Source organism: Hymenobacter gummosus (genome assembly GCF_003970915.1).
GTDB classification, from domain to species: Bacteria; Bacteroidota; Bacteroidia; order Cytophagales; family Hymenobacteraceae; genus Solirubrum; species Solirubrum gummosum.
Window position 1 is genome coordinate 114,763 of sequence record NZ_RXOF01000002.1, and the last position, 55,565, is coordinate 170,327.

General features: G+C 64.1%; 51 protein-coding genes (2 of these 51 only partly in view). 19 read left to right on the top strand and 32 right to left on the bottom strand.

The genetic code is table 11. From position 1 onward, the window contains the following. Window positions 1-324: the 3' portion of a phenylalanine-4-hydroxylase gene (locus tag EJV47_RS03790; RefSeq protein ID WP_126691814.1), read on the top strand. It extends 468 nt beyond the left edge of the window; 324 of the gene's 792 nt are visible here — the last part of the coding sequence; its start codon lies off the left edge, out of view; its stop codon occupies window positions 322-324. Between the two features lie 170 nt (window positions 325-494). Here the strand turns inward: EJV47_RS03790 and EJV47_RS03795 are convergent, their stop codons facing one another. The 4 genes from EJV47_RS03795 to EJV47_RS03810 form a co-directional block, all read right to left on the bottom strand. Then, window positions 495-3,578, bottom strand: coding sequence for a nidogen-like domain-containing protein (locus tag EJV47_RS03795; RefSeq protein ID WP_126691815.1), 3,084 nt, complete (start codon window positions 3,576-3,578; stop codon window positions 495-497). Between the two features lie 443 nt (window positions 3,579-4,021). Beyond that, window positions 4,022-4,882, bottom strand: a complete 861-nt coding sequence (locus tag EJV47_RS03800; RefSeq protein ID WP_126691816.1) for a dienelactone hydrolase family protein — start codon at window positions 4,880-4,882, stop codon at window positions 4,022-4,024. Window positions 4,883-5,385: 503 nt separating this feature from the next. After that, window positions 5,386-6,735 carry an ABC1 kinase family protein gene (locus tag EJV47_RS03805; protein WP_126691817.1) on the bottom strand — a complete coding sequence of 450 codons (1,350 nt, stop codon included), beginning with the start codon at window positions 6,733-6,735 and terminating at the stop codon, window positions 5,386-5,388. Beyond that, the gene (locus tag EJV47_RS03810; RefSeq protein WP_126691818.1) at window positions 6,736-7,374 is read right to left on the bottom strand and encodes a TetR/AcrR family transcriptional regulator; all 639 of its coding nucleotides are present in this window, start codon (window positions 7,372-7,374) and stop codon (window positions 6,736-6,738) included. A 173-nt stretch (window positions 7,375-7,547) separates the two neighbouring features. Between EJV47_RS03810 and EJV47_RS03815 the strand changes: the two genes are divergently transcribed. Then, entirely contained in the window at window positions 7,548-8,735 is a 1,188-nt protein-coding gene (locus tag EJV47_RS03815; protein WP_126691819.1) for an OmpA family protein, read from the top strand. A gap of 148 nt (window positions 8,736-8,883) precedes the next feature. Here the strand turns inward: EJV47_RS03815 and EJV47_RS03820 are convergent, their stop codons facing one another. The 4 genes from EJV47_RS03820 to EJV47_RS03835 form a co-directional block, all read right to left on the bottom strand. Further along, entirely contained in the window at window positions 8,884-10,203 is a 1,320-nt protein-coding gene (locus EJV47_RS03820) for a cryptochrome/photolyase family protein (RefSeq protein ID WP_126691820.1), read from the bottom strand. Window positions 10,204-10,356: 153 nt separating this feature from the next. After that, the gene (locus EJV47_RS03825; protein WP_126691821.1) at window positions 10,357-11,070 is read right to left on the bottom strand and encodes an SDR family NAD(P)-dependent oxidoreductase; all 714 of its coding nucleotides are present in this window, start codon (window positions 11,068-11,070) and stop codon (window positions 10,357-10,359) included. A gap of 144 nt (window positions 11,071-11,214) precedes the next feature. Next, the gene (locus tag EJV47_RS03830; RefSeq protein ID WP_126691822.1) at window positions 11,215-11,916 is read right to left on the bottom strand and encodes a hypothetical protein; all 702 of its coding nucleotides are present in this window, start codon (window positions 11,914-11,916) and stop codon (window positions 11,215-11,217) included. Between the two features lie 393 nt (window positions 11,917-12,309). After that, window positions 12,310-13,830, bottom strand: a complete 1,521-nt coding sequence (locus tag EJV47_RS03835) for a hypothetical protein (RefSeq protein WP_126691823.1) — start codon at window positions 13,828-13,830, stop codon at window positions 12,310-12,312. A 279-nt stretch (window positions 13,831-14,109) separates the two neighbouring features. Between EJV47_RS03835 and EJV47_RS03840 the strand changes: the two genes are divergently transcribed. Next, on the top strand, window positions 14,110-17,556 hold the full coding sequence (locus tag EJV47_RS03840; RefSeq protein WP_126691824.1) for a pyruvate carboxylase: 3,447 nt from the start codon (window positions 14,110-14,112) through the stop codon (window positions 17,554-17,556). 106 nt (window positions 17,557-17,662) lie between these two features. Then, a complete protein-coding gene (locus EJV47_RS03845) occupies window positions 17,663-18,406 on the top strand; it encodes a hypothetical protein (protein ID WP_126691825.1) in 744 nt (247 codons plus the stop codon). Window positions 18,407-18,467: 61 nt separating this feature from the next. Here the strand turns inward: EJV47_RS03845 and EJV47_RS03850 are convergent, their stop codons facing one another. Continuing rightward, window positions 18,468-18,935: an META domain-containing protein gene (locus EJV47_RS03850; protein ID WP_126691826.1), complete on the bottom strand. Its 468-nt coding sequence runs from the start codon at window positions 18,933-18,935 to the stop codon at window positions 18,468-18,470. A gap of 158 nt (window positions 18,936-19,093) precedes the next feature. On the opposite strand from EJV47_RS03850, the gene EJV47_RS03855 reads away from it, so the two are divergent. Beyond that, entirely contained in the window at window positions 19,094-19,837 is a 744-nt protein-coding gene (locus EJV47_RS03855; RefSeq protein WP_126691827.1) for a hypothetical protein, read from the top strand. 72 nt (window positions 19,838-19,909) lie between these two features. Here the strand turns inward: EJV47_RS03855 and EJV47_RS03860 are convergent, their stop codons facing one another. Both EJV47_RS03860 and EJV47_RS03865 read right to left on the bottom strand, forming a co-directional pair. Next, window positions 19,910-20,257: a hypothetical protein gene (locus EJV47_RS03860; RefSeq protein WP_126691828.1), complete on the bottom strand. Its 348-nt coding sequence runs from the start codon at window positions 20,255-20,257 to the stop codon at window positions 19,910-19,912. 112 nt (window positions 20,258-20,369) lie between these two features. Beyond that, the gene (locus EJV47_RS03865) at window positions 20,370-21,182 is read right to left on the bottom strand and encodes a transporter (RefSeq protein ID WP_126691829.1); all 813 of its coding nucleotides are present in this window, start codon (window positions 21,180-21,182) and stop codon (window positions 20,370-20,372) included. 182 nt (window positions 21,183-21,364) lie between these two features. Between EJV47_RS03865 and EJV47_RS03870 the strand changes: the two genes are divergently transcribed. Further along, a complete protein-coding gene (locus EJV47_RS03870) occupies window positions 21,365-22,303 on the top strand; it encodes a DUF3078 domain-containing protein (RefSeq protein ID WP_243650997.1) in 939 nt (312 codons plus the stop codon). 121 nt (window positions 22,304-22,424) lie between these two features. Here the strand turns inward: EJV47_RS03870 and EJV47_RS03875 are convergent, their stop codons facing one another. Then, complete coding sequence (locus EJV47_RS03875) at window positions 22,425-23,159, bottom strand: SDR family NAD(P)-dependent oxidoreductase (RefSeq protein ID WP_126691830.1); 735 nt, start codon at window positions 23,157-23,159, stop codon at window positions 22,425-22,427. 178 nt (window positions 23,160-23,337) lie between these two features. Between EJV47_RS03875 and EJV47_RS03880 the strand changes: the two genes are divergently transcribed. After that, complete coding sequence (locus tag EJV47_RS03880) at window positions 23,338-23,778, top strand: winged helix-turn-helix transcriptional regulator (protein WP_126691831.1); 441 nt, start codon at window positions 23,338-23,340, stop codon at window positions 23,776-23,778. Window positions 23,779-23,890: 112 nt separating this feature from the next. On the opposite strand, the gene EJV47_RS03885 is transcribed toward EJV47_RS03880, so the two are convergent. The 8 genes from EJV47_RS03885 to EJV47_RS03920 form a co-directional block, all read right to left on the bottom strand. Continuing rightward, window positions 23,891-24,103, bottom strand: a complete 213-nt coding sequence (locus EJV47_RS03885) for a hypothetical protein (RefSeq protein ID WP_126691832.1) — start codon at window positions 24,101-24,103, stop codon at window positions 23,891-23,893. 200 nt (window positions 24,104-24,303) lie between these two features. Further along, window positions 24,304-25,155 (bottom strand): hypothetical protein, encoded by an 852-nt coding sequence (locus tag EJV47_RS03890; RefSeq protein ID WP_126691833.1) that lies wholly within the window; start codon window positions 25,153-25,155, stop codon window positions 24,304-24,306. Window positions 25,156-25,429: 274 nt separating this feature from the next. Further along, a complete protein-coding gene (locus tag EJV47_RS03895) occupies window positions 25,430-28,591 on the bottom strand; it encodes an efflux RND transporter permease subunit (protein ID WP_126691834.1) in 3,162 nt (1,053 codons plus the stop codon). 156 nt (window positions 28,592-28,747) lie between these two features. Continuing rightward, window positions 28,748-29,854, bottom strand: a complete 1,107-nt coding sequence (locus tag EJV47_RS03900; protein ID WP_126691835.1) for an efflux RND transporter periplasmic adaptor subunit — start codon at window positions 29,852-29,854, stop codon at window positions 28,748-28,750. A gap of 208 nt (window positions 29,855-30,062) precedes the next feature. Beyond that, on the bottom strand, window positions 30,063-31,367 hold the full coding sequence (locus EJV47_RS03905) for a TolC family protein (RefSeq protein ID WP_126691836.1): 1,305 nt from the start codon (window positions 31,365-31,367) through the stop codon (window positions 30,063-30,065). 205 nt (window positions 31,368-31,572) lie between these two features. Continuing rightward, on the bottom strand, window positions 31,573-32,946 hold the full coding sequence (locus tag EJV47_RS03910) for a sensor histidine kinase (protein ID WP_126691837.1): 1,374 nt from the start codon (window positions 32,944-32,946) through the stop codon (window positions 31,573-31,575). 135 nt (window positions 32,947-33,081) lie between these two features. Further along, entirely contained in the window at window positions 33,082-33,762 is a 681-nt protein-coding gene (locus tag EJV47_RS03915) for a response regulator transcription factor (protein ID WP_126691838.1), read from the bottom strand. A 242-nt stretch (window positions 33,763-34,004) separates the two neighbouring features. Next, entirely contained in the window at window positions 34,005-34,346 is a 342-nt protein-coding gene (locus EJV47_RS03920) for a tetratricopeptide repeat protein (RefSeq protein WP_126691839.1), read from the bottom strand. 73 nt (window positions 34,347-34,419) lie between these two features. On the opposite strand from EJV47_RS03920, the gene EJV47_RS03925 reads away from it, so the two are divergent. From EJV47_RS03925 to EJV47_RS03935, 3 genes are all read left to right on the top strand, one after another. Further along, window positions 34,420-35,160 carry an electron transfer flavoprotein subunit beta/FixA family protein gene (locus EJV47_RS03925; protein WP_126691840.1) on the top strand — a complete coding sequence of 247 codons (741 nt, stop codon included), beginning with the start codon at window positions 34,420-34,422 and terminating at the stop codon, window positions 35,158-35,160. A 107-nt stretch (window positions 35,161-35,267) separates the two neighbouring features. After that, the gene (locus tag EJV47_RS03930) at window positions 35,268-36,245 is read left to right on the top strand and encodes an electron transfer flavoprotein subunit alpha/FixB family protein (protein ID WP_126691841.1); all 978 of its coding nucleotides are present in this window, start codon (window positions 35,268-35,270) and stop codon (window positions 36,243-36,245) included. A 138-nt stretch (window positions 36,246-36,383) separates the two neighbouring features. Further along, window positions 36,384-37,022 (top strand): bifunctional nuclease family protein, encoded by a 639-nt coding sequence (locus EJV47_RS03935; protein WP_126691842.1) that lies wholly within the window; start codon window positions 36,384-36,386, stop codon window positions 37,020-37,022. An 11-nt stretch (window positions 37,023-37,033) separates the two neighbouring features. Here EJV47_RS03935 and EJV47_RS03940 read toward each other — a convergent pair whose 3' ends face one another. Beyond that, a complete protein-coding gene (locus tag EJV47_RS03940; RefSeq protein WP_126691843.1) occupies window positions 37,034-37,810 on the bottom strand; it encodes a CPBP family intramembrane glutamic endopeptidase in 777 nt (258 codons plus the stop codon). 106 nt (window positions 37,811-37,916) lie between these two features. Here EJV47_RS03940 and EJV47_RS03945 point away from each other — a divergent pair, with 106 nt between their 5' ends. After that, on the top strand, window positions 37,917-38,492 hold the full coding sequence (locus tag EJV47_RS03945; RefSeq protein ID WP_126691844.1) for a YfiT family bacillithiol transferase: 576 nt from the start codon (window positions 37,917-37,919) through the stop codon (window positions 38,490-38,492). A gap of 249 nt (window positions 38,493-38,741) precedes the next feature. Here EJV47_RS03945 and EJV47_RS03950 read toward each other — a convergent pair whose 3' ends face one another. Continuing rightward, on the bottom strand, window positions 38,742-39,548 hold the full coding sequence (locus EJV47_RS03950; RefSeq protein WP_126691845.1) for an ABC transporter ATP-binding protein: 807 nt from the start codon (window positions 39,546-39,548) through the stop codon (window positions 38,742-38,744). A 108-nt stretch (window positions 39,549-39,656) separates the two neighbouring features. Continuing rightward, window positions 39,657-40,388: an MlaE family ABC transporter permease gene (locus EJV47_RS03955; protein ID WP_126691846.1), complete on the bottom strand. Its 732-nt coding sequence runs from the start codon at window positions 40,386-40,388 to the stop codon at window positions 39,657-39,659. Between the two features lie 84 nt (window positions 40,389-40,472). On the opposite strand from EJV47_RS03955, the gene EJV47_RS03960 reads away from it, so the two are divergent. After that, window positions 40,473-41,183 (top strand): SDR family oxidoreductase, encoded by a 711-nt coding sequence (locus EJV47_RS03960; protein WP_126691847.1) that lies wholly within the window; start codon window positions 40,473-40,475, stop codon window positions 41,181-41,183. A gap of 82 nt (window positions 41,184-41,265) precedes the next feature. On the opposite strand, the gene EJV47_RS03965 is transcribed toward EJV47_RS03960, so the two are convergent. Then, window positions 41,266-41,973 (bottom strand): GIN domain-containing protein, encoded by a 708-nt coding sequence (locus tag EJV47_RS03965; RefSeq protein ID WP_165903609.1) that lies wholly within the window; start codon window positions 41,971-41,973, stop codon window positions 41,266-41,268. 107 nt (window positions 41,974-42,080) lie between these two features. Between EJV47_RS03965 and EJV47_RS03970 the strand changes: the two genes are divergently transcribed. The 5 genes from EJV47_RS03970 (at window position 42,081) to gldG (ending at window position 46,628) form a co-directional block, all read left to right on the top strand. After that, window positions 42,081-42,779: an SDR family oxidoreductase gene (locus tag EJV47_RS03970; RefSeq protein WP_126691849.1), complete on the top strand. Its 699-nt coding sequence runs from the start codon at window positions 42,081-42,083 to the stop codon at window positions 42,777-42,779. 2 nt (window positions 42,780-42,781) lie between these two features. Then, on the top strand, window positions 42,782-42,979 hold the full coding sequence (locus EJV47_RS03975; RefSeq protein ID WP_126691850.1) for a hypothetical protein: 198 nt from the start codon (window positions 42,782-42,784) through the stop codon (window positions 42,977-42,979). A gap of 46 nt (window positions 42,980-43,025) precedes the next feature. Continuing rightward, window positions 43,026-43,952 carry a gliding motility-associated ABC transporter ATP-binding subunit GldA gene (gene gldA / locus EJV47_RS03980; RefSeq protein ID WP_126691851.1) on the top strand — a complete coding sequence of 309 codons (927 nt, stop codon included), beginning with the start codon at window positions 43,026-43,028 and terminating at the stop codon, window positions 43,950-43,952. Window positions 43,953-44,145: 193 nt separating this feature from the next. Then, window positions 44,146-44,871, top strand: coding sequence for a gliding motility-associated ABC transporter permease subunit GldF (gene gldF, locus EJV47_RS03985; protein WP_126691852.1), 726 nt, complete (start codon window positions 44,146-44,148; stop codon window positions 44,869-44,871). A 17-nt stretch (window positions 44,872-44,888) separates the two neighbouring features. Next, window positions 44,889-46,628 (top strand): gliding motility-associated ABC transporter substrate-binding protein GldG, encoded by a 1,740-nt coding sequence (gene gldG / locus EJV47_RS03990; RefSeq protein ID WP_126691853.1) that lies wholly within the window; start codon window positions 44,889-44,891, stop codon window positions 46,626-46,628. A gap of 774 nt (window positions 46,629-47,402) precedes the next feature. On the opposite strand, the gene EJV47_RS03995 is transcribed toward gldG, so the two are convergent. Genes EJV47_RS03995 through EJV47_RS04005 form a run of 3 tightly spaced genes read right to left on the bottom strand, consistent with a single transcriptional unit; the run spans window position 47,403 to window position 48,197 of the window. Beyond that, the gene (locus EJV47_RS03995; protein ID WP_126691854.1) at window positions 47,403-47,732 is read right to left on the bottom strand and encodes a cyclic-phosphate processing receiver domain-containing protein; all 330 of its coding nucleotides are present in this window, start codon (window positions 47,730-47,732) and stop codon (window positions 47,403-47,405) included. 7 nt (window positions 47,733-47,739) lie between these two features. Next, a complete protein-coding gene (locus EJV47_RS04000; RefSeq protein WP_165903610.1) occupies window positions 47,740-48,030 on the bottom strand; it encodes a type II toxin-antitoxin system RelE/ParE family toxin in 291 nt (96 codons plus the stop codon). Next, a complete protein-coding gene (locus EJV47_RS04005) occupies window positions 48,018-48,197 on the bottom strand; it encodes a hypothetical protein (RefSeq protein WP_126691856.1) in 180 nt (59 codons plus the stop codon). Before EJV47_RS04005 ends, EJV47_RS04000 begins: the two co-directional genes overlap by 13 nt. A 464-nt stretch (window positions 48,198-48,661) precedes the next feature. Between EJV47_RS04005 and dnaN the strand changes: the two genes are divergently transcribed. Continuing rightward, window positions 48,662-49,786 (top strand): DNA polymerase III subunit beta, encoded by a 1,125-nt coding sequence (gene dnaN / locus EJV47_RS04010; protein WP_126691857.1) that lies wholly within the window; start codon window positions 48,662-48,664, stop codon window positions 49,784-49,786. Between the two features lie 141 nt (window positions 49,787-49,927). Then, window positions 49,928-50,266 (top strand): gliding motility protein GldC, encoded by a 339-nt coding sequence (gldC, locus tag EJV47_RS04015; protein ID WP_126691858.1) that lies wholly within the window; start codon window positions 49,928-49,930, stop codon window positions 50,264-50,266. 222 nt (window positions 50,267-50,488) lie between these two features. On the opposite strand, the gene EJV47_RS04020 is transcribed toward gldC, so the two are convergent. From EJV47_RS04020 to dgt, 5 genes are all read right to left on the bottom strand, one after another. After that, the gene (locus EJV47_RS04020) at window positions 50,489-50,965 is read right to left on the bottom strand and encodes a hypothetical protein (RefSeq protein WP_126691859.1); all 477 of its coding nucleotides are present in this window, start codon (window positions 50,963-50,965) and stop codon (window positions 50,489-50,491) included. A gap of 198 nt (window positions 50,966-51,163) precedes the next feature. Further along, on the bottom strand, window positions 51,164-51,700 hold the full coding sequence (dcd, locus tag EJV47_RS04025) for a dCTP deaminase (RefSeq protein WP_126691860.1): 537 nt from the start codon (window positions 51,698-51,700) through the stop codon (window positions 51,164-51,166). 111 nt (window positions 51,701-51,811) lie between these two features. Beyond that, on the bottom strand, window positions 51,812-52,690 hold the full coding sequence (locus EJV47_RS04030; RefSeq protein ID WP_126691861.1) for a hypothetical protein: 879 nt from the start codon (window positions 52,688-52,690) through the stop codon (window positions 51,812-51,814). Window positions 52,691-52,952: 262 nt separating this feature from the next. After that, a complete protein-coding gene (gene hemL / locus EJV47_RS04035) occupies window positions 52,953-54,269 on the bottom strand; it encodes a glutamate-1-semialdehyde 2,1-aminomutase (protein WP_126691862.1) in 1,317 nt (438 codons plus the stop codon). Window positions 54,270-54,870: 601 nt separating this feature from the next. Then, a protein-coding gene (gene dgt / locus EJV47_RS04045) for a dGTP triphosphohydrolase (protein ID WP_126691864.1) crosses the window boundary here: on the bottom strand, window positions 54,871-55,565 show its 3' end. 706 nt of this gene lie beyond the right edge of the window; the window shows 695 of its 1,401 coding nt (coding positions 707-1,401); the start codon falls outside the window, past its right edge; the stop codon is at window positions 54,871-54,873.

Below are 55,565 nucleotides of genomic sequence, written 5' to 3' on the forward strand. Positions count from 1 at the left end.
GGGGTGCTGCAGGAGGCCGACGGCCTGCGCGTGTACGGAGCGGCCCTGCTGTCGTCGGCCGCCGAGCTGCACCGCTGCCTCGCCGACGACGCCCCGCGCCGCCCGCTGGACGTGGCCGCCGCCATGGCCGCGCCGCTGGTGCGCGACGGGTTTCAGGACCACTATTTCGTGCTGCCCGACTGGACGCAGCTTTCCGACGTGACGGCCGAGCTGGTGGTGCGCCTCACCGCCCACACGCCCGCCACCCCGCCCGACCCGGAGCCCCTGCCCGAGCCGCTGCTAGTACCCGTGCCCCGACCACGGCGCCAGCAGCCCCGCGGCTAAGTTGGCCCAGCCCCCGCGGCCCGCAGCCACCTGACCTAAACCAATGAGTTGCCGCCGGCTGCAAGCTGAGTGCCAGCCGCTAAAGTCGCCGCGACTTCCCTCTGAAGACGAAAAAGCCTGCACCACGCCACGGTGCAGGCTTTTTTGCTGGGATTCGCCCCTGGGAGGCGCTATTCGAGGATGAGGCGTTTGGTGACCTGGCCGGCGAGTAAGGTCACGCGCAGCGAGTACACTCCGCCGGCCAGCGGACCGAGCCGCAGAACCTGGGCGAGCGTGCCGCGCGGGGGCGGGAGCGTCTGATGCAGTACCTGCTGGCCGAGGGCGTTGTAGAGCACTACGGTTACCGGCTGCGGGCTGGCGGGTAGCTGCAGCCAGAGCTGCTCGTGGGCCGGGTTGGGAAAGATGAGCACCTGCTCGCTCAACTGGCCGGGGGCCGTGGTCGTTGGGCGGGTGGGGTTGAAGACCAGGGAAAAGCGCGGGCCGGTCAGGCTGGCGTCGGCGGTGAAGGTGTAGCTGCTGTGCGGGGCCAGTTGCGTAATGGTGCCGGTCTGGCCGTCGAGCAGCTGCACCGTGGTGCCGGCGGACAGGTTCAACAGCTCCTCAGTGCGCAGGGTGTAGGAGCCGGCCTGGCTTACGCGCACCGTCAGCGGCACCGTCACGGGGGCCGAGGCCAGCGGGGGCAGGCCGTTGATGGCCAGTGCGGCGGGCAGGTTGGTTAGGCCCAGCAGCACGCCGTGGCCGGCCGTGAGCTTGGGCGCATCGAAGCCAGGGTCGAAGCCGGCCGTGGCACCGGCCTCAAAGTACACGGCTACCTGGTCGCTGACGCCCCGACCGCTCAGGCTCAGCAGTAGCAGCGGCCGGGTTTCGGTGCTGGCCGGGCGCTGCACCGCCCCGTCGACGTAGGTAGTGGCGCGCACGGCGTTGCTCAGGTTCAGGCTGGCCGGGGTACCCGGGGCCGAAGTCCGCACGAAAAAGGCCTGGCCCAAGGGAATCAGGTCGGAGCCGCCGTTGGTGCCCACGCCGTTGACGAAGCTGGCGTAAGCGCCGGTATACGGTCCGCTCGATTTGTACACGTGCACTGCGTTGTCGAGGCCGCTGGAACTCAGAAATGCCTGACTCCAGCTAATGGGGGCGGGGTAGGGGTTGCCGACTAGGTGCCAGCCCGCCGCCCCCACGCTGCCGCGGTCCAGCCCGGTCAGCGTCACGGCCCCGTTGCCCAGCGGGCCCACGAAGTCGAGCGTCTGCCCGGCGGCCAGGTTCACGGTGTAGCCCCGGCCGGGCACCATGGCCTCCGCCAGGCTGGCCGGCGACACCCAGCCCTTGTCGAAATCGGCTCCGCTGCCTGCGCTGGTGGCGGCCACCAGGCTCTGATTGTAGGCGAAGACGTTGGGAAAGGGCGTCACGGCGCCGGGGTTGGGGGCCGAGTTGTAGGCCGGATTTACCACCGGCACGAAGCTGCCAGTGGCCAGATCGGCCAGGGTGGTGTTGCTGACCGGGGCGGCGAGGTGGCGGTAGCCGGGGCCGGGGTTCAGGCTCGGGTCGAGGTAGCGCTGCACGGTGGCGTCGCCCGTCACCACGGCCGCCCCGTTATTGACCACCATAGCCGTGCCGCTGGCGGTGCTGAGCAGCCGCAGGTTGCCGTTGCTGCTCAGGTTGCCGTTAAGCGCCAGCAGCCGCTCCACGCTCACGGCGGTGCTCAGCTGCAGGCCGGCGGCGCCCACCGTCAGGTTGCCGATGCGCAGGCCCTGGCTGCCCCCGAAGCTCTGGGTGGTGCTGCCGGCCGTGAGCAGCGTGCCCGCCCCGCTCAGGCTGCCGTTGTTGGTCAGGTTGCCGTTCAGGCGCAGGCTGCCCCCGCTGGCTAGGCTCAGCGAAGCGCCCGATTCCACCGTCAGGGCGTTGGCGGCGGCGCTGCTGCTGAGCACGGGCATGCGCACGGCGGCGGCCGGAATCAGCACGTCGTCGGTGGGGCCGGGCACGGCGTTGTTGCTCCAGTTGCCGGCCGTGGCCCAGGCCGTACTCACGCTGCCCGTCCAGGTGCCGCCCGGCACCGCCGGGTTCACAACGACCTGCAGATCAAAGATGTTCTGGGCGGGGGCGGGCAGGCCGTTGTCGGTGGCCGTGAAGCGGATGGTGCGGGTGCCCACGTTGCAGGCGCTGCCCGTGATGGTGAAGGTGGTGGTGGGGTTGGGGCTGCCGTTGCCGGCCGTCGGGGCGGTGGCGTTGCAGAGCGTGCCCAGGTTGGCGGCGACGGTAACCGTTTCGTTGGGTTCGGGGCCCGAAAACTGCAGCGTTACCGCCCGCGTCTCGCCCTGCTCCACGGTGATGGTGTTGCCGGCGGGCAGGCCGGCCACGGCGGGCGGCACGTTGTTGCCGTTGGCGTTGCCGCGCACCTGGTAGCCCAGGCACAGCCCGTCCAGCCAGTCGATGCCGCCCGGGTCGCCGGCGAAGGCGCCGTTGGGCGCCAGGCTGCTGTTGAGGTTGAAACGGCCCGTCTGGATGTAGTCCACGTTGTTGCCCCGGTTGGCGCCCACGGTGGCCGGCGTACCGTCGAAGCCGTTGGTGCCCCCGGAAAAGTCGCCGGTGGTCCACTGCATGTCGTCGTAGGAAATCTGCACGTCGTCGCCCACGAAACCGGGGGCGGTGTTGGCCCGGATGACCAGCTGAAAGGTATTTTTCTTGTCGGCGTGGGAGTCGAAGTAGCCCACGCGGTTCCACACCACCACCAGCCGGTCGGGGTACACGCGGTACCACACCGTGCCGCTGCCCATGGCCCGCGTATCCACGTCGGCCCAGAAGGCGGCAATCATCGGAGTGCTGATGGGAAAGCCCTGGGCGTTAAAGGAGTTGAGCGGGTCATCGAAGGTGATGTTGCCGTTGTTGTTGACGTACACCTCGCGGTAGTTGGTGCCGAACAGGGAGAAGTCCCAGCCCAGGCTGATGGGCCCGAAGGAGCTGTCGTCGTTGCGGGCGAGCTGCTGCCAGCCGGTTGCAGTGGTATCGAAGGGCTCGAAGCAGGCCGGCCGGGCCGTGGGCGTCAGCACGCGGCCGGGAACGGGGCTCAGCGGCTGCGGGCGGCGCAGCGCCTGCAGCTGCCGGGCCCGCTGCTGTTTCTGGGCCTGGTACTGCGGATTGTGCGCGGCCGGGTCCCAGAGGCGCGGGCCACCGGGCCGCTGCGCCCGGGCTCCTCCCACCGCCAGCCCCGTCAGGAGCAACAAACCAAGCAACCGAACCAATAAGCGGGTAGAGGTAGGCATAGAGCAAGGAAAAGGGAGGTGAAACAAGGCCGAATGCACCGGGCATTGCAGGTCAGCCCGCCTGGCCGCCCGGTCGGCGGCCCAGGTCACGCTGGCAAGACCAGGGGAGCAAATAACTGGTTTAGCAGATATATATATGAATTAAGAGTGAAGAATCTATTGTAAATCCAAGAGCATTGCTACAAGTCAAACCCGCCGCGCCCCGGGTGGCTGTTGCCGTGCTATGGTTGTCTTCGCGCCCGAGTCAGCTACGCTTGGCCAAGCAGAACCTGCGTGCGGTCGGCAGCAACCGCGCGGCTGTCGACGGGGCCGCGGGGCAGTCATTTCGCTACCCGGCCACTTTCCCCAAGCCGCTGCCCGGCTCTTCGGACAAGGGCGCTAAAAGCCGTCGGCCCCGAAAAACCTGGTTTTTCGGGGCCGACGGGCAAGCAGGGAAGGCAGGTTCAGGCTTTGAGCTTGAACTTTTTCAGCAGGTAGTTCAGGGCAATGGTGTTGGCCTGGGTGGCAGCTTTGGCGTCGTACTTGGGGTTGGAGGGGTTGGCAAAGGCGTGCACGGCGTTGAAATTGTGCACGGTCAGCGTCTTGCCGGCCTTTTTCATGTCGGCCTGAAACTGCTTGACCACGGCCGGGCTGATGCCCTCGTCCTGGGTGGCAAACAAACCCAGCACGTCGGTATTGAGGGTTCTGAGCTTGGCCACGTCCTTCTCGGGCATGCCGTAGTACATCACGCAGCCCACGGCCTGCTTGCCGGCCAGCATGGCGGCCTGCAACGACCAACCCCCGCCGAAGCACCAGCCCAGGGTGGCAATCTGGGCCTTGGCCCCGGCCCGGGCAATGGCCCCGCGGATGATGTTCTTAGCGCGGTTGTTATCCACGGCCTGCACCAGGCGGCTGGCTTCCTGCGCGTCGGTGGCCAGCTTGCCGTCGTAGAGGTCGAGGGCCAGCACCGTCACGCCGGGCAGCTGGGCGGCCAGCCGGTCGGCTTCGCGCTTGATGTAGTCGTTCATGCCCCACCACTCGTGAATCACGAAGAGATACTTGCCGCCCGGGGTGCCGGGGCCGGCCTGGTAGGCGCCGGCGGTGCTGCTGTCGGGGGTGGGGTAAGAGATGAGCTTACCGGCTTCCTGGTAGCTCAGCGGCAGCGGGGAGTCGTGCCCGCTCATAAAGCTGGGGTCGGCGGCCAGGGAGGCAAAGGCCACCAGGGCGTCGGGGGCGGGCTTGGCGCAGCAGGAAGGCGCCGCTTTCTGGGCGAAGGTGCTGGTCGTCAGCAGCAGGGCCGCCAGGAAGAGGAAAAGGTGTCGCATGGAATAAGGAGCTGAGGTGTGGGCTTTGTGCCTGAATCGAAATCCGGCCCCGCTAGGTTGCGCCAGGGCCCAAGGCCGCCAGGAAGCGGCTGCGGGAAGGTCCGTTTGGGCTTCCCGGACGTTCGGGAAGACTTTCCGAGGGTTAGGAAAGGCTTCCGGAGGGTTCGGGAAGACCTGCCGAGGGTTAGCAAAGACTTCCCGAAGGTTCGTTTGGGCTTCCCGAGGGTTTCCGAAGACTTCCCAAACCCTCGGGAAGTCTTCCGGAGGGTTAGCAAAGACTGCCCGAACCCTCGGGAAGCCTTCCGGAAGGTTGGCTAAGACCTGCCGAAGGTTCGGAAAGTCTTCCTGAAGGTTCGCGAAGAGTCCCGACGATTGGCAAACCTGAGCCGCAAATTCCAGCCCGCTGCAGAGACGCAATCTTGCGTCTCGTCGTCCGCGCGACTAAGGCGTTAATCGTTCGGCGACGAGATGCAAGGTTGCGTCGCTACATCCGGCTGGTTGGGTTATGCTTCCGCCGCCCCGGTGCGCACCGAGGCCCGCAACTCGGTGAGCAGCGCGTAGAGGCCCACGTAGGTGCGGTTCAGGTAGATGAAGTGCTCCGAACCGCGGGGTTCCCGCTGCTGGCGCAGCTCGGGCTGCTGCATCAGGTTGTCGCCCAGCGCGTAAAGCGACTCCATATAAGCCGGGGCGCCGAAGTCGAAGACGGGCTGGCGGAAGGGGCGGCCTACCAGGCTCAAAGAGTCGTGCAGGGTGCGCAGGTAGAGCTGGCGCAGCGGGGGCGCATCAGTGGGGCGCAGCACGCCGGCTTGTTCCAGCAGCGCCAGCAGGCGGGCTTCGTCGGCCAGGGTATCGGGGGCCAGCAGGGCGGTGAAGAGCTGGTGCACGTCGGCGGGCACTTCCTTCACGCAGCCGAAATCGAGCACGCCCACCGTGCCGCCGTGTTCGGCGCGCAGCAGGAAGTTGCCGGGGTGCGGGTCGGCGTGCACCTGGCGCAGCGCGTGCAGCTGGTGCATGTAGAAGTCCCAGAGCGTCTGCCCGAGCTGGTTGCGCACGGCCTGGGGCGGGTCGGTGGCCAGAAACTCCTTCAGGTGCTGGCCGGGCAGCCAGTCCATGGTGAGGATGCGCGCCGCCGACAGCTCGGGGTAGTAGCGCGGAAACTCCAGGTGCGGCAGGTGGGCCGATTCGCGGGCAATCTGCTCCCCGCGCCGCAGTTCCAGGGCGTAGTCGGTTTCTTCGAGCAGGCGCGTTTCCACCTCCTGCATGTAGGGGCGCACGGCGGCTTCGTCGAGGCCCAGCACGCGCAGGGCAATGGGCTTCACCAGCCGGATATCGGAGCGGATGCTGTCGGCCACGCCGGGGTACTGCACCTTTACGGCCAGCGCCCGGCCGTCTTTGCGGGCGAAGTGCACCTGCCCGATGCTGGCCGCCTGCCGGGCCTGGGGGTCAAACTCGTCGAACAGCTCGTAGGGTGACTTACCGAAGGCGTCGCGGAAGGCCTTGCTCACCAGCGGGCCCGACAGCGGGGGCGTCTGGTACTGGGCTTGGGCAAACTGCTCGGCGTAGGCGGCGGGCAGGATGTTCTTTTCCATGGCCAGCATCTGGGCCACTTTCAGCACCGAGCCTTTCATCTCGCTCAGCGCCCCGTACAGCTCGGCCGCGTTGGCCGCGTGCAGGTCCTCGGGCGTCACGTCGGCCCCGGCGGCGCGCTTGGCGTAGTGCTTCACGTAGTTGGCACCCACCTTCAGCCCGGTCTTGGCGAAGCGGGCCGCCCGCGCCACCTTGCTGGTGGGCAAGGAAGCCAGCGGGGCCGGCTCCGGCTGGCTCGGGCCCGGGTTATCGGTTTGCTCGCTCATTTAGCGCCGGCTCGATTGGAACAGGAAACGGGCCAGATCCAGGGCCGAGTCGAAGGTATTGCGGCCCACCAGGTCGAAGCTCAGGGTCACGGCCTTTTCCACGGCCGCGTCGGTGCGCTCGAAGTTCAGGGACTCGTCGCGGGCGAAGAAGCCGAGCACGAACAGGGCCTGCTGCCAAAAGGCGCGCGGGTACTGCTCCTGCAGCAGGGGCCGCGGGGCCACTTCCTCGCTCAGGCGCCCCTCGCGCAGCAAGTCGGCCACGAAGGTTTCGAAGTCCTGGCGGAAGTCGTCGAGCACCCGGGGCGTGAGGGCGGGCATGCCGCGCAGGGAGCGGCGCAACGACTGCAGGGCATAGCTGCGGTTCTGCTTGAGGATTTCGAGCAGGGTGAAGTAAAAGCCCAGCAGCTTTTCGCGGGCGCCGTACTCCTGCCACACCGGCTCCTGGCTGGCCTGGGTGCGGGCCTGCCGCCCGAAGTCGGCCCAGATTTCCCGGTCGATGGCGGCGAAGTTGGGGTAGTAGCGGTAGAACTCGGCCTCGGGCAGATTCAGCTGCTGGGCCAGCAGGTACACCGAAGCCGGCGGCTCGTTGTGGCGCAGCACGTAGTCGAGATACGCCTGTTTGATGCGGTCTTTTTCCATGACCCTACTACAACCGGTTTGCAAACCAATTGGTTACCGGGGTAGGAGGCAGGCAAAATGCTCGTCAAATTCTACCGCAAAAAAATATTGCAAGAAACCCTCTGGTTACTTTGTATGTAATTGATAATTTATGGTAGTTTTGCTTGACTATCCCGCTTCCACCACCTACTTGCATGAAACGCCTTTACCTTTTATTCTTAGCCGTGCTGTGCTGGCTACGTCCAATCAGTACGCCGGCCCAGACGGCCAACGTGAGCATGAGCGGCACCGTACAGGCCACCGATAACCAGGGCGCCAACAAGGCCACCGTGACGGTGGTGCACATTCCGTCGGGCATCCGGCGGGCCGTAGCCACCGATGCCGCCGGCAAGTTCACCGTGCCGAACCTGTTTACCGGCGGGCCCTACATGGTGCAGGTCAGCCAGGCCGGTTACCGCGCCCAGGTCGCCAACGACATTTTCCTGCTGGCCGATAAGCCCTCCAACCTTTCCTTCACGCTGAGCCGCATTCCGGCCGAAGCTGCCGCTGTGCCGGCCGCCGCTGCGAAAAAGAAAGACGCCCGCCGCACCCCGGCCGCCGCTGCCTCCACCCCGCCGCCGGCCCCGACGCCCGCCCCGGTTGCCTCCACGGCGGCTGCCGCGTCCGCCCCGCTGCCAACGCCCGCCCCCGGCGCCGCTACGGCTGCCCCAGCCTCGGCCGCCCCGGCTACTGCTACGGCTAGCAGCGCTGCCTCCCCGCGCCGCGCCGCCGCCGACGAGCCGCCCATCGTCGACAACCGCCGCTTTACCCCCCGCCGGCCCTACACGCCGGCCGCGGCTACCAAAGGCGCCGCGCCCGTGGTGCCCGGCCACTACGACGCCAAAACCGGCAACTACGTCTACGAAACCGGCGCCCCGACCACCCTCAAGCTGCCCGACGGCCGGCAGATTCAGGGCGTGGGCATCAACTCCACCGAGAGCCTGCTGCACCGCTTCATCACCGATGCCCAGCAGCACGTCGACACGGTGGACCTGACCAAGGGCTGGCTGAACTTCGACCGGGTGTTCTTCGAGCCGGGCAAGGCCACGCTCACCCAGGAATCCAAAAACCAGCTGCGCAACGTGGCCACCATGCTGCAGGCCTTCCCCAAAGTGCGCGTCAAAATCGGGGGCTATACCGACAGCACCGGCACCTACAAAGTCAACAAGCAGCTTAGCGAAGCCCGCGCCCGCACCGCCTGGGCCACGCTGGTAGAGTTGGGCGTGCCCGCCAGCCGCATGGATGCCCGCGGCTACGGCCCGCGCTACGGCATTGCGCCCAACCTTACGCAGGAGGGCCGCGCCCAAAACCGCCGCCTCAGCATCAAGGTGCTGCAGAAGTAGCAACACGATTGTAAAATGTCATCCTGAGCGTAGCGAAGGACCTTACCACGCGTGAACGAGTCGTTGTTCAACGATTGTCATTCACGCGTGGTAAGGTCCTTCGCGTTGCGTACGCCAGATAAAGGACGAAAAATGCTCACACAGGGCCTCAGCCCTGCCCCGCCTGGTAGGCCGCCCGGTAGGTGCTGATGGCCCGCTCCCGGGCCCATTTGTGGTCCACCATTGGGGCCGGGTACTGGTCGGTGCCCAGCTCGGGCAGCCAGCGGCGCACGTATTCGCGGGTAGGGTCGAACTTATCGAGCTGCGAAGCGGGGCTGAATACCCGAAACCAGGGCGCGGCCACCACGCCGGTGCCGGCCACCCACTGCCAGTTGCCCACGTTCAGGGCCAGGTCGTAGTCGAGCAGCTTATCGGCGAAGTACCGCTCACCCCAGCGCCAGTCGATGAGCAGGTGCTTGACCAGGAAGCTGGCCGCCGCAATGCGGGCCCGGTTGGGGAGGTAGCCCGTCTGGTTCAGCTCCCGCATCCCCGCGTCGATGAGCGGGTAGCCGGTCTGGCCCGCGCACCAGCGCTGGAAGTCCGCTTCGTCGTGGCGGAAAGGCACCCCGCGCAGCCGCGGCTCGAAGCTTTGCTCGGGCAGCTGGGGGTAGTGCCAGAGCAGCATCATAAAGTAGTCGCGCCAGATCAGCTCGTGCAGCAGCTTGGGGTTCAGCGCCTGGGCCTGCCGCATCAGCTCCCGCACGCTCAGCGTGCCGAAGCGCAGGTGCACCGAGCGGCGCGTGCTGCTGTCGATGAGGCCCAGCTGGTCGCGGGTATCGTGGTAGCCGCGCACCAGCTGCTCGGCCGGCAGCTCGGCGGCGGGCACGAATTGCGCGTAGGGCTCGAAGCCCATCTGCGCCAGCGTGGGCCGGGCCGGGGCCGCGGGCAGGCGGTGCAGCCGGCCCGGCAGCAGCTCGGCCGAGGGGTAAGCCTGCAGCTGCTCGGGACGCAGGGCGGCCAGCCAGGCGTCACGGTAGGGGCCGAAGGCGCGGTGCGGGGTGCCGGTTTTGGTCAGCACTTCCTGCCGGGCAAACACCACTTGGTCTTTCAGCGCCCGAAAGCCGATGCCGCGCTGCTGACACAGCTGCTCCACCTCGGCGTCGCGGCGGCGGGCGTAGGGCTCGTAGTCCTCGTTGGTGTACACGGCGGCCACGTCGAATTGCTCCTGCAACTGCCGGAAAACCTCCGCCGGGCGGCCGTAACAAGCCAGGAAAGTACCGCCGGCTGCTTCTGTCAGCCCGGCCAGCCGTTCCACCTGCTCGTGAATGAAGGTGAGGCGCGCATCCCGCGGCCGGGGCACGTGGTCGAGAATGTCGGTGTCGTAGATGAACAGCGGCACGACGGGCAGCCCGCTCTGCAGGGCCGCCGCCAGGCCGGCGTTGTCGTGCAGGCGCAGGTCGCGCCGGTGCCAGAACAGGGCAACAGACATAGGGTAAGAGGGTAAGAGGGTGTGAGGGTAGGAGTTAGTGAGTTTAAGAGGGTAGGAGGGTGTGAGGGTAGGAGTTATTCGAACGTCACCTCTAAGCGGCTGCTCTCCCAAACCCAATAACTCCTACCCTCACACCCTCCTACCCTCACACCCCTATTTCAAAGTAGAGTAGCCCCCGTCGACGCGGATAATCTGGCCGGTGATGAAGGAGGCGGCGTCGGAGAGGAGGAAGGCGGCGGTTTCGGCCAGGTCCTGGGGCTGGCCCACGCGCTGCAGCGGGTGGCGCTTGGCGCCGGCTTCCTGCTTGTCAGGCGTGTTGAGCAGCGCAGCGGCCAGGGGCGTATCCGTCAGGGTAGGGGCCAGGGCGTTGACGCGCACCCCATTGCCGGCGTACTCGGCAGCCAGGGAGCGGGTCAGGCCTTCGAGGGCCGCCTTGGCGGTGGCAATGCTGGCGTGGAAGGGCATGCCGTTGTAGGCTGCCACGGTGCTGAACAGTACCACCGAGGCGCCGCCGGCCTTTTTCAGCCGCTTGGCCGCGGCCTGCAGCACCTGCACCGCGCCTACCACGTTCAGCTCGAAATCCTGCCGGAACTGCTCGGGCGCCAGCCGCTCGAATGGCCGCAGCACGATGGAGCCCGGGCAGTACACCACGCCGTGCAGCAGCTCCGGCAGCGCCTCCAGGGCCGCTGCGTCGAACTGCGTCACGTCCAGCGGCAAGTGCGGAACGTTTAGCTCCGCCAGCTCGGCCGATTGGTGGCGTGAGGCGGTAATAAGCGTGGCGCCGGCGGCGTGCAGGCGCCGGGCCGTGGCCAGCCCGATGCCCGAAGAGGCCCCGACGATGAGAATGGTTTTACCGGTAAAGTCCATGGAAGCGGCAACAAATGGGTTGTCAGCCTCTACCGTTACCGGGGGCCGAAGGTTTTGCCTGCCTGGCTTTCGGGGCGCCGGAAATGTTGGTAAACCAGTAGGGCAGGCCTGCGGCCCGGACTTCGTCGGCGGCTGCCAGCTGGCTTAAAAGAACTTCGTGTAGAGGTTGTTATTGGGGCGCAGATAGAGCGTGCGGTTCGGAAAGTCCCACACCGCGTCGAACCGCTTGAGGAAGTTGTTGCCCCAGTACCCGGCTTTGTCAGCGGCGGCGTCCGTGCCTTCGGTCGACTGCGACAAGTCAATCGGCAGGCGGTAGAACGGCTGCTGCCCCACGTGCAGCGCCGTGGCTAGGACGATGGGGTTTTCGTAGGAGGAGCCGTCGGAGCCCTGCGAAACCGCCGAGCCGATCTTGGGCAGCTTGCTTACCAGCCCGTGCTGCCTGACGAAGGGGGCGGCCACGGTCAGCACGTTATCCGCGCCGGTATCAAGGCCAAACCAGCCGGGGTAGCGCTTGTTCCGGGCCGTTACGGCACAGCGAATGGTGGGGTAGTTATTGATAAAGCGCAGCTTGTGCCGGCTGTACCCGTTCAGGTCTACTTGCTGAACACCATCGTAAAAGCGCAGCTCTTTTTGCTGGTAGTTGATTTCGATGACGTAGCCCGCCATGAGGTCCGTGCCGAAAACGCCGTCAAACGCGGTATTTTCGTACGGAATAACAGTAAACGTCGCATCAGCCTTCGTCAGGCCGCCGAACGCAATCCGGTTGCCCGTGCTTTCGGCCACGGTGTTGCTCCCGTTCGAGCCCACGTTGAGGGACGTGCCGCGCCGCGTCAGCGTTTTCGCCACCGCGGAGGCCCCGTTGATAACCGAGCCATCGGCCCCGTGTCGAAGAGAAAGGTCAGGCTATCAGTCGCATTCACGGCGCAGCGCACGTAAATACAATTGTCTTTCAACGTGAAGGGTACAACCGCTCGGGGGGCGGATTGGGCGAAGAGCGGGCTACTGCTCAGGCTGAGCATAAACGCAGCCAGCAGCTTCCGGCTGACTACAACGCGAGGACAAAGCGGCATGGAACGGGGCAAGCAACAAGTAAACGGAAGGAGCAGCAGCGGGGCCGGCGGCACGGGTGCCGCCGTGGGGGAAGAGTACGAAGTAGTTCGTAGCCGCAATGATACGAAGTGTTTCGTAATATCAGCCGCAGATGATGCTTTTCTCTTGTTGATAATGCCCTTTTAGCCGCTATTCTACCCGCTCCCGGCTCAGGCGGAAGTTGCTGTCGACGTAGTAGGCGTAGCCGTCGGCGCCGAGACAGAGGTTGCTGAAGCTGCCAGCGGGCGTCGTGCGCAGCGGCCGGGGCGCACTCAGACGCACCAGCGAACCGGCGTCGGCGCGGCCGGTGGCCACGTAGAAGCTGTCCGGCCGCGCCGTCAGCACCCGAAACTGCTGCCCGGGCAGGCGCAGCACGCTCAGCGTGTACACCGAAGCGGTGAAGGCCTGCGCGTCCTGCTGGTAGGTGGGCTGGTAGTCGAACCGGTAGGTGCGGCCGCTGCCCAGGTCGTACACCTCGTTGGCGTAGTGGAAGTGAAACAGCTCGTCTTCGAGGTAGCCCAGGTTGTACTCGTACACCAGGCCGTGTTGCCGGAAAAACGGTGGCATTTGGTAGGGTACGAAACCGGCAAAGCGCGGGCGCGGCGCGGCCGGGCTTAGCAGCAGCGTGGCGTACACGGGGTTACGGCGCCCCAGTTTCTCCCCGCCCACCGGCAGCAGCAGCCGGCGGCCGCGCAGGCGGAAGGGGCCAGTCTGGTCGAGGTAATACTGGCGGCCCAACTCATCGGGCAGGGGCCAGGCGGCCCGCTGCTGGCCGTGCAGGTACTGCACCAGCAGAAACTTCGCGCCGATACCGATGTTCGGGCCCTTCTGCTCCGGGTAGGCAATGCTGTAGAGCACGTTCACCGTGTCGCCGCTGGTGGCCAGGCCCTCGGCCCGGATGGAGGGCTTATGCACCTTGGTTTCCATCAGCCGGATCAGGGGGCGGCGGGCGTGGTAGTCGGCAGTGTCGCCGAAGTACAGGCGGTAGGCCTCGGCCGTGGGCAGCACCCGGGCCGAGTACACCCGCGCCTGCCCGTCGGCCCGGCGCAGCGTTGTCGCCGCGCCGTAGTTGTAGTCGTACAGGGCGAAAAACTCCGGCGTCACGCTCAGATCCAGGTGGTTGGAGGTGCGCGGGTTCAGCGAATCCAGCCGCACCGGCGCCCAGCCCGTCCACGGCCGGGCAGCCGCCGGAAGCGGCGTGCCGGATGGGAGAGAAGGACCTGTTGCAGTGGCCGGCTTGGTACTACCCAGCCTGGCCGACGGCGCTGGAGCCGCCGGCAGCAGCCGCTGAATGGTCGGCAAATCCGCTTTTCTCAGGGGCGAGAAGTACAGCGTCTGGTTGCCCTGCCGCACGCCCACGCTGGATTCCAGCGGCTTTCCCTGGCTGAACACCTGGATCAGCGAATCCGACACCACGAAGGGCGTGCTGGCCGGCAAATCCAGCTGATCGGTGATGAAGCGCGGCGCGTAGCTGCGGTCCTTGGCCGGGAATACCAGCGTGACGGGCCGGGAGCGGAGCAGGCCGCCGGTCAGCTGGTGCACCTGCAGGTAGCAGTTGATACAGTCACCGGTATTGACGAGCAGGTAAGCCGTGGGGGCGGCGTCCTGGGCCCGGGCGGACAGGCCGAGCAGGGCCAGAGCGGTTGCGGTAAGGATGCGGCGGAAAAGCATAGCTAAGCGGGGCGGAGCAAGGCGAACGGATGAGCTTAGCGGCAATAATAAAAGCTAACCAACACGCCGCCAAATCCTTATTGCGCCCCCGAATTATGACCCTCCGCCGCCATTTTGCCGACGACTTCTAACCCGCTTTAGGTCAACCCGCCCTTGGTGGAGTAACATAAAAGAACGACGCAAATATATTAGGCATGCCGACTATTTGCCCGGCAGATGCAGCTCTTTTTGCGTAGCTTCACCGCAACCCCTGACTCCCCAACCCCACAATCACTCACCATGAACATCCGCAAGCTGCTCGTCGCCAACCGCGGTGAAATTGCGATTCGCGTGCTGCGCGCGGCCACCGAGCTGGGCATCCAGACGGTGGCCATGTACACCTACGAGGACCGCTACTCCCTGCACCGCTACAAGGCCGACGAAGCCTACCAGATCGGCCGCGACGAGGACCCTCTGAAGCCCTACCTCGACATCGAGGAAATCCTGCGGGTGGCCAAGCAGAACGGCGTCGACGCCATTCACCCCGGCTACGGCTTCCTGTCGGAAAACGCCACGTTTGCCCGGCGCTGCGGCGAGGAGGGCATCACCTTCGTGGGGCCCCGCCCGGAGGTGATGGAAGCCCTCGGCGATAAGGTGCGGGCCAAGGAAGTAGCCGTGCGCTGCCAGGTGCCCATCATCCAGAGCAGCGAAAAGGACCTGACCTCGTTTGAAGTAGCCAAGGCCGAAGCCCACAAGATCGGCTACCCGGTGATGCTGAAGGCGGCGGCCGGCGGCGGCGGGCGCGGCATGCGCGTCATCCGCGACGATGAGCAGCTGGAAAAAGGCTTCTTCGAGGCCCGCAACGAGGCCAAGAAGGCCTTTGGCGACGATACGGTGTTCCTGGAGAAGTTCGTGGAGCGGCCCAAGCACATCGAGGTGCAGCTGGTGGCCGACAACCACGGCAACATCATGCACCTCTACGAGCGGGACTGCTCGGTGCAGCGCCGCTACCAGAAAGTGGTGGAAGTGGCGCCCTCGCTGAATTTGCCCGACCACATGCGGCACCTGCTGTATGAGTATTCGCTGCGCCTGGGCCGGGCCGTGGGCTACAACAACGTGGGCACGGTCGAATTCCTGGTGAACCCCGCCGAGGACCGCATCTACTTCATCGAGGTAAACCCGCGCATCCAGGTGGAGCACACCGTGACGGAGATGATTACGGGCGTCGACCTGATCAAAACCCAGCTGCACATTGCCGATGGGCGGCATTTGTCGGACCCCGAAATCGGGCTGGGCGAGCAGAAGCCGCTGAAAATCGGCTACGCCATTCAGTGCCGCATCACCACCGAGGACCCCGAAAACGACTTCAAGCCCGACTACGGCACCATCGTGGCCTACCGCTCGGCCGGCGGCTTCGGCATCCGGCTGGACCAGGGCTCGGTGTACCAGGGCGTGAAAATTTCGCCCTTCTTCGACTCCTTGCTGGTGAAGGTATCGGCCCACGCGCCCACGCTGGAAGGGGCGGCCCAGAAGATGCAGCGGACCTTGGACGAATTCCGGGTACGCGGGGTGCGCACCAACATCCAGTTTCTGCAGAACATCATCCAGCACCCGGTGTTCGTGGCCGGGCAGGCCAACGTGGACTTCATCAAGGACCACCAGGAGCTGTTCAAGTTCAAGCTGCGCCTGGACCGCGGCACCCGCCTGCTGGAGTTCCTGGGCGACCTGATTGTGAACGGCAACCCCGACGTGAAGGGCCACGTGGACCCGAAGCGGGAGCTGCCCAAGCCCCAGCTGCCGCACTGCGAGCCGGGCCTGGCGGTACCCGCCGGCACCAAGCAGCGGCTGACCGAGCTGGGCCCCGACGGTTTTGCCGCCTGGCTGCGGGCCGAAAAGCCCATCCACTACACCGATACCACCTTCCGCGACGCCCACCAGAGCCTGCTGGCCACCCGCATGCGCACCTTCGACATGCTGAAGGTGGCCGACCGCTACGCCCGCCTGCACCCGCAAACCTTCTCCATGGAAGTGTGGGGCGGCGCCACCTTCGACGTAGCTCTGCGCTTCCTGCACGAAGACCCCTGGGACCGGCTGGCCAAGCTGCGCGAAGCCATTCCGAACATCCTCTTGCAAATGCTCATCCGCGGGGCCAACGGCGTGGGCTACAAGGCTTACCCGGATAACCTCACGGAGCGGTTCGTGCAGCAGGCCTGGGAAACCGGCGTCGACGTGTTCCGCATCTTCGATTCCCTGAACTGGATGCCGGGCATGGAGTCCTGCATAGCCTTCGTGCGCAACAAAACCCAGGGCCTGGCCGAAGCCGCCATCTGCTACACCGGCGACATCTTGGACACCCAGCGCAACAAGAAATACAACCTCGACTACTACCTGCGCCTGGCCAAGCAAATCGAAGACGCCGGCGCCCACATCCTCTGCATCAAGGACATGGCCGGGCTGCTGAAGCCCTACGCCGCCGCCGAGCTGGTGACGGCTCTGCGCGCCACCGTGAAGCTCCCGGTGCACCTGCACACCCACGATACCAGCAGCCTGCAGGCCGCTACCTACCTGAAAGCCGTGGAAGCCGGCGTCGACGTTATTGACGTGGCATTGGGCTCGTTGTCGGGCCTCACGTCGCAGCCGAACTTCAACGCGGTAGTGGAAATGCTGCGCGGCACCGAGCGGCACCAGGAATTCAACCAGCTGAGCCTGAACGAATTCTCGAACTACTTCGAGACGGTGCGCGACTATTACTACCCCTTCGAGTCGGGGCTGAAAGCGGGCACCTCGGAGGTGTTCCAGCACGAAATTCCGGGCGGGCAGTACTCCAACCTGCGCCCCCAGGCCGCCGCGCTGGGGTTGCTCGACAAGTTTGAGCTGATCAAGAAGACCTTCGCCGAGGTGAACCAGCTCTTCGGCGACATCGTGAAGGTGACGCCTTCCTCGAAAGTCGTGGGCGACATGGCCCTGTTCCTGGTGTCGAACAACCTCACGACCGAGGACGTCATGACCAAGGGCGACACCATCGACTTCCCCGAATCGGTGCGGGAGCTGTTCCGCGGCGACATCGGGCAGCCCGAGGGCGGCTGGCCCAAGAAGCTGCAGCGCATCATCCTCAAGGACGAAAAGCCCTTCAAGGACCGCCCCAACGAGCACCTCAAGCCCATCGACTTCGAGCAGGAGTGGAGCCGGTTCCAGGAGAAATTCGGGCCGGGGGCGCGCTTCACCGATCTGCTGTCGTGGCTGCTGTACCCGAAGGTGTTTGAGCAGTACTGGTCGCACCTGCAGCAGTACGGCGACGTGTCGGTGGTGCCCACGCGGGTGTTTTTCTACGGCCTGAAGCCGGGCGAGGAAACCATCATCGACATTGCCCGCGGCAAGAGCATCATCGTGCGCCTGCAGTCCATCGGGCAGGTCAACGACGACGGCTGCCGCACCATCTTCTTCACCCTGAACGGGCAGACGCGCAACCTGGAAATCCGCGACAAGTCGGTGGAAGTCAAGACGGTGTCGAACCCCAAGGTGGATAAGGGCAACACCCGGCAGATCGGGGCCCCGCTGCAGGGCCTGCTGTCGAAAGTGCTGGTGGCCGACGGGCAGAAGGTGAAGCGCAACACCCCGCTGTTCATCATCGAGGCCATGAAGATGGAAACCACCATCACCGCCCCGGCCGACGCGCTGGTGCAGACGGTAAACCTGAGCGAGGGGACGCTGGTCAACGCCGACGACCTGGTATTGACGCTGAATTAAGCTGGTGCCGGATACAACGACGAGCCGCGTCGGCGTTAAGTCGGCGCGGCCCGCGTATGTGCGGCGCTATTCGTATTTTGCGACGTATATCATTTCGTTGACTCCCATGACTAAGCGTTTCTCCCGTCCCTTGCGAGGCGCCCTACTAGCTGGCGCGTGCCTGCTGACCCTGCCCGCCCTGGCCCAGCAAACCAGCGCGCCGGCCCAGCAGCAGAACTTCAACAAGACCAACATTACCCCGGGCGAATTTCAGGCCTACAATACCTTCGACCACCGCTACGACGGACTCGTGGGCACGCCCTACCTGCAGAAAGGTTGGACGCCGGCCAAAGTGAAGCTGGCCGACAAGCGGGAGCTGGTGGGCGCCCCCGCCCGCTACGACGTGTACCGCCGGGTGCTGGTGGTGCAGCCCTACGCGGGTAAAAAAGATTCGGTGTGGCTCGACGTGACCCGCATGAGCGAGTTTACGCTGCTGCCCGCCGTGCCCGGCCAGCCCGAGCGCCTGTTCGTGCCCTTCGCCAGCGCCCCCGACGCGGAAAAAAAGGCCGCCTTCGTGGAAGTGCTTTACCAGGGCACCAGCGGCCACGCGCTGCTCAAGCTGCCCCGTAAAGTGATGGTGAAGGCAAACTATCAGGGCGGGTACGCCGCCGACCGCCGCTTCGACGAGCTGGTGGACCGCTCGGAGTACTACCTGCGCCGCCCCGACGGCTCGGCCGTGGAGGTGAAGCTTAGCCAGAAGTCCTTGGCCGGCGCCGCCCCCACGCTGGCAGCCCTGGGCCAAACCAAGCGCAACATCAAGACCGAGCAGGACGCCGTGGAGGCCCTGCGGGCCGCCGAAGCCGGTAAGTAAGCCGACCGGCGCAAAGCCAATCGGCCGCCGTACCCTGCTGGGTGCGGCGGCCGATTGGCTTTTATTGGGTGTATACGGCCACCAAGCGGGCCAGCGGAGCGGTGTCGGTCGGCGGGCCGGGGTACAGCCGCAGGGTGTCGCCGCTGATGCGGTAGTAGGCCGCGGCTTTCAAAGCCGTGAGGTAGCGGCCTTCCAGCTCCAGCGCGGGGCAGGCCATCTTGGTGGTCAGCAACGGGCCGAAGCGCAGCTGCTCGGGGGTGGGCTGCTCGAAGCTGCCCGAGAAACGGTTGCAGCCGGCGTTGCCGCGGGCCTGGGGCTGGTCGGAAGCCAGCAGCAAATCCAGCTCCCGGCTGTTTTCGGGCAGCGTAATGCGTTCGGTGCCGAGCTGCTGCAGCACCCAGCGGGTGTTGCGCAGCGGGGCCGGCGGCGTGTTGGGCGTGCCCGGGGCCGAAGGCGAGACGCCCGTTTGGCAGGCAGCCAGTAGCAGCGGAAGGAGCAATACCGGGCGAAAAACCACAGGAAAAGGCATGGCGAGTAGGGAAGCGGAAAATGATACTGATGGGTAAACGCAGCCCAGCGGGGCGGAGTTGAGGGCACGGCGGCAGCTAATCAGGCCCGCTGGCCGGTTTCTCGGCGTCGAGCCGCTTGCTTATCTTAGGGGCGGTTTCACTCAACTTTATCCGTGCTATGCGCAAACAGATTCTCCCGTTACTGCTGCTGTTGCTGCCCGCGCCGGCGGTGCTGGCCCAGGGCGTGCCCATCAACGAAGTACAGTCCCTGCACGGTGGGCAACCCGGCAACGGCCTGGCTTATAACACCAACCAATACCTGATGATGGCCAAGCCCATGGGGGCCATGATTGGGGTGAAAGGCTCGCCCTACGCCGATGCGCGCTGGCTACCGGCCCGCCTGGTTATGACCAACAACGCCCCGTTCGACCCGATGTCCTTGAAGTACGACGTGCTGAACGGGCGCATCCTGATGCGCGTCGACAGCCGTCCGCAGGATTCCCTGCAGCTCAACGACAACCTGCTGGCCCAGTTTGAGCTGGAAGAGCCGGCCACCCTGACCACTCCGGCCCGCAAGCGCGTGTTCCGCCGCTTCGTGGAAGCCTACGACCCCCAGCAACGCCACGAGTACGTGGAGGTGCTGCACCAGGGGCAATACACCCTGGTGAAGCGCTACGTGAAAACCCTGCGCGCCGGCTCCCGCACCGGCGTCGGCGACCCGGACAACCAGATTCTGAGCCACCAGGAGTACTACCTGATTCGGCCCAACGCCAGCGCAGTGCCCGTAAAGCTGAACGTGAAGTCCATCAGCACCGCCGCCCCCGATCTGGCCGAGCGCCTGAAAGCCGACGCTGCCGCCCAGAAAGCCCGCAAGGACGCCGACTGGACCACCGTGCTGGCCGCCGTCGACCCGCGCAAATAAGCTCCGCCAGCAGCAAGAAGGGCGCCCGGACCAGCTGGTCCGGGCGCCCTTCGCGTTGTTGAGCAGAAGAGTTTAGAAGCTGCCCGTCAGGGCGTTGGCGCGCAGGGCGCGGTTGCGGCCGGCCGGCGTCATCACCGGGGCGGTGGCCGGTTGCTTCTGCTCCAGCTCCTGCAGCTTGGCGCTCTGCACGTTGTAGCGCGTGACCAGCTGGTCGTAGGCCTGCAGCAGATTCTGCACCTGGGCTTTTAGCTCGCTTACCTCGGCGGCCTGGGCGTAGCGCGGGTCCATGGGCTCCGGGTCGCCGAAGCCGGTAACGGTCTGGTTGGGCCGCTCGGCGGGCACCGACTGGGCCCGGACGGCGGCGTGGCCGAGGAGCAGCAGGGCCAGCAGCAGCAGGAAGCGGAGTAGGGTTGTGGTCATGTTGGGGGTTGGATGAAGCGGCGTTTGAATGTGACAAAACTAGGTTGTCTGGATTCCGCCCACAATCACACGAAGATGTGAGCCGCTCACATCACCCCGCCCACGGCCCGGCCTAGTGGGGCAGCCGTACGCTCACCCCCCCGCTGATGGTAGTGCCGCGCTGCCCCGTAAGGCTCTGACCCGCACTGACATCCACGCGCAGGCCCGGCAGCGGCCGCCAGTTCAGGCCCAGCGTGCCGCCGTGGGTGAAGCCCTGCCGCCCGAAGCCGTACGCCTCGGTGAAGAAGCCAAACTTGCCGACCAGCGGCCCGTTCAGTGCCAGCGTGTACAGGAACTGCCCCTGCTTGGTATCGGCGGCGCGGAACCCGCTCTGCGTGAAGCCCAGGTTGGTTTCGACGCCGAAGCGCTGCCCGATCTGCTGCGACACCAGGGCGCGGGCCGAAGCCACGGGCTTGGCCAGGTGCATCGACTGGTCGCCGGTTTTGGGCAGGGTCAGCTCCGTGAGAAATACCACCTGCGAGCGGGCGTCCTGGTGGGTGGAGGCCAGCCACTTGGCGCCCACGGTCAGCGGGGCCAGGCCGGCCGGGGCGGGCGCGGCGGCGTCGGAGCCGAGCACGCGCGGGCCCAGGTGCTGGTAGCCCTGCGTCAGGCGCAGCTCCATGTGGTTGAAGAAGCCCACCCGCAGCAGGCCCGAGGACAGGGTGCGGGCCCCGCTGCCGAGCTGCCGCTGGGAGCCCAGCTCCACCTGAAACTGGCCGGGCCGCAGCATGCTGGTCGTCACGGTCTGGCCGGGGCGGTCGGGGCGGATGTTGCGCACGAAGGGCGCGTCCTCGTTGTAGGTCGGGTCGGTGACGGGGGACTGGGCCAAGGTGCGGCCGGTGGCAGCCGCAAACAGGGCGCCGGTCAGCAGGATGGTCGTACGCATATCCTTCCGACAGTTGGCAGCCCGTTGACGTTCATTAATTGACCGTCGGAAAGAATTAACTTAGAAATCAAGGCAACGAGCCGGATATTAATTGTTCTTTTCTAAGAAAATAGCACTTTGGCGTAACCTTTTCATTGCTCCCGGTTTCGCATACCGGCCAGTCTGCTTTTCCTTTGCACGGCATGAAACACTACTACCTTAGCCTGCTGATGTTGGCTGGCCTGGGCACCGCGCAGGCCCAGACGCCCGCCCCGGCCGTAGCCGCCGCGGCCCCGGCCGATACGGTGTCGCCCTGGAAGACCAAGTTCAAAGGTTCGCTCAACGTGAGTCAGGCACTGCTGTCGGACAACTGGAAGGGCGGGGGCGTGAGCTTCCTGGGGTTGAATGCGTTGCTCAACGCCCAGGCCAACTACCGCCGCGAGAAGCACAGCTGGGACAACCAGGCCGATTTGCTGTTCGCCTTTGCCAACAGCAAGGGCCAGGGCTACCGCAAAAACCTCGACCGCCTGTTTCTCGACACCAAGTACGGCTACAGCATCAGCGGCGACTGGGACATGTTTGCCTCGCTGAACCTGCTCACGCAGTTTGCGCCCGGCTACGAGTACGGCAAGGACGCCAACGGCAACGAGCAGGCCCGGCTGGTATCGTCGTGGTTTGCGCCGGCCTTTCTCACGGCGGCCTACGGCTTCGAGTACCACCCCACCACCTATTTTAAGGTGCGCCTGTCGCCCTTCGCGCCGCGCTTCACCTTCGTCAACCGGCCGGAGCGGTTTCTGACTTCCGTGGGGGCCGAGCCCTACGGCGTGCAGCCGCCGCGGGAGTTGCGCCGCGAGTGGCTGGCCGTGCAGGTATTGGCCGAGTTCGACAAGGAAATCATGCAGAACGTGAACCTGAAGGGCCGCTACCTGCTCTTTGCCAACTACCAGGAGCTGGCCTTTAAGAACATCGACCACCGCCTGGAGCTGGCCCTCACGGCCAAGGTCAACCGCTACATCAACGTGGCCCTGACCGGCATTGCCCTCTACGACCGGGACCAGGACGCGCGCATTCAGGGCAGCCAGACGCTGTCGTTGGGCTTCCTGTACACCTTCCAGAACTACGAGGATAAAAAACAACCGTAGCGGCCCGGGCCGGGCCGGCCGCCACGGTTGCGGCATTGCCCGTGCGTTCGGGGCCGCGCCAGCCGGCTGGTGCGGCCCCGTAGTCTTTGCGTACACGCGGAGCGCCCGCAAAGCCGCGGGCTCAGATAGACAGGCCGCCGTCCACGTTCAGGGTGGCGCCGGTGATGTAGCGGGCCGCGTCGCTGGCCAGGAAGGCTACCACTTCGCCCACTTCCTGCGCGGTGCCAAACCGCTCCAGCGGAATGAGTTGGCGCAGGTCCGTAGCCGCCGCCGTCATATCGGTTTCGATGAGGCCGGGCTGGAGAATGTTGACGGTGATGCGCCGCGGAGCCAGGTCGCGCGCCCAGGCCCGGGTATAAGCGGCCAGCGCGCCCTTGCTGGCCGCGTAGTCGCCGAGGCCGGGAAAGGGAGTACGAATATTGGCCAGCGAACCGATGGTGATGATGCGGCCCCCGGCCGACAGGTGCGGCAAGGCGGCCCGCACGGTCTGGGCCGTCCCCCAGGTATTGACCCGCCACAGCTGGGCCAGCGCTTCCTCGTCGGGGGCCGCCTCGTCGACGGGGCTGACCAGATTGATGCCGGCGTTGTTGACCAGGATATCGAGCCGGCCAAAGTGGCCGACAATCGTGCGCAGGGCCGCTTGCACCTGGGCGGGCTGGGCCGTGTCGGCTTGTAGCGCCAGGGCGCTGCCGCCCGCTCGCTCGATGTCCGTCACCAGCGCCTGCGCCTGCTCCGTGGCTTGCAAATACGTGAAGGCTACCCGGGCGCCCTCCGCCACCAACGCCCGCACGATGCCGGCCCCGATTCCCCGACTGCCGCCCGTCACCAGGGCGACTTTGTCCGCTAATCTTTTCATGAAGTTGCTGAGTGGCACCCTGACAAGCAGCGTGCCTTGATGATGGGGCAAACTTCCGACGGGGAGGCGGGGCCGGTCAAGAACGGAGAATTTATTCGGCTACCGATACTTTTCGCCCCTAGGGCGGTTTTAGTCCCCGTTCCCCGCGGGCATACCTTTGCCCTAACCAGCCACCCTGATGTATCAGAAAAAGATTGCCAACACGCTGAGTTGCGGCTCCGTGCTCACGAAAGAAGTGCTGCACGGCAAATGGAAATCCACGCTGCTCTTTGGCATTGCGCACGGCATTGTACGGCCCAGCGCCATGCAGCGCAGCATCCCGGGGGCTACCCGGCGCGTGCTCAACGTGCAGCTGGCGGAGATGGAGCACCACGGGCTGATCAGCAAAACCATCTTTCCCGAGCTGCCGCCCCGGGTAGAATACCAGCTTACCCAGCTGGGCGAGTCCCTGCTGCCGGTTATTGAGGTAATGGAGCAGTGGGGCAATGCTCACCGGGCAGAGCTGGAGCCGGTACTGGCGGTGAGTCTGGCAAAAGCCCCGGCCTGGCATAAGGGGCACCGGTACAAGCAGGGCCATTACCAGCAAGCAACCGCCGGAGCAGCCCGCAAGAGCGGCTGAGCAGTCTGAGCAGGCCGCCGGACGTTTCCTGAACCAGCCAGGGCTACGAAAAAAACCGCCGCAGCGGCAACCCCAGGCAGGGTTGCCGCTGCGGCGGCTGGCCGCGTTGGCCTTACTGCATCGAGTGCGTTTCCGTCTTGGTGGCGAAGCGGCGCAGGATGAACTCGGCATCGTCGGGAATGCCGGTGCGCAGGCGCGCCACGGCCGAGTCCTGCCAGTGCTGCAGCTGCTCGGGGTCGGTGCGGCGGTTGTGCAACCGGTCGGGGTGCTCATCCAGCCACTGCTTGACGAAGGTGCGGGCCTGCTGGTCGGTCATAGGGTCCATAATCGAGGGGGGGTGGGTTGCAGATAGGTATAATATACCACCGATTATGCGGGAAGTAAAGCGGTAGTTGCCTGAGCCGCAACGGTAAGTGGCTGCCTGTTGGCGCCGCGGCTGCCGTGGGGCGATGAAGCCAACAGGGCGGCCACCAGATCATCTGGTGGCCGCCCTTTCAGCGGCGGCTTAGGCGGTTGCCCGCGCCCTTAGCGGCGGGGCTGGTTGTCGAGGTCGGGCGTATCCGACCAGCGGCGGCCGCGGTCGGATTGCGGGCGGCGCGCCGAGCGGTCGGAGTCCTCGTCGTGGCGGCGGAAGGCGCTGTTGCGGCTGTTGGGGTCGTAGAGCGAGCTGCTGTAATCGTCGCCGTAGCCGTAATCGGAGCGGGCGCCGTCGCGGTTGCTGCCGTCGTAGCGGCGGCGGGGCTCGTTATGGTCCGCCTCGCGGCGGCCCTGGCGGCCGGAGTCATTGTCGTCGCGGCGCTCGGGGCGGCGGGTGAAATCGTCGCGGTAGTTTTCGTAGAAGCGGTCCGCCGGGCGGCGGTCCGAGGAGCTGCGGTCGAAGTCGCCGCGGGGCAGGTTGCGGGCGTCGTCGTAGCCGCGGCGGCGCGGGTTGTCGTAGTCGCGCTGGGTGTAGTTGCCGCGGCGCTGCTGCTCATCGCGGATGAAGCCGGAGGTAGCATTGGGCCGGAAGCCGGGCTCGTCGTCGGAGCGGCGGCGGTCGTCGTTGCCGCGGGCGTAGTCGGCGCCGCCGCTGCCCGGGCGGCCCGGGCCGTAGCCCCGGCCCCGTTCGGAGCCGCCGTAGTCGCCGTAGTTGCTGAAGCCGCGGCGACGGTCGTCGTCTTCCTGCTGGCGGCGGCGCTCATCGGCCGGGCCGCGGTGCGGCTGGTCCCAGGGACTGTCGAACTGGCGCCGCTCGTCGCGGTCCGGCTCGCGCCAGTTGCGGCGCGGCTCGTAGTTGTCGCCGAACCGGTCGTGGGGGCGGCGGTCATCGTGGCGGTTAGGCTGGTTGCGGTTCCGGTCGTCGTACTCGTCCGGGCGGCGGTTGGGGTGCTGATTCATGGGAAGCGAGCGGGTTTGGTTGTGGGTTTATGTACCGGCTCGGTGCGCCGGGGGTTGCCGCCGGGCCGGCTGTGGTCGACGCGGGCCACGGTACCGACGGCGCGCGGCGCGGGCAACAACAGCGGTAGTACGACTTTAGCCTCGCTGACCTCCGGTTGAGTTGTATTGCTACTTGCCCCGGCGCGGTTATCCGCCAATTGGGGTAAAACAGAAAACCCGCCGCGAAACGCGACGGGCTTTTCTCTCACCAAAACTTAAGAGGTTTTTTGCCGACTTACACGGCGGCCAGCTTCCCGTGCGTGGCCGGAGCCTGATCGGGTTGCGAACCGTATTTACTGTGTTCGGCGCGGTAGGCGCGCTCGAAAATCAAGGGGAAGATGAACAGGGTCAGCAGGGTGCCGGTGACGAGGCCGCCGATAACCACGATGGCCAGGGGCTTGGACGTCTCCGAGCCGATGCCGGTGCTCAGCGCGGCCGGGAGCAGGCCGATGGTGGCCATCAGGGCGGTCATTACCACGGGGCGCACCCGGGAGGTGACGCCTTCGTAGATGCTGCGGTCGAGGCTCATTTTCTGCAGCATGTTCTGCTTGAACACGGAGATGAGAATCACCCCGTTCTGAATGCAGATACCGAACAGTGCGATGAAGCCGATACCGGCGGAGATGCTGAAGTTGGTGTGCGTGAGCAGGAGGGAGGCCACGCCACCGATGATGGCGAAGGGCACGTTCAGCAGCACCAGCCCGGCGTCCTTGAGGCTGCCGAAAAGAATGAACAGGATGAAGAAAATCAGCCCGAGCGAGATGGGCACCACCTGCGTGAGGCGCTGGGTGGCGCGGCGCTGGTTCTCGAAGTCGCCGGTCCACTTCATGGTGTAGCCCTTGGGCAGGTGCACGGCTGCGGCCACCTTCTGCTGCGCCTCCTCGATGGTCGAGCCCATGTCGCGGCCCCGGATGCTGAACTTGACGGCGGCGAAGCGCTTGTTGTCGTCGCGGTAGATGAGCGAGGGGCCGGTAACGGGGCCGATGGTGGCTATTTCCGAAATCGGGATGGTCTTGCCGGCCTGCGTGGGCACCATCAGCTGGCTGATCTGGGCGGGCGTCTGGCGGTACTGCTCTTCGTAGCGGACGCGGATGGGGAATTTCCGCTCGCCCTCGTAGAGCTGGGTGGCCTGCTTGCCGCCCACGGCCATTTCCAGCACCGCGTTGGCGTCAGCTTTGTCCACGCCGTAGCTGGCCATCTTGTTCTCGTCCAGCTCCACGTGCAGTTCGGGCTGCCCGATGTTGCGCAGGGCGCCCAAATCGTCAATGCCCTTAATGCGCTTGAGCACGGCGTACACCTCGCGGCCTTTTTCCTCCATCAGCTTGAGGTCGGTGCCGTAGATTTTGACGGCAATGGAGCCTTTCACGCCCGAGGCGGCCTCCTCCACGTTGTCCATGATGGGCTGGGAGAAGTTGAAGTCCACGCCGGGGAAGCGGCCCAGCTTCGCTTTCATGTGCTCGATGAGCTGCTCGCGGTAGGCGGCCGATTTCATCTTGCTTTGCACCTCCTTGGTGTGCTTGATCTGCACCAGGAACTCGTTGTTGTAGAAGCCCGTCGGGTCGGTGCCGTCGTTGGGCCGGCCGGTCTGGCTCACCACGTCCGACACTTCGGGGAAGGAGAGGAACACCCGGCGCATCTCATTGCAGAGCTTGTTCGACTCGTCCAACCCGATGCTCAGCGGCAGCTGGGCCCGCACGTAGATGGAGCCCTCGTTCAGCTCCGGCAGAAACTCCGAGCCTAGGAACTTGAAGGCGCCCAGGCCGCCGGCCACCACGATGGTAGCAATGAGCAGGCTGACGGTTTTGCGGGCGTAGGTGAAGCGGAAGAAGCGCTGGGAGCCGCGGTTAATGGCCCGCACGAAGAAGTTGTCCTTCTCCACCACGTTCTTCTTGAGCAGTATGCTGGCCAGCACCGGCACCAAGGTCAAGGTGAAGATGAGGGCGCCGAGCAGGGCGAAGCCGAGCGTCCAGGCCAGGGGCGAGAACATCTTGCCCTCCACTTTTTCGAAGGAGAAAATGGGCAGCAGGGCGGTGATGATGATGGCCTTGGAGAAGAAGATGGCCTTGCCCATGTCGCGGCCGGTTTTCTTGATCAGGCCCAGCTTGGCCAGCTTGTTGAACCGCTCCATGCCCTTGCGGTGCGCCTCGTGGTCGAGGGCCACGAAGAGCCCTTCCACCATCACCACCGCCCCGTCGATGATGATACCGAAGTCGATGGCACCCATGCTCAGCAGGTTGGCCGACATGCCCTTGAGGCGCAGGCAGATAAAGGCGAAGAGCAGGGCCAGCGGGATAATCACCGACACGATGACGGTGGTACGCCAGTCGGCCATGAACAGGAACACGATAACTGTCACCAGCACAATGCCTTCGAGCAGGTTGTGAATGACCGTTTCGGTCGAGAAGTCGATGAGCTGCTGCCGGTCGTAGAAGGTCTTGATCTGCACGCCCGGGGGCAGAATCTTCTCGTTTAGCTCCTGCACCTTGTCCTGCAGGCGGGCAATGACTTCGGAGGGGTTTTCGCCCTTGCGCATCACCACGATGCCTTCCACCTTATCGTCCTCCAGCCCGCGGCCCACCTTGCCCAGCCGCGGCAGCGCCGATTCCTGCACGGCGGCCACGTTCTTGATCAGAATCGGGGCCCCGTTCACGTTCTTGATGACCGTGTTGTTGATGTCAGCTATGTTGTTCAGCAGCCCGATGCCGCGCACCACGAAGTTCTGCTGGCCCTCGTTGATGACGTCGCCGCCCACGTTGATGTTCGAGCGCTGCACGGCGTTGTACACGTCGAGCGGGGTGATGCCGAAGGTTTGCAGCTTGGTGGGGTCCACGCTGATTTCGTAGCTCTTCACCTCGCCGCCGAAGGAGTTAACGTCGGCCACGCCGGGCACGGCTTTCAGGTTGCGCTCAATCACCCAGTCCTGGATGGTTTTCAGCTCGCGCACCGTCTTGCCCTGGCCCTCGATGGTGTAGCGGTGGATTTCGCCGGTGGGGCCGTAGGGCGGCTGCACCTCCGGGTCGATGCCGTCGGGCAGGTCCACGTCGGCCAGCAGGTTGTTCACTTGCTGCCGGGCGAAGAAATCCTCCACGCCGTCGTCGAAAATCACCTTCACCACCGACAGGCCGAAGAGCGAAGTGCTGCGCACCGAGGTCTTCTTCTGCACCGGGTTCAGCGCAATTTCAATCGGCGCCGTCACGAACTTCTCAATCTCCTCGGCCGAGCGGCCGGGCCACTGGGTGATGATGGTAATTTCGGTGTTGGTGACGTCCGGAAACGCTTCGATGGGCGTGTTGCGGTAGCTCACCACCCCGGCCACGATGGCCACCGCCGTCATCAGAAAGACGAAGCCGCGGTTTTTAAGCGAAAAGGCAATGATGCCCTGGATGAACTTGTTCATTGGTAGGGTCTTGGGAGCTTAGGGGCTTGGGGTCTTGGTTGTCGTGCTGGCGGCCTAACGCGGCCTGCCTGATGGAGGCAGTAAGGGCACACCGGATGCTGGCAGACCATCGGAACGTCCACCAAGCTCCTAAGACCCTAAGCCCCCAAGACCCCACTAATCGTTCAGCTCGTCGTACACGAGCAGCTGATTCTTGGCGATGATGACGTCGCCCGCTTTCAGGCCCGAGGCCACGTAGCTCACGTCGCCCACGGTTTTGTCGATTTTTACCTCGCGGGTTTCCACGTTTTTCCGGTCGCGGTACACCATCACGTAGTTGCGGTCCTTGTCGAAAATCACCGACTCCGAGGGCACGGCCAGCATCCGGGCGTCCTCGGTGTTGAGCACGTTGATGCGGGCCAGCATTTCGGGCTTGAGCAGGTAACCGGGGTTGGCGAGGCGCACGCGCACTTTCATCACCTTGGCCTGCGGGTCGAGCACGTTGAACACCTTGTCGATGCGGCCCTGGAAGTGCTTGTCGGGGTAGGCCAGCGTGGTCACGTCGGCCTGGTAGCCCTCCTTCACCTTGGTAATGTCCGACTCAAACACGTTGGCCATAATCCACACGTCGTCGAGGTTCGACACGGTGAACAGGTTCTGCACGTTGTCGGCGTTGAACTGCATGTGGTCGGTCACGTTCTTCTCCGTGATAAAGCCCGAAATCGGGGCCCGCAGCGTGTAGGTGCCGTCGGCCGACACGCCGTACACGCTCAGCTGCTTGCGCGACTTGCCCACGTTGCTCTGGGCCTTTTGCAGCTCCTTGCGGGCCAGCGTCACCTCGCGCTCCGAAGCCAGGCCCGACTGGAACTGGTCTTCGGCCACTGCCAGGTTTTTGCGGGCAATGTCGAGGTCGGTGCCGGCCGTGGCGCTCTGGTTCTGCAAATCAGCAATTTCGCCCGAGCGGATAACGGCCAGCACCTGGCCCTTCTGCACATGGTCGCCCAGCTCCACGTTGAGCCGTTCCACCACGCCGCCCACCAGCGGAAACACCTGCACGGTTTTGTCGCCGTTCGAGGTAATCTGCCCCGACAGCGTCAGCTCGTCGCGCACCGGCTCGGCCCGGACGGTATCGAGGCGGATGTCCTTCATCATCGTGTCGGAGAGGGCGAAGGGCTGGGTGTCCTCGGCCGCGGGATTGGCGTCGGAATCGGTGCAGCTGCTGAGCAGGCCCGCGGCGGCCAGCGGCAGCAGCAGGGCGGAAAGGGGACGGGAAGCGCGGAGCATGGCGGTACTGGTGAGGGGCGCGGCGGGGCGCTGGCGGTTGAAAGACTGAGGAGTGTTTGGGGTTGGCGGAAGCAAGTGGCCCACACCAGGTCGTCATGTCGAGCTTGTCGAGACATCTCGTCGGATAGTAATTCCAATCATTGAGTTACTATCTGAAAGTGAGCACGCGAGATGCTTCGCTGCGCTCTGCATGACGTTCTTCGTTGTTCTACTGCGGCGTCAGCACCGGGCGGCCGACGGCGTAGTTGAGCTGCTCGTAGGCGCGGATGCGGTTGTTGCTGCGCTCATTGCGCTGGAGCAGGTTCTCCTTGTAGCTCTCGTAGAAGTCGAGAAACTCCACGATGGTGATGTTGCGCTGGGCGTAGCTGCGCTCGATGCCGTCGATGAGCTTGTCGAAGTCACTGGTGTTGCGGTCGGTGGTGGCCGACAGCTCTTCGGCCTGCCGGGCCAGCGTGTAGGCCTGAAACACGTCCTGACGCACCTGCAGCTGCTGCTGCGACAGCACCGCCCGGCTGCCTTCCACCTGCACCTTGGCCGTGCGGATGTTGCCCTGGTTGCGGTTGAAGATGGGCACGGCCACGCCCAGGGTCAGGGCGTTGTAGTTCTGGATGTAGTTGCCGGCGCGGTCGTACACGTAACCCACGGCCAGGTCGGGGGTGGCCAAGGCGTGCTGCAGGCGCAGGTTGGCCTGCTGCTGCTGCACTTCGGCCTGCCGGGCCTTCACGTCGGCGCGGTAGGTCTGGGCTGAGTCGGCTAGGGCGGTTTCGCCGGGCACCTGGCTCAGCGAAAGGGCCCGGATGGCCGCTACCGAGGCCTGGGGCACCAGGTAGGAGCTGGTTTCGTCGCGCAGCAGCACGTGCAGGTCGGCCTGATCCTGGGTTATGTCGCGCAGCAGGGTTTGCCGCTCGGTTTCCAGGTCGAAGAGGAAGGCCTTGAGGCGCACCACGTCCTTGAGCGCGATGTTGCCCTTCTGCAGCTGCTGCTCATACAGCCCGATGGTGCGGCGAAATTCGCCGATCTGTCGGTCGTACACCTTCAGGCTCTGCTGCTTGAAGTACAAATCGTAGAAGGTGGTGCGCAGCTGGTAGCGCAGCGTACGCAAGAGGTCCTGCAGGTTGTACTGCTCGGCCAGGGCGTTTTGCTGGGCCACGGCCGCGGCAGCCTTGCGGCGGCCGGCAATGGCGAAGAGCTGCTGCACCTGGATGATGGTGTTGCCCTGCTTGGTCACGTCGAAGTAGCGGCGCGTCTGCGGGTTGTAGGTATTCTGCTCCCAGCTGATGGTAGGGTTGTCCCAGAGCCGGGCCTGCAGAATCTGCGCCTCCGCGGCCGACACGTTGTAGCGCTGGGCCAGCACGGCGAAGTTGCCATCGACGAACTGCCGCTCGGCCTGCCCGAGGTCGAGGCGGACGGTATCGGCCGCGGCGGCCGGGCCAGGTGCGGCGGCGCGGGCGGCGGCGGCCGTCAGCAGCAGGCCGGCGGCCATGGAAAGAAGTTGGAGCGGGAAGCGGAACATTGTCGTCTGGTGAGTTGACAATGCAAGTGTACCGCGGGGGTATTAGGGGGGTATTAGAGGTGCATTAGAGACGGATTAGAACCGGAATATTTTCCTAAAAACCTTGTTTACTGCGTCAAAAATCAATTTCAGGCTTAGCACCCGGCGTACATATTTTCGTCCGCAACCGCTGGCTGCTCCCGCACACCTAACCTGGCCGGCCTGCTCAACTTGTTCGTTCAAACCGCACCTCGGCCGCCGTGCCGCCGCCCGGCCGCGGCCGCAGCTCCAGCTGCCCCCCGTGCCGCCCAATGATGTTGCGGGCCAGCGGCAGGCCCACGCCGTGCCCCACCACGTGGCGCGAGTTGTCGCCGCGGAAAAAGGGCTGAAACAGGCGGGCGTAGTCCTTGTCGGCAATGCCGATGCCGCGGTCGAGCACCTGCAGACGGAGCGTGTGCGGGGCCTGGTAGTCGAGGTGCAGCTCCACCGACAGTTCATCGGGCGAGTATTTCAGGGCGTTTTCCACCAGGTTGCTCACCGCCCGCAGCAGCAGGGACCGGCTGCCGCGCACCACCAGCTGCTCGGCGTCGTCGGGCAGCTGGCCGAGCTGCACCTGCACGCGGCGGCGCTGCTCGGCGGGCAGCCCGTCGCGCACTTCCCACACCAGCTCGTCGAGGCGCACTTCCTCGGTCTGGGGCAACTCCACCGTGTCGTTCTGGGCCAGCTCCAGCAGGTTGTTTACCAGCAGCCGGAACTGCTGCAGCTCGGCCAGCACCGAGCCCAGCGCCTCGCGGTAGGCGGGGGCGTCCCGCTCGCGGGCCAGCAGCACCTGCAGCTCGCCAATGGTGGCCGTGAGCGGGGTGCGCAGCTCGTGGGAGGCGTTGCGCACGAAGGTGCCCTGACCCTCAAACGAGTCTTCCAAGCGCTGCAGCATGCGGTTGAAGGTGCGGGCCAGGCGCGAAATTTCGTCGGGTTTCTCTTCCTGTCCCTCGTCGAGGCGCAGGTGCAGGTCGCGGGCGGTAATGCCTTCCACTTGGTCGTTGATGGCCGAAATCGGGCTCAGGGCCCGGCCCGCAAACAGGCGCCCGGCCCCGTAGGTCAGCAGCAGGCTGATGACGAACACGGCCACCAGCGAAAAGGTCATGTACTCGGTGCGGGCCTTGCCGGAGGCGTTTTCCGCCGCCGCCACGATGACAAACTCGCCCTGGTTGTCGCGGTAAAAAATGCCCACGGCCTGCCGCGGCCCCAGCGTGAAGAATACCTCCTTCTGGGCCACAATGCGCGCCAGCAGCTCGTCGGATACCTGCACCCGCTCGTCTTCCTCAATAAACCGGGGCTGCATCTTCGAGTCGTACACCTGCAGCACCTCGTTGGGCAGCGTCTGCATAAAGCGCCGCTGAAAGTCGCGAAAGGCGGCGGCGCGCATTTCGTCGCGCTCCAGAAAGATGTAGCCCGTCACGTCGGCCCGGTCGCGCAGCCGGTCGTTGAACTGCTCGTTGGTGTAGTCGGCGTGGATGAGCAGGGTGGCCGACAGCGCCCCCAGCAGAATCACGCCCACCAAGCCCACAAACAACAGCGTCAGACGGTTGCGGATGGTCATGGGCGGTGAGATGGTGATTGGTGAAATGGTGAGTTAATGTCCGGAAGGCGCGAACGGTACGCAAAGATTCGGGAAAGCATAACCATCCGGTTGTAGTAGAACTATGCTATTTCACCATTTCACCATTTCACCATTTCACCGCTCGTCCTCCCGCATCACGTAGCCCATGCCCACCACGGTGTGGATCAGCTTGGTGGGAAAGGGCTTGTCGACTTTGTTGCGCAGGTAGTTCACGTACACGTCGATGACGTTGGAGCCCGCGTCGAAGGAGTCTTCCCAGCTGTGCTCGGCTATTTCGGCCCGGCTGAGCACCCGGCCCTGGTTGCGCAGCAGCAGCTCCAGCAGGGTGAATTCGCGGGCGGTGAGCTTGAGGGGCTGCCCGGCGCGCGTGACGGTTTTGGCGGCCGTGTCGAGGGTGAGGTCGGCCAGGGTGAGGGTGGCCCCCTTCACCACGTGGCCGCGGCGGCGAGTGAGGGCCCGCACCCGGGCCAGCAGCTCCGGAAAGTCGAAGGGCTTCACCAGGTAGTCGTCGGCGCCGGCGTTGAAGCCTTCCAGCTTGTCGGTGGTGGTACCCAGGGCCGTGAGCATGAGCACGGGCACCTGCTGGTCGCGCTGCCGGATGAGCTTGAGCACCTCAAAACCGCTCATGCCGGGCAGAATCACGTCCAGGATAATCAAATCGAAGGTGTGGGCCAGGGCCAGCCGCGCGCCGAACGTGCCATCGTAGGCCACTTCCACGTCGAAGTGCTCCTCTTCCAGGCCCTTGCGGATAAAGGCCGATACCTTTGGTTCGTCCTCGACGAGCAACACTCTCATGGACACAGATTTGAATTCAACTCCAGCAAAACGTCATGCAGAGCGCCGCGAACCGAAGGTCGACGTAGTCGACCAGCTCGCCGGATAGCAATGCCACTCGCCGGATTGCTGGGTGCCATCCGCCTGCGACACGTCGCGCGGGCCTCGACACGATACGAACCGGTTTCAGGGCGCGGCCACCAGTAAGGTCAAGCCGCCGACACCCCGTCGGTTACCTTTTTGTTAGGCGTGCCGAATATTTTTTAGTCGTCCTCGTAGTCCAGGCCGAGCACGTTATTGAGGGCGCCCTGCAGCTCGGCGGCGGCGTGCATCTGCCCGGCTTTGCGGGCCACCGTGAGGCCCGTACGCAAGATGTTTTCGGCCTCATCGAGGTGGCCTTGCTCTTGCCGAAGCTTGCCGGCGTGGTAGTAAGTGCCCACGTAATCAGCGTGTTCCGTCAGGAGTTTCTGGTAGTAGCGCCAGGCCGTGTCCAGGTCGCCGGCCGAGCGGTACTCGGTGGCCAGGGCGTACACGGTAAAGGCGTCGTTGGGGTCTTCTTTATAAAAGGTGAGCAGTTGCTCAAGGCGGCTCGGGGAGGTTTCCATCGGCGGGATTTTCCAGTATCTTCGGCCCGAAATTAGGGCATTGCCCGCATCTTCTGACCCATAAGCAGATCTGATGAAGTTCCTCGTTTGCATCAGCAACGTCCCGGACACAACGACCAAAATCACGTTTACCCCGGATAATAAAGAATTCAACAAGGCGGGCGTGCAGTTCGTCATCAACCCCTGGGATGAGTATGCACTCACTCGCGCCATTGAGCTGAAAGAAGCCCAGGGCAGCGGGACGGTGACCGTGCTCAACGTGGGCGAAGCCGATACCGAACCCAACATCCGCAAGGCCCTGGCCATCGGCGCCGACGACGCCATCCGCGTCAACGCCGCCCCGAAGGACGCCTGGTTTGTGGCCCAGCAGATTGCCCACTACGCCAAGGAAGGCGGCTACGACGTCATCCTGATGGGCAAGGAAAGCATCGACTACAACGGCTTCCAGGTGCACGGCATGGTGGGCGAGCTGCTCGGCATCCCCACGGTGGCCCCGGCCATGAAGCTGGACATGAGCGGCAACACCGCCACGCTGGAGCGCGAAATCGAAGGCGGCAAGGAAATCGTGGAGGTGAATACGCCCTTCGTGGCCTCCTGCCAGCAGCCGATGTGCGAGCCCCGCATCCCGAACATGCGCGGCATCATGACGGCCCGCACCAAGCCGCTGAAAGTAGTGGAAGCCGTGGGCGAAGGCGCCGCCACCGCCGTGGCCGAGTACCAGCTGCCGCCCAAAAAGCAGGGCGTGAAGCTCATCGACGCCGCCAACGCCGGCGAGCTGATCAAGCTGCTGCGCAACGAAGCCAAAGTCATCTAAGAACCAATTAATAATTAATAATTAAGAATGAATAATTGACTTGACTGCTTGAGCATCACGTTGATTCAATTCTTAATTATTGATTGTTAATTCTTAATTGCAGAACCATGTCTGTTCTCGTAGTAGTAGAATGCGATAAGGGCGAAGTGAAAAAATCTTCGCTGGAAGTAGCGTCGTACGGCGCGCAGGTGGCCCAGATGCTCGGCACCACGGCTACGGCCGTGGCCGTGGGCGAAGCCACCGAAGCCAACCTGGCCCAGCTCGGCGAGCAGGGCATCTCGAAGGTGCTGTTCGACAACGAGCCGCGCCTGAAGGATTTCGTCAACGGGGCCTACACCAAGCTGATTGCCGCCGCTGCCGATAAGGAGCAGGCCAAGGTAATCGTGCTGGCTAACTCGAATATCGGCGCCTCGGTGGGCTCGCGCCTGGCGGTGCGCCTGAAGGCTTCCTTGGCCACCAACGTGGTGGAGCTGCCCAAAACCGACGGCGGCCAGTTCACGGTGAAGCGCGGCGCCTTCTCGGGCAAGGCCTTCGCCGACGTGGTGCTGTCGGGCGAGCGGAAAATCATTGCCGTCAAGAAAAACAGCATCGAAGCCCAGCACAACGGCGGCCAGACGGCCCAGGTGGAAAGCTTCTCGGCCCAGCTGTCGGACGCCGACTTCGCCGACGCGCCGAAGCAGGTGATTATGCAGGACCAGGCCGGCGGCATCCTGCTGCCCGAGGCCGACAAGGTGGTATCGGGTGGCCGCGGCATGAAGGGCCCGGAAAACTGGCACCTCATCGAGGACCTGGCCAAGGCGCTGGGGGCGGCTACGGCCTGCTCCAAGCCGGTGTCGGACGTAGACTGGCGCCCTCACCACGAGCACGTGGGGCAGACGGGCATTACCGTGTCGCCGAACCTGTATATTGCCTGCGGCATTTCGGGCGCCATCCAGCACCTGGCCGGCGTCAACTCGTCGAAGGTTATCGTGGTTATCAACAAGGACCCCGAGGCGCCCTTCTTCAAGGCCGCTGACTACGGCATCGTGGGCGACGTGTTCGAGGTGCTGCCCAAGCTGACCCAGGCCGTTAAGGAATTGAACTAGGATCTAAGGTACTTGGGGGCTTAGGGTCTTGGGAGAAAAGCCAGCCGTTGCGTAGATTCAGCAACGCACTTGGCTCCCGGCCGTAAGCCCCCGAGTTCCGTATCCACCCAAGCCTTAGACCCTAAGCCCCCAGAACCCTTGAAAAAAATTCAGCTCGAAATACTGGGCTTGTCCTCCAGCCAGTCGCAATCGGGGTCGTTTGCCCTGATTCTGGGCGAAAAGCACGGCAACCGCCGCCTGCCCATCATCATCGGCATGTTTGAGGCGCAGAGCATTGCCATCCAGATCGAGAAAATCAACCCCAACCGCCCGCTCACCCACGACCTGTTCAAGTCCTTCGCCGAGCAGGTGCACGTGACCATCCTCGAAGTGCTGATTTCGGACCTCAAGGAGGGCGTGTTCTACTCCAAAATCGTGTGCTCCGACGGGGCCACCACCTTCGAGCTGGACTCGCGGCCGTCCGACGCCATTGCCATCGGCCTGCGCTTCGGCGTGCCGATTTACACGGTGGAAAGCGTGATGAGCGAAGCCGGCATCATCCTCTCCGACCTCGATGAAGGCGCCGACAGCGACGACGAGGACGATGAGGACGAGGACGACGACACCCCGAGCACCCCGCGCAGCGAGGTAGCGGAGCACAAGGAGCCCTCGGGACAGGTGTCGAGCGAGGAGCTGACCAAGATGCTGGCCCAGGCCCTGGAGCGCGAAGACTACGAGAAGGCCGCCAAAATCCGCGACGAGCTGAACAAGCGCGGCGACAAAGACGACAAAGAATAAGCCGGTCCGGCTCAACGGCCCGACCACACGGCAGCGGCCCGCGTCCCTCCAGGCGCGGGCCGTTTGCGTTGGGGGGCTTCGTAGCCGATGCGCCGCACCGCCGACGCTACCCGCGGGGCCGTGGCAGCCGGCGCCGGCACCCGGCGGTGGTCGAAAAAGTCGCCCAGGCCCAGGGTGAACAGCAGCAGGCCGTAGAGGGAGTGTTCCAGCCACACCAGGCGCAGGGAGCGGGTGCGGGCGTAAGTCTGGGCGAAAAACCAGCCGCCGATAAACGTCAGCCCCACGGCCAGCCAGTTCTGGTACACGATGTGAAGCAGGGCAAATGCGGCCGCGCTGACCCACACGCGCAGCTGCTTGCCCGGAAACAGGCGGCGGTAGCGGCGGAAAAAGAAGGCCCGGTAAATCAGCTCCTGCGGGTACACCGACAGGAGTGGGTAGAGCACCAGCAGCAGTAGCCAGACGTAGGGCTGCCGGCGCGGCATTGCCAGCCACTGCTCGGGGTAATGCCAGAGCACCAGTCCGGCCAGCAAGAGCAGGCAGGGCAGCAGGCGCCGGAGCAGCCGCCGCAGCTGGCTGGGCTCCCGGCGCGCATTCGGCGCCCGCCAGAAAGCCAGCTGCCCGAACTTGCGGTGCTGCCGCAGCCACCAGGCCGTGCCCAGCGTGACGAGCAGCAGCAGGGCCGCCAGCACGGCCGGTTGCCACCAGACGTACAGGAGCAGGGGGGCCAGCACAAACAGGGCGGCCCATTCCAGCCAGAGGTAAAGGTTGGTAGGGGCGGAGCGGGGCATACGGCGGAGCGGCAGCGGACGAAGCGGCCACGCCCGGCAGCTGCCGCACGTGGCCGCAATTGAGTAGACTTGCACCTTCGCTTACGCAAGCTTTACCCCCGCGTTTATGCCCACTCCCGAAACCCAGGCTCCCGCCGAGCAGGATTTGCGCTACCCCATCGGCCATTACCAGCTGCCCGAGCAGCCCCTCACCGAGGAGGAACGCCACGGCTACATTCAGCAGCTGATGGCGCTGCCCACCGAGCTACGCATGGCCCTCGACGGGCTCAGCGGGGAGCAGTTCGACACGCCCTACCGCCCGGGCGGCTGGACGGTGCGCCAGGTGCTGCACCACCTGCCCGACTCGCACGTGAACAGCTACACCCGCTTCCGCCTGGCCCTGACCGAGGACAACCCCACCATCCGGCCCTACAACGAAGCCGCCTGGGCCCAGCTGCCCGACGTGACCATCGTGCCGCCCGACGTGTCGCTCATCCTGCTCGACGCCCTGCACGCCCGCTGGGTGGTGCTGCTCAGCCAGCTTACCGACGAGCAGTGGCTGCGTACCTGGTACCACCCCGAATCGGAGCAGACCATCCGGCTGGACCAGGCCCTGGTGATGTACGCCTGGCACGGCCGGCACCACGTGGCCCACATTACCAGCCTGCGCAAGCGCATGGGCTGGGGCGTGTTCGGGCAGTAACCAAGCTGACGGTGGCACCGGCAGTCATTGCGAGCGAAGGGCGGCAATCCTTCCGCTAGTAGCACCGCCGTCCCAATACATACAGACCAAAAACACCACTGCCCGAGACCAAGTGACTCTGGTTTCGGGCGGTGGTGTTTTGGTTGCTGCTGGTTGTGCCGTCGTGCTGCTGGAGGAAGGATTGCCGCCCTTCGCTCGCAATGACTGCTTCCCGAACCGTCTGTCGGCGCTACGGGGTGAACCGTTGGCTTAAATGTCCTGCGAAGGCTCCTGGCGGATTTCCTCCAAGCTGCCGCCTTCCTGCTCGATGCGCTTGGCGGCGCGCACCAGGCTGCTGCTGAAAATGAACTCCTTTAGCTCGGGCACCTGGGCGTTGAGGATTTCATCCTTGGTGCCGTCCCAGAGCTTCAGACCCTTGTGCAGAAACACGATATGGTCACCGATTTCGACCACCGAGTTCATGTCGTGGGTGATGATGACGGTGGTGATGTTGTACTCGTGGGTGATTTCGTAAATCAGCTCGTCGATTTTGATGCTGGTGAGCGGGTCTAGGCCGGAGTTGGGCTCGTCGCAGAACAGGTAGGTACAGTTCGGGGCAATAGCGCGGGCAATGCCAACGCGCTTTTTCATGCCGCCCGACAGCTCGGAAGGCATTTTGGGGCCGGCGTTTTCCAGGCCTACGCGCTTCAGGCAGAACTCCACCCGGTCGCGCCGCTCCTCGCGCGACATGCCCGGCGTGAGCATCTGGAGCGGGAATTCCACGTTCTCGAACACGTTCATGGAGTCGAACAGGGCCGAAGCCTGGAACAGCATCCCGATCTGCCGGCGGATTTCCTGGCGGATTTCCACCTTGTTGTTGGTGAAGATGGTGCCGTCGAAGGTAATGGAGCCGATATCGGGCTTGAGCAGGCCCACGATGCATTTGAGCAGCACCGACTTGCCCGTGCCCGAGCCGCCCAGCACCAGGTTGCACTTGCCCGTCTCGAAGGTGCAGGTAACGCCCTTTAGAATGGGCGCGTCGCCAAAGGATTTATGGACGTTGTGGATTTCAATCATCTTCCAGGGTCTTGGGGGCTTAGGGTCTTGGGAGCTTGGGTTTTGCTGATGGACAATGGTTGATGAACAGCAGCCAAGTCCCTAAGCCCCCAAGCTCCCAAGACCCAATTACAGCAAGGTCTGCGCCAGCACGTAGTCGGCCAGCAGGATGGCAATGATGGAGTGCGTGACGGCGGTGGTGCTGGCGGTGCCCACTTCCAGCGCGCCGCCTTCGGTGTAGAAGCCGCGGTAGGCCGAAATGGCGGACACCAGGAAGGCAAACACCAGCGACTTAATCAGCGCGAAGGCGATGTTGTAGGGAATAAACGTGTCGCGGATGCCCTCGATGTACTCCTGGCCCGTCATGGCGCCGGAGAGCGTGCCGGCCAGGTAGCCGCCCAGAATCGACAGCACCATGGCCAGAATGACCAGCAGCGGGAAAGTGATGATGGCACCCAGAATGCGCGGCAGCACCAGGTAGGAAGTGGAGTTGATGCCCATTACTTCGAGCGCGTCAATTTGCTCGGTGATGCGCATGGTGCCCAGGCCACCGGCAATGCTGCTGCCCACCTTGCCCGCCAGCACGATGCTGGTGATGGTGGGGGCCAGCTCCAGGATGGTCATTTCGCGCACCATGTAGCCGATGGTGGAGCGCGGAATGAACGGGTTGGTGAGGTTGTAGGCAATCTGCACGCAGGTCACGGCCCCGATAAAGGCGGCTACAATGCTGACAATGAACACCGAATCAATGCCGATGTTCACGGCTTCGTCGAGGGTGCGCCGCCAGAGTACTTTTACGCGCTCGGAGCGCACGAACATGCTCTGCAGGAAAAGCAGAAACTGGCCGAAAACTTTGACCATAGGGTAGGCTGGCGAGAGAAAATGAAAGCCGCCGCAGCGGCGCTGGTCTACATACGTACAAACCGCGAAACAATCTTACGCAGTATGCAGAAAACAATTGTGGTGACGGGCGGCAGCAAGGGCATCGGCCGCGCCATTCTGGAACGTTTTGCCCGCGCCGGCTGGCGCCTCGTCACCTGCGCCCGCTCGGCCGACGACCTCGAGGAGCTGCGCCGGGCGCTGGAACAACAGCCCGGCGTGGATGTTCAGGCCCTGCCCGCCGATTTGAGCAAGCCCAACGAGGCCCGCCGCTTCGTCGACTTCGTGCTCGGCCTGGGCGGCCCCATCGACGTGCTCGTCAACAACGCCGGCTCCTTCATTCCCGGCCGCCTGCAGGACGATGCCGCCGACGGCTCGACCCTGCGCGACATGCTGGCCGTGAACCTGCTTTCGGCCTACGACGTGACGCGCGGCCTGCTGCCGCAGCTGCTGGAGCAGGAAGCGGCCCACATCTTCACCATGTGCTCCACGGCCAGCCTGATTCCGTACCCCAACGGCGGTTCCTACGGCGTGGCCAAATTCGCCCTCTACGGCATGACCAAAAACCTGCGCGAGGAGCTGAAGCACACCGGCGTGCGGGTGACGGCCGTGCTGCCCGGCGCCACTTACACCGCCAGCTGGGAAGGCGTGGAGCTGCCGCAGGAGCGGTTTATCCGGGCCGAAGACGTGGCCGAGGCCGTCTTCAGCACCTGGAGCCTCTCGCCCCAGGCCGTGGTGGAAGAGCTGCTCATCCGCCCGCAGCTGGGAGACATATAGGAGTTTAAGAGTTAATGAGGGTAGGAGTTTAAGAGTTACCATGCACACAACTCTTAAACTCCTACCCTCATACCCTCTTACCCTATTGACTAACGACCCGTCCTTTGCCGCTGACGTTGATGCTTTTCTGCGCGACCGAGCCGTTGTAGTACAAGGTGCCGGTGCCGGCTACGTTGGCGCCCAGAAACTCGGTGGCCTGCACGTGGGCGTTGCCGTCGCCGAGCTTGTCGAGGTCGAGGTTGGCGCGGCGGGCCTGCAGGGGCTGGGCGTAGAGGCTGCCCAGGTCGCCGACGGTGGCTACCAGCTCCTCGGTGCGGCCGGAGAGGCGCATATCACCCAGCTCGTAGAGGTCGACCCAGAGATACTTGCTGTCGACTTCGAACTCCACGTCGCCGGCGCGGGAGAGGTGCAGGAAAAGCGTGTCCTGGCGGAAAGTGCCCTGGGTGCGCAGCGTCTTCTCGCCGATGTGGAACACGTCGGTGAGGCGCGGGGTGTGCAAGGTCACCTGCCGGGGCACGTCGTAGCGGCGCACCCAGTTGCAGCGGCTGGTATTGTGGATGGTCAGCGTGCCGTCCTGCACGGTCAGCTCCAGGTCTTCCTGTAGGTTCTTGCCGGTGCGCACGGTGGCGTAGGTTTCCGCGTCCTGCACCACGGTCACTTCCACGTTGTCGTAGAGGCGCAGCACGCGGAAGGGGGCCAGCTCGCGCCGCTCCTCCGTTACGTTGCCGTTGCTCTTGAGGCAGTCGGTTTCGTGGTCCTCGCCGCAGCCGCTGAGCAGGGCGGCGGCCAACAGCAGCGGCGGGGCTGCGTATGCCCGTAGCCGGGACCAGCGGCCCGCTGGCGCGGCGGGTTTCGGGCGGTACCAATTCATCGACACGTTTTCCAACCAGAAAGCTTATGGATCTGAACGGCAAGGTAGCCATTGTCACGGGCGTCAGCAAAGGCATCGGGCTGGCCACGGCCCGGCTGTTGCTGGAGCGCGGCGCCACGGTGGCCGGCTGGGGCCGCAGCAAGCCCGCCGAGCTGCAGCACGAGCGGTTTTTCTTTTTCGACTGCGACGTGCGCGACGAGGTGCAGGTGCAGGAGGCGCTGACCAACACCCAGCGCGAAGTCGGCCAGGAAATCCACGCCCTCGTCAACAACGCCGGCCTGGGCATCTCCGGCCCCGTCGACGGATTCAGCTCCGCGGACTGGCACCGCATGTTCGATACCAACGTGCACGGCTTGTTCTACTGCACCCGGGCCGTGCTGCCGCAGATGAAGCGCCAGCAGCTGGGCCACATCGTCAATATTTCCTCCATTGCCGGCACCACGGGCATCGAAAACATGGCCGGCTACTGCGCCACCAAGTACGCCGTGCGGGGCTTCTCGCATTCCATCTTCAAGGAAGTGCGCCAGGACGGCATCAAGGTCACCTGCCTGTACCCCGGCTCCACCCAGACCAACTTCTTCGACGACATTCCCGGCACCACGGCCAACGAGCACATGATGCAGCCCGAGGACATTGCCGGGGCCATTGTGTACGCGCTGGAAACGCCCTTCAACTTCCACATCGTCGACGTGGAAATGCGGCCGCTGCAGCCGAAAGGGAAGTAGCCATGCTGGTGATTTGGCTGGCCTCGGGGCTGCTGGTCTGGTACACGCTGCGCCAGTACCGCCGCGCCCGGCCGGAACGAAGACCCGCGCAGCGGTGGTTTGTCTTCCTGGCGGTGGCCTGGCTGGTGCTGCTCGGTATCTGGGTTATCTTGCCGCTGCTGGCTTCGTGGATAGGGGAGGCTTGGCTGGCCAAACCCTAGCCCGGGCGCGGCAATGCGCCCGAAGCGCCGTACTTTCGCCCTCCTTATGGTTGAAATCCAACATTTGACCAAGCTCTACGGCCCGCAGGCCGCCGTCAACGACATTTCGTTTACGGCTGGCCGCGGCGAAATCCTGGGCTTTCTGGGTCCGAACGGGGCCGGCAAAAGCACCACCATGAAAATTGCCACCGGCTACCTGCCGCCCAGTAGCGGCTCGGTGCGCGTGGCCGATTTCGACGTGGTGGAGCAGCCCCTGGAAGTGCGCCGCCGCGTGGGTTACCTGCCCGAGCACAACCCGCTCTACCTCGACATGTACGTGCACGAGTACCTCGACTTCATTGGCCGCGTGCACGGCCTGGGCGGCAGCACGCTGCGCAACCGCGTCAAGGAGCTGGTCGGCCGCGTGGGCCTCACGCGGGAGCAAAACAAGCAGATTGGCGCCCTCTCCAAGGGCTACCGCCAGCGCGTGGGCCTGGCCCAGGCCCTGGTGCACGACCCGCAGGTGCTCATCCTCGACGAGCCCACCACCGGCCTCGACCCCAACCAGATCGGCGAAATCCGCACCCTGATCAAGGAGCTGGGCCAGGACAAAACCGTCATCTTCTCGACCCACATCCTGCCCGAAGTGCAGGCCCTCTGCGACCGGGCCGTCATCATCAGCCGCGGCCAGCTGGTAGCCGACGCGCCGGTGCGGGAGCTGGCCGGCCTCACCAAGGGCGGCACTGTCATCCGCGCCGAGTTCGAGGGCTCTATCGACCCGGCCGCGCTCTGGCAGCTGCCCGGCGTGAAGGGCGTGGAGCAGGGGCAGGGCGGCGCCTGGATTATCCGCACCGAGGGCAAGGGCGACCAGCGCCGCGCCATTTCGCAGCTGGCCGCCCAGCAGGGCTGGCTGCTGCTCGGGCTGCGCCAGGAAGAACAGTCGCTGGAGCAGGTGTTCCAGGAGCTAACGACAGCTACAAAGACAGAGAAATAAGAGCAACAGGTAAGAACGTCATGTCGAGCTTGTCGAGACATCTCGCATGCTGGCATCCGGTAGTGACTTCTCTTCAACGAAAGAATTACTATCCAGCGAGATTCCTCGACTTCGCTCGGAATGACGTTCTAGGCTGAGGCGTTCTGCCCAACGAATCAGCGAAATCAAGTAAATCAGCGCCAATCAGCGGTTCATGTTCGCCGTCCTTCGCAAAGAATTCAACGCCTTCCTCAACTCCCCGGTGGCCTACGTGGTGCTCGGGGTGTTTCTGGTGGCCACCGGCCTGTTCGTGTGGGTATTCCCCGATAGCAGCGTGCTCGATTACGGCTTTGCCGACCTGCAGACGCTGTTCAACCTGGCCCCCTGGATTTTCCTATTCCTGATTCCGGCCATTACCATGCGCACCTTCGCCGAGGAGAAAAAGGCCGGCACCATCGAGCTGCTGCTCACCCGCCCGCTCACCGACGGGCAGCTGGTAGGAGGGAAGTACCTGGCCTGCCTGCTGCTAGCGTTGTTGGCGCTGGTGCCCACCTTGCTCTACTACTACTCGGTGGTGAAGCTTGGCGCCCCCGAAGGCAACATCGACTCGGCTGCCTTTGCCGGCTCGCTCATCGGCTTGGCGCTGCTGGCGGCCGTCTTCGCCGCCATCGGCGTGCTGGCCTCGGCCCTCACCCGCGACCAGATTATTGCCTTCCTCGTCGCCGTCGTCGGCTGCTTCCTGGTGTATTCCGGCTTCGATTCGCTGGCTTCGCTCTTCGAGGGCGGCCCAGCCTACTACATCGGCCAACTCGGCATTGCGGCCCACTACCGCGACCTGAGCAAGGGCCTCGTCGACTCCCGCGACCTGCTGTATTTCTTCTCTGTGGTAGCGGCCATGCTGCTGGCTACCCGCCTCGTGCTCCGCAGCCGCAACTGGTAATCCGGACCTACTGACGCATGGAACCTACTTCCGCCGCCCCTACGCCCGCCCCGGTTGCCCCCGCCGCCTCGCGCAAGCAAAGCGACCTACTCCGCTTCGGCCTGATTATCCTGGCCCTGGTGGTGCTCAACTTCGTCGCCCAGCAGTTCTTCTTCCGCGTCGACCTCACCGAGGACAAGCGCTACAGCATGGCCCCGGCTACCAAGCAGCTGCTCGAAACCGCCCCGGAGCCCATTACCGTCACGGTGTACCTGGCCGGCGACTTTCCGCCCGCCTTCCGCCGCCTCTCCCAGGCCACCCGCGAGACGCTGGACGAGATGCAGATTCACGCCGGCTCCAAGCTGCGCTACGTCTTTGTCGACCCCTCGGCCGCTTCCTCCGAAGCCGACCGCAACAAAACCTACGGGCAGCTCATCCAGAAGGGCCTGCGCCCGACCAACCTCGGCGCCAACGAAAACGGCAAGCGGGTGGAGAAAATCATCTTCCCCTGGGCCACCATTACCGTCGGCAACCGCGAGGAAAACGTGCTGCTGCTGCGCGGCAACCAGGCCGCCCCGCCCGACGTGCGCCTCAACCAGAGCATCGAGGGCCTCGAATACGAGCTGGCCTCCGCCATCCGCCGCCTGGAGCCCTCCAAGCGCCAGCTCATCGGCATCGTGGAAGGCCACGGGGAGCCCGACAACGAGCATATTGCTGACCTCATCGGCACGCTGCAGCGCGACTACAACGTGTACCGCATCGACCTGAACAAGGTCACCGAGCAGAACATGAAGGCCCTGTCGGCCGTCATCGTGGCCAAGCCCGAGCGCCCCTACTCCGACCCCGAGAAGTACCAGCTCGACAAGTTTATCACCGAGGGCGGCCGGGCGCTGTTCTTCGTCGACGCCATGCGCGTGAACCTGGACAGCGCCAACCGCGGCGGCATGCTCTCCTTCCCGATGGAGCTGGGCCTGACGGACCTGCTGTTCACCTACGGCGTGCGCGTCAACGGGGACCTGATTCTGGACGTCAACTCCGGCGTGATTCCGCTGGTGACGGGTATGAACGGTGACAAGCCCCAGGTGGAGCCCATGCCCTGGCCGTTTTACCCGGTCGTGAACAACTTCAGCCCGCACCCCATCACCCGCAACCTCGACGCGGTGTACCTGAAGTTCGTCTCCTCCATCGACACGGTAAAGGCCCGCGGCATCCGCAAGACGCCGCTGATGTTCACCTCGCGCTATACCCGCGTGCTGCCCGCCCCGGTGCCCATCAACCTCAACGACGCCCGCCTGCCCCCCGACCCCAAGCTCTACAAGAGCGGCCCCAAGCCCGTGGGCTACCTGCTCGAAGGCCAGTTCCGCTCCCTGTTTGCCAACCGCGCCAAGCCCGGCACCACGCAGTTTCAGCCCGCCCAGAGCCCGCAGTCCAAGCCCAGCAGAATCGTGCTCATCTCCGACGGCGACTTCGTGCGCAACGACGTGGACCCCAAAACCAAGCGCCCCCTGCGCCTGGGCTTCGACCGCCTCGCCACCACCGAATTTGCCAACCGCGAGCTGACCCAGAACGCCGTCGACTACCTGCTCGACGAGTCCGGCCTGATCGGCGTGCGCGGCAAGCAAATCACTCTGCGCCCCCTCGACAAGGTGAAAATCAACGCCGAGCGGCGCCAGTGGCAGCTGCTGAACCTGGGCGCCCCGCTGGCCTTGCTGGCCGTGTTCGGGCTGGTACGGGCCTGGCTGCGCAAGCGGAAGTATGCGTCTTTTGAGGTAGAGTAGTATTAGTCCAGAGGTAGATTAGGAAGTGGAAGTTGATAATAAGAAATAGAATATTTTTTTCGTTAATCAAAATTGCTTTGGTCTTCTTTCGCTTACTGTTGTACTTGATAAAGTTGTCAAGCTCGCTTTTATTAAGGAAAACTTCAAGATATCCTTGCGCTGATTGGTCAAGATCTAACGGTGTTGTAGGAGTCGGCCACACACTAGGCCAAGTAGATGTTTTACCTTTGGCATAATCAAATGGTGAAAACGTCACAATAAACTGCTCCGGCAGCCATTCTTCAGATTGCCCTCGTTTTGCCTTCCATAAGCGTAAATTATCGTATATGGCCAAAACAGTAGCTGGGACTTTTGTTCTAGCCTCTTCGCTGTTTGTTCTCAGATTGCCATATATACCGACGGTTTTCACGGAATCACCATAGAATTTCAGTTGGTTAATTGGGTTGTGAAATGATGTTGATGTTTCAAAATGATTTGGTAGATAAAAAACGCTGTCTGTTATTCCTATTGATCTGATAAGTGAATAAACTTCACTCTTTGTTAGTACGGCTTGTGAGTACCTTATTTTTTGATTGAGAGTATCTCTATAAATTATTTGACCTGTTTCATAGATAACGATAGTGTAAGCGTTAACACCCAGCGGCATTATATCAGAGTAGTACTCGCCTAGCGTCACTAGAGGTTTGCCATATGCGTTGTTGCCTCGGCGGGATTGAGCACTAGTATTTGCGGCTAATAAGAATATAAAAGCCAAGGTCAATAGAGTTTTCATGTTCAATTGCTGTTAAGATTTTCCTCGCGCCACCGCCGGTAATTCTCCAGCAGCCCCCTGATATTCGCCGCGCCCACCGGGTTGGCCGAATGCACATTGAACCGCTCCACCAGTAGCCCCTGCGCCACCAGCCACTTGGCGCAGTCGTAGCCGCTGGGCAGCTCGCAGTTCCGGGCCTCGTCCCAGCCCAGGTCGTGGTCGAAGGAAATTTCGGTGGGTACGCCGCGCTGCTCGATGGTGGCTACGAACTCCTCGAAGCTGCGCACTACTACCCAGCCCTCGGTGCGGGGCGTGCGCAGGTCGTCCAGGTAGAGCTTGTAGGGGAGAGGCATAGAGAAATTAGAGGTCCGTCAGCGGCAGGGACGAATGCTGAATATGGACAATGCCTACGTCGCCGTTCAGTTCGATCCGGTACACAATACGGTAGCCACTTTCGGGCAACTCCCGGTAACGGCCGGAGCCAAACTCCTTCACCACCCGCCCAGCCTGCGGGAACTGCCGCAGCATATCCACCCGCGCAATCAGCTTGTCAATCAGCCGGTCGGCATACACCGGGGAGCTTTGGGCCACAAACTCGCGGATACTGTGCAGAGCTTCCAGCGCCGGCGTCGCCCAGATTATTTGCGCCACGACTGCACCAATTTTTTTACGTCTTCGTGGCTCACGGCGTCGCCTCGATCCAGGGCCGCCGCGCCGGCTTCTACTTTCTCAATGAAAATAAGCCGTTCAATCAGCTCTTCCAACTCAAACTCGGCCGGCAGCGCATTGACGGTTTCGAGCACTTTGTCTTTGGTCATAACAGGAAAGATTAAGGTCTACTAAGGTACAACTTCCCCTGACCGGATAGTTTCGTGTGGCTGCCACTGGCTACTGTGAGCCCGTCAGCACGAGTTCCGCGCCCGTCTGCATCCGTTGTGCGGTCGGCAGCGGCCATTGTGAACCCGGCAAACCTCATTGTGAGGCCGACAGAAGCCACTGCGCGGTTGGCAGTCGTCATTGTGAGCTTGACAGCAGCCATTGTGAACCCGTCACATGCCATTGTGAGCTGGGCAGCGGCCATTGTGCGGTTGACAGCAAGCATTGTGCAGCCGACAGCAGCCATTGTGCGGCTGGCACAGCCCGTTGTGCGGTCGGCAGCCGTCATTACTTCCCGGCAGCCCCCGCCATAAACCCCGCCCATTCCCGCCCCGTGGCCCTAGTTTTCCCCGTATAGCCTTTTATCTTTGTCCTCCCCAAACCGCAACCTTTCCCAAAGCCCTATATGAAGTTCATCGTCTCGTCCTCGGCGCTCCTCAAGCAGCTCCAGAGCATCAACGGCGTCGTCACGAGCAACCCCGTGGTACCCATCCTGGAGAACTTCCTCTTTGAAATCGAGAACGGCAAGCTCACCATCACCGCTTCCGACCTCGAAACCAGCATGATTACCGAGCTGCCGGTGGAAGCCCGCGAAAGTGGCCGCATTGCCGCCCCCGCCCGCATCCTGCTCGACACGCTCAAGAACCTGCCCGACCAGCCCGTCACCTTCACCCTCGACGAGGAGACGTACGGCATCGAAATAGCCTCGGCCAACGGCCGCTACAAGCTCGCCGGCGAAAACGCCACCGACTTCCCCCGCGTGCCCGTCGTGAAAGGCTCGGCCCCGGTCGAAATTCCGTCCAGCTCCCTGCTGCGCGCCATCACCAAGACCATCTTCGCCGTCAGCACCGACGAGCTGCGCCCGGCCATGACCGGCATCCTAGTGCAGCTGGCCGACAACCAAGCCACCTTCGTGGCTACCGACGGGCACCGCCTCCTCCGCTACCGCCGCCAGGACGTGGCCGCCGGCCAGACCGCGAACCTGATTATCCCGCGCAAAGCCTTTAATCTGCTCAAAGGCGCCCTGCCCTCCGAGGCCACCCCGGTGCGCATGGAGTTCAACCAGAGCAACGCCTTCTTCTCCTTCAACCAGATGCGCCTCGTGTGCCGCCTCATCGACGAGCGGTACCCCGACTACGAGAACGTCATTCCGGTGGCCAACCCCAACAAGCTCATCATCGACCGCGGCCAGCTGCTGAACTCGGTGAAGCGTATTGCCATCTACTCGAACAAGACCACCCACCAGGTACGCCTGCGCCTGGCCGGCTCCGAAATCACCATTTCGGCCGAAGACCTGGACTTCTCGAACGAGGCCAACGAAAAGCTGCCCTGCCAGTACGACGGCGAGGACATGGAAATCGGCTTCAACGCCCGCTTCCTCATCGAAATGCTCTCCAACATCGACTCCGAGGAAATCACCCTGGAGCTGAGCACCCCCAACCGCGCCGGCCTGCTGATGCCCACCCTGGCCGAAGACAACGAAAGCATCCTGATGCTGGTGATGCCGGTGATGCTGAACAACTACGTCTAAACTGCTGGATGGCTAAAGGGTTAAATGGCTGGTCGTTCACGCGGCCGGCCATTTCGCTTATGCAGCCAAGCCACATTTTCGGCTAAACAATGCTGCCCGATCAGCCATTTAGCCATTCAACCATTTGACCATTCATCCAAGATGAAGAAATCCGAAATCCGCTTCAGCATTGCCCTCGACGAGCAGAAAATTCCCGAGGCCATCAGCTGGAGCGCCACCGACGCCGGCGCCGACATTCACTTCGCCAAGGCCATGAACATCTCGATCTGGGACCGGGAAGAGCGCGGCACCATGAAGATTGACCTCTGGACCAAGGACATGCCCGTCGACGAGATGAAGCGCTTTTACGTGGACATGATTGGCTCCATGGCCGAGGGCATCGTGGCCGCCACCAACGACGAGTTCATGGGCGCTAAGCTCCGCGCCCTGGGCAAGGAACTGGCCCAGCACGTAGAGCAGGAAGAACGCGGCCAGCGCTAGTCGTACAATCAGGTTGGTTGCCGGGTACGCCGGCGGCCCAGCAGGGCAGTCGGACGGCTGGCTTGGACCAGCTGCCCGGTACTGAACCCGACGACGGAACCGAGTCGACCTTCCAGCGTCATACGGCATTGTCTGCGCTACCACGCGGCCGACGCAAAAAAGCCCGCCCGGCGCTGTGCCGGGCGGGCTTTTTATTGGCTATTGCGTGCTAAACGCTGCGGGCTAGCGGCCCCGGGGAGCCGGCTTGCTGTCGTCCTTGGCCTGGCTGAGGGTAGCACCCTTGGCACTGGCCGGCAGCGGGTTCTGCACCGATTTCACCAGCATAATATCCGAGGCCTGAGCGGCGTAGTCCTTGTCGTACTTGTAGTAGGCCGAGCGGTTGCTGTAGTAGTTGCTGTACTGGTCGGTGGTCAGGATGGCGCGCAGCTCCCGGTCGCGCTCCTGGCATACGCCTTGGCACTGGTCGTCGATGAGCGTGGCATTACCGGCGTGCTTGCTTTCGATGGCGGCCATCTTGGCTACCTTGTCGGCGTTGATGGCGCGCAGCCTGGCGGTCTGGTAGTTGTTCAGGCGCAGTTCCCGGGCCATCTGGTTGGAGAGGCGGTCAGCGCGCTGCTGCACGGCCGGGCTTTTGGTTTGCGCCTGGGCGCCGAGGGCGGCACCCGCTGCCAGTACCGCCGTTGCAAGCATCTTTTTCATCTTCATGGCAAGTTGTATCGTTAGCGGGCCCGCAGGCCACGGAGACTGGTGAATTGCTGGCTGCCGGAGCAACCAACGTGTCTTTCTAACGAAAAAGTGTGCCAAGCGGTTCGGGGTAGTCAAATGGTTAAATGGCTGAATGGCTAAATGGCTGGTCATTCAATGTCAGAACGACCAGCCATTTAGCCATTTAACCATTTAAAACTTATTCATCCACATCATCGACTCGACGGGCTTGTCGGTGCGCTGGTTGTACTTGGCGTTGGGCTTGCGGTTGTAGTAGTTCTGGATGGCGCCCTCCACGGTGAAGTAGATGAGCTGGCCGATGGGCATGTTGTGGTACACGCGCACGGGCTGGGTTACGCTGATTTCCAACGTCCAAGTGTTGGAAAAGCCCACGTCGCCCTTGCCGGCGGTGGCGTGAATGTCGATGCCCAGCCGGCCGACCGAGCTCTTGCCTTCGAGGAAGGGCACGTGGGCGTGGGTTTCGGTGTACTCCTCGGTTACGCCGAGGTAGAGGGTGTTTTGCTCGAGCACGAAGCCTTCCTCCGGGATTTCAAAAACCTCAATCTGGTTGTGCTTGCGGGCGTCGAGCACCCGGTCGCGGTAGGTGGCCAGGTAGCGGCCCAGGTGCACGTCGTAGGAGTTGGTACCCAGGCAGCTGCGGTCGTACGGCTCAATTACGATGGTGCCGCGTTCCATTTCGGCCAGGATTTGCTCGTCGGTGAGGATCATGTGGGGGAATTAAGAATTAATAATTAAGAATGAATAATTGCCTTGGGTGGAGCCTATATGGTTGAAAAATGGCCTCACCCAAACCAATTATTAATTACTCATTCTTAATTATTAATTGATTTCGTCGTCTTCGTCGTAGCGGTCCTCGGGCAGCACGGCGGCGGGGCGCTTGGCGGCCGGGGCGGCGTCCTCGTCCAGGGGCTCGGGCTCCAAGGTCAGCTCGTTGATCTGGGCGCGCAGGCCGGGAATCACCGACAGGGTCAGGTAGAGCACCAGGCCCAGGGAGCCGGCGGCGCACAGCAGGGTGGCGTAGTCGAGCCAGTCGTGGCGCGGGGCGCTGTACTCGCCGATGGGGCGGGCGCGGGGCGAGAGGGTTTCCGGCTCGGTTTCGGGCTCGGCCATGGGGGGCTGGTCTTCGGCCGGCTTGGTCAAGGGGGCTTCGGCCTGGGCGTCCACGTCGGCGGGGGGCACGTTGGCGGCATCGACCAGCAGCTCCTCGGGGGCGGGGTCTTCGGAGGCGTTGAACTGGGCGCTGGCCTGCTTGATATAGCGCTGCAGGCCGTGAATCAGGGCGCTGCGCTCGTCGCGGGGCAGGCCGCGGATAAAGAACTCGAAGTTCTGGTCGATGAGGATGCCGTTGAGCTGCTTCTCGAACTCGACCAGGTCAGTGCGGCCCTTGCCGTAACGTCCTTTGTAGCGCTCGGCCACGCTGTTGTAATTGCGAAACAGCGTCTTGAGGTCTTCGCGGCCGGGGAAGTCGTCGAACTCGCGGCGGGCCTTGGCCGTGCGCAGCGTGACGGGGAACTTGCGCCGGGTGAAGGTTTTGTCGTAGACCGTCTCCATGGTGCGGAAGTTCAGCTCGTCCACGGCGCGGTCGAAGAGCTGCTTGTTCTGCGCGGCCGTTTTTTCCGGCTGGGCCGGCAGGGCCAGCGGCACCAGCAGCAGAATCATCAGCAGGTGGAAGAAGCTGGTACGGAAGCGGTAGGGCATGGACGGCAAACGGTGGATTTCTGGGGCAAAGATAGACCGCGGAGAGGCTTTGATGCTAAACGGATGGCTATGATGCGGATAAATAAGGGGTTGGGGCTTGGAATAAGGCTAATGGGAAGTAGGGGAAGGGGAGTGGCATAAGCTTCAGCTTGTGCTGCCGCGGCACGCGGCAAAGCGGGGCTGCGCCGTCTGGGCAGGCTGCTGGCGCGGTTCCGCCTTGCGGCCGTTGGCCGCAGCACAAGCTGAAGCTTATGCCACTTTCTTACACCCCGTGGGCCTCGCGCAGGGAGGCGCGGCAGGCGCTCAGGTACATATCCACCAAATCATCCGTGACGGCGGTGCTGACGAACAGGGCCTCGAACTGGGAGGGGGCCAGGTAGATGCCGCGGTGCAGCATGGCGCGGAAGTAGCGGCCGAAAGCTTCCAGGTCGGCGGTTTTGGCCGAGGCCAGGTCGGTGACGGGCTGGGGGGTGAAGAACACGCTCCACATCGAGCCGACGCGGTTGACGGTGTAGTTCAGACCCAGCTCGGCGGCTATTTGGCGGGTGCCGTCGGCCAGGGCGGCGCTGGTCTGTTCGAGCTGCTGGTAGACTTCGGGGTGCTCGTGCAGGTAGCGCAGCTGGGCCAGGCCGGCGGCGGTGGCAATGGGGTTGCCCGAAAGGGTGCCGGCCTGGTAGACTTTGCCGGCGGGGGCCACCTGGTCCATGATTTCCTTTTTGCCCCCGTAGGCGCCCACGGGCATGCCGCCGCCGATGATTTTGCCCAGCGTGGTCATGTCGGGCTCGATGCCGAACAGCTCCTGGGCGCCGCCGCGGGCGAGGCGGAAGCCGGTCATTACCTCGTCGAAGATGTAGACGATGCCGTGCTGGGTGCACAGCTCGCGCAGGCCCTGCAGGAAGCCCTCGGCGGGCGGCACCAGGCCGATGTTGCCCACCACGGGCTCCAGGATGATGGCCGCAATCTGCTCGGGGTTGGCCGCTATGGCCTGGCGGACGGCTTCGAGGTCGTTGTAGGGTACGGTGAGGGTGTCCTGGGCCACGCCCTCGGTGACGCCGGGCGAATCGGGGGTGCCGAGGGTGAGGGCGCCGGAGCCGGCCGCAATCAGGAAGGAGTCGCCGTGGCCGTGGTAGCAGCCTTCGAACTTGAGGATCTTGGCGCGGCCGGTGTAGCCGCGGGCCACCCGGATGGCCGACATGGTGGCCTCGGTGCCGGAATTGACGAGGCGCACTTTTTCGATGCTGGGCACCATGTCGATAATCAGCTCGGCCATGTCGACCTCGCGGCGGGTGGGGGCGCCGAACGACAGGGACGAGGGCAGGGCCTGGGCCACGGCGTCGAGCACGATTTGGGGGGCGTGGCCGAGAATCATCGGGCCCCAGGAGTTGATGAAGTCGAGGTAGCGGTTGCCGTCCACATCCGTCAGCCAGGCGCCCTGGGCCGACTGCATGAACACGGGGTGGCCGCCCACGGCGCGGAAGGCGCGCACCGGCGAGTTGACGCCGCCCGGAATCAGGTCTTTGGCGCGGGTGAACAGCTGGTCGCTGGTGGCGAGGTTGAGGTCGGGAGAAGAGGAAGACATAGGCCGGGGCGCGGCGGGGTGGGGTTCGGAAGGGCCGCCGGCGCGGGGGCAAAGGTAAACCGCTGATTTATGTGATTTCGCTGATGACGCTGATTTGGGTAGCGGCGAGGTGGTGGGGGCGTGCGGAATGACGGTGGGGAAGGTCGACGGAACGGTGGGAGGCTGCGGAATGACGGTGGAAGCGGGCGGAATGATGGTGGGAGGCCGCGGCGAGATGGTGGGAACGTGCGGCATGACGGTGGGAGCGTGCGGAATGATGGTGGGAGGGCGCGGAATGACGGTGGAAGAGGTCGGCGAGGTGGTGGAAGGGGTAAGCATGGGGCCGCCTTAACAGTCATTGCGAGGAGGCACGATATTCTGCGCATCAAGCGGCGTCAACTGTAGGAAGGCGTAGCCAATCGTTCTTTTTATAGCACAACGGTTCGATACCTGCGGACTGAAAACGCCCCACCCGAAACTGGCATCTGTAGTTTCAGGCGGGGCGTTTTTGGGCTGACGGGTTTTCGGGCTGACTGGTTTTCGGTTGCTGCCAGTTGGGCCGTCGTGCCGCGAGGGGAAAGATTGCTTCGGCTCCGCCTCGCAATGACAGCGGGTGCTACCGTCAGAAGCCTTTGGGCAGGTCGAGGCCGTGGATGGTGCGGTGCAGGCTCAGGGCGTTCTGGTCGGTGAGGGCGCCGACGTAATCGGTGAGCAGGATGATCTGCTCGTAGGCGGAAAGGCCCTGCTGGGGGCCGAGGGCGCGGAACTGGGCGGGCAGCAGATCGAGCAGCTTGCGGGAGCGGAGGCTGGCGGTGGGGTCGAAGGTGGCGTGCAAAAAGGCGTGGAGCAGGCCGGCCAGCACCTCGTAGCCGGCGGCTTCGATCTGCAGGACCGGGCGGCTGCGGTAGAGGTGGCGGGCGGTGAGCTGCTGCACCTGCTGCAGCTCGGGCCAGCAGTCCAGCTCCTGAATCAGGCAGGCGTCGTAGCGGCCCTGGAGCATGGCGGGGGCGTGGCGGGCGAAGACCTGGGCGGTTTCGGCCAAGAGCTTGCCGATGAGGCGGGCGCGCAGGTAGCCCAGCTCCTCGCGCCAGTCGAGCCACTGCACGGTGCGGGGGCGGTCGGCGGGGTCGGCGAGGATGCTTTGCAGCAGCTGCAGGCCGGTTTCGGCGGGGATGAGGCCGAGCTTGACGGCGTCCTCGAAGTCGATGATGCGGTAGCAGATGTCGTCGGCGGCTTCGACGAGGAAGGCCAGCGGGTGGCGGTGGTAGGCGCCGGAGCCGTCGGCTTTTTCGAGCAGGCCGAGGTCGTGGGCTACGT

Coding starts and splice junctions, on each gene's coding strand:
- dcd (WP_126691860.1), bottom strand. CDS start 51,700: ATGATCCTCACCGACGAGCAAATCCTGGCCGAAATGGAACGCGGCACC.
- gldC (WP_126691858.1), top strand. CDS start 49,928: ATGAAGAAATCCGAAATCCGCTTCAGCATTGCCCTCGACGAGCAGAAA.
- EJV47_RS03810 (WP_126691818.1), bottom strand. CDS start 7,374: ATGGAAAAAGACCGCATCAAACAGGCGTATCTCGACTACGTGCTGCGC.
- EJV47_RS03820 (WP_126691820.1), bottom strand. CDS start 10,203: ATGTCTGTTGCCCTGTTCTGGCACCGGCGCGACCTGCGCCTGCACGAC.
- EJV47_RS04005 (WP_126691856.1), bottom strand. CDS start 48,197: ATGACCAAAGACAAAGTGCTCGAAACCGTCAATGCGCTGCCGGCCGAG.
- EJV47_RS03940 (WP_126691843.1), bottom strand. CDS start 37,810: ATGCCCCGCTCCGCCCCTACCAACCTTTACCTCTGGCTGGAATGGGCC.
- EJV47_RS03840 (WP_126691824.1), top strand. CDS start 14,110: ATGAACATCCGCAAGCTGCTCGTCGCCAACCGCGGTGAAATTGCGATT.
- EJV47_RS03995 (WP_126691854.1), bottom strand. CDS start 47,732: ATGCCTCTCCCCTACAAGCTCTACCTGGACGACCTGCGCACGCCCCGC.
- EJV47_RS03850 (WP_126691826.1), bottom strand. CDS start 18,935: ATGCCTTTTCCTGTGGTTTTTCGCCCGGTATTGCTCCTTCCGCTGCTA.
- EJV47_RS04030 (WP_126691861.1), bottom strand. CDS start 52,690: ATGCCCTACCGCTTCCGTACCAGCTTCTTCCACCTGCTGATGATTCTG.
- EJV47_RS03795 (WP_126691815.1), bottom strand. CDS start 3,578: ATGCCTACCTCTACCCGCTTATTGGTTCGGTTGCTTGGTTTGTTGCTC.
- EJV47_RS03930 (WP_126691841.1), top strand. CDS start 35,268: ATGTCTGTTCTCGTAGTAGTAGAATGCGATAAGGGCGAAGTGAAAAAA.
- EJV47_RS03860 (WP_126691828.1), bottom strand. CDS start 20,257: ATGACCACAACCCTACTCCGCTTCCTGCTGCTGCTGGCCCTGCTGCTC.
- EJV47_RS03950 (WP_126691845.1), bottom strand. CDS start 39,548: ATGATTGAAATCCACAACGTCCATAAATCCTTTGGCGACGCGCCCATT.
- EJV47_RS03835 (WP_126691823.1), bottom strand. CDS start 13,830: ATGCTTTTCCGCCGCATCCTTACCGCAACCGCTCTGGCCCTGCTCGGC.
- gldA (WP_126691851.1), top strand. CDS start 43,026: ATGGTTGAAATCCAACATTTGACCAAGCTCTACGGCCCGCAGGCCGCC.
- EJV47_RS03865 (WP_126691829.1), bottom strand. CDS start 21,182: ATGCGTACGACCATCCTGCTGACCGGCGCCCTGTTTGCGGCTGCCACC.
- EJV47_RS03855 (WP_126691827.1), top strand. CDS start 19,094: ATGCGCAAACAGATTCTCCCGTTACTGCTGCTGTTGCTGCCCGCGCCG.
- hemL (WP_126691862.1), bottom strand. CDS start 54,269: ATGTCTTCCTCTTCTCCCGACCTCAACCTCGCCACCAGCGACCAGCTG.
- EJV47_RS03825 (WP_126691821.1), bottom strand. CDS start 11,070: ATGGACTTTACCGGTAAAACCATTCTCATCGTCGGGGCCTCTTCGGGC.
- EJV47_RS03805 (WP_126691817.1), bottom strand. CDS start 6,735: ATGAGCGAGCAAACCGATAACCCGGGCCCGAGCCAGCCGGAGCCGGCC.
- dnaN (WP_126691857.1), top strand. CDS start 48,662: ATGAAGTTCATCGTCTCGTCCTCGGCGCTCCTCAAGCAGCTCCAGAGC.
- EJV47_RS04020 (WP_126691859.1), bottom strand. CDS start 50,965: ATGAAAAAGATGCTTGCAACGGCGGTACTGGCAGCGGGTGCCGCCCTC.
- EJV47_RS03910 (WP_126691837.1), bottom strand. CDS start 32,946: ATGACCATCCGCAACCGTCTGACGCTGTTGTTTGTGGGCTTGGTGGGC.
- EJV47_RS03875 (WP_126691830.1), bottom strand. CDS start 23,159: ATGAAAAGATTAGCGGACAAAGTCGCCCTGGTGACGGGCGGCAGTCGG.
- EJV47_RS03895 (WP_126691834.1), bottom strand. CDS start 28,591: ATGAACAAGTTCATCCAGGGCATCATTGCCTTTTCGCTTAAAAACCGC.
- EJV47_RS03975 (WP_126691850.1), top strand. CDS start 42,782: ATGCTGGTGATTTGGCTGGCCTCGGGGCTGCTGGTCTGGTACACGCTG.
- EJV47_RS03905 (WP_126691836.1), bottom strand. CDS start 31,367: ATGTTCCGCTTCCCGCTCCAACTTCTTTCCATGGCCGCCGGCCTGCTG.
- gldG (WP_126691853.1), top strand. CDS start 44,889: ATGGAACCTACTTCCGCCGCCCCTACGCCCGCCCCGGTTGCCCCCGCC.
- EJV47_RS03870 (WP_243650997.1), top strand. CDS start 21,365: ATGAAACACTACTACCTTAGCCTGCTGATGTTGGCTGGCCTGGGCACC.
- EJV47_RS03915 (WP_126691838.1), bottom strand. CDS start 33,762: ATGAGAGTGTTGCTCGTCGAGGACGAACCAAAGGTATCGGCCTTTATC.
- EJV47_RS03900 (WP_126691835.1), bottom strand. CDS start 29,854: ATGCTCCGCGCTTCCCGTCCCCTTTCCGCCCTGCTGCTGCCGCTGGCC.
- EJV47_RS03920 (WP_126691839.1), bottom strand. CDS start 34,346: ATGGAAACCTCCCCGAGCCGCCTTGAGCAACTGCTCACCTTTTATAAA.
- EJV47_RS03845 (WP_126691825.1), top strand. CDS start 17,663: ATGACTAAGCGTTTCTCCCGTCCCTTGCGAGGCGCCCTACTAGCTGGC.
- EJV47_RS03890 (WP_126691833.1), bottom strand. CDS start 25,155: ATGAATCAGCACCCCAACCGCCGCCCGGACGAGTACGACGACCGGAAC.
- EJV47_RS03970 (WP_126691849.1), top strand. CDS start 42,081: ATGGATCTGAACGGCAAGGTAGCCATTGTCACGGGCGTCAGCAAAGGC.
- EJV47_RS03885 (WP_126691832.1), bottom strand. CDS start 24,103: ATGGACCCTATGACCGACCAGCAGGCCCGCACCTTCGTCAAGCAGTGG.
- EJV47_RS03955 (WP_126691846.1), bottom strand. CDS start 40,388: ATGGTCAAAGTTTTCGGCCAGTTTCTGCTTTTCCTGCAGAGCATGTTC.
- EJV47_RS03815 (WP_126691819.1), top strand. CDS start 7,548: ATGAAACGCCTTTACCTTTTATTCTTAGCCGTGCTGTGCTGGCTACGT.
- EJV47_RS03945 (WP_126691844.1), top strand. CDS start 37,917: ATGCCCACTCCCGAAACCCAGGCTCCCGCCGAGCAGGATTTGCGCTAC.
- EJV47_RS03880 (WP_126691831.1), top strand. CDS start 23,338: ATGTATCAGAAAAAGATTGCCAACACGCTGAGTTGCGGCTCCGTGCTC.
- EJV47_RS03925 (WP_126691840.1), top strand. CDS start 34,420: ATGAAGTTCCTCGTTTGCATCAGCAACGTCCCGGACACAACGACCAAA.
- gldF (WP_126691852.1), top strand. CDS start 44,146: ATGTTCGCCGTCCTTCGCAAAGAATTCAACGCCTTCCTCAACTCCCCG.
- EJV47_RS03800 (WP_126691816.1), bottom strand. CDS start 4,882: ATGCGACACCTTTTCCTCTTCCTGGCGGCCCTGCTGCTGACGACCAGC.
- EJV47_RS03960 (WP_126691847.1), top strand. CDS start 40,473: ATGCAGAAAACAATTGTGGTGACGGGCGGCAGCAAGGGCATCGGCCGC.